This is a genomic window from Brevundimonas sp. (assembly GCF_035626535.1).
In the GTDB taxonomy this organism is placed as follows: domain Bacteria; phylum Pseudomonadota; class Alphaproteobacteria; order Caulobacterales; family Caulobacteraceae; genus Brevundimonas.
In genome coordinates this window covers 1-42,375 of the sequence record NZ_DASPNO010000075.1, presented here as the reverse complement: position 1 = coordinate 42,375, position 42,375 = coordinate 1, and the positions used below count along the sequence as shown (strand labels likewise).

The 42,375-nt window shown below is 69.4% G+C and carries 48 protein-coding genes, 2 tRNA genes and 1 other RNA gene; 31 read left to right on the top strand and 20 right to left on the bottom strand.

What is annotated here, in order from left to right:
• The 4 genes from VEC04_RS11825 to VEC04_RS11810 all read right to left on the bottom strand — a co-directional run.
• The coding region (locus VEC04_RS11825; protein ID WP_324777076.1) for an SDR family NAD(P)-dependent oxidoreductase at positions 1-542 on the bottom strand (542 nt) is incomplete at its 3' end.
• The gene (locus VEC04_RS11820) at positions 535-873 is read right to left on the bottom strand and encodes a hypothetical protein (protein WP_324777074.1); all 339 of its coding nucleotides are present in this window, start codon (positions 871-873) and stop codon (positions 535-537) included. The genes VEC04_RS11825 and VEC04_RS11820, both read right to left, overlap by 8 nt.
• A 4-nt stretch (positions 874-877) precedes the next feature.
• Positions 878-1,825 carry an ACP S-malonyltransferase gene (fabD, locus tag VEC04_RS11815; protein WP_324777072.1) on the bottom strand — a complete coding sequence of 316 codons (948 nt, stop codon included), beginning with the start codon at positions 1,823-1,825 and terminating at the stop codon, positions 878-880.
• Positions 1,826-1,904: 79 nt separating this feature from the next.
• Positions 1,905-3,311, bottom strand: coding sequence for an FAD-binding oxidoreductase (locus VEC04_RS11810; RefSeq protein WP_324777070.1), 1,407 nt, complete (start codon positions 3,309-3,311; stop codon positions 1,905-1,907).
• Positions 3,312-3,367: 56 nt separating this feature from the next.
• Between VEC04_RS11810 and VEC04_RS11805 the strand changes: the two genes are divergently transcribed.
• From VEC04_RS11805 to VEC04_RS11795, 3 genes are all read left to right on the top strand, one after another.
• Entirely contained in the window at positions 3,368-3,784 is a 417-nt protein-coding gene (locus tag VEC04_RS11805; protein WP_324777068.1) for an NUDIX hydrolase, read from the top strand.
• A 90-nt stretch (positions 3,785-3,874) separates the two neighbouring features.
• Positions 3,875-4,882, top strand: coding sequence for an SPFH domain-containing protein (locus VEC04_RS11800; RefSeq protein ID WP_324777066.1), 1,008 nt, complete (start codon positions 3,875-3,877; stop codon positions 4,880-4,882).
• Between the two features lie 3 nt (positions 4,883-4,885).
• Complete coding sequence (locus tag VEC04_RS11795) at positions 4,886-5,344, top strand: NfeD family protein (protein ID WP_324777064.1); 459 nt, start codon at positions 4,886-4,888, stop codon at positions 5,342-5,344.
• Here the strand turns inward: VEC04_RS11795 and rnhA are convergent.
• Entirely contained in the window at positions 5,341-5,781 is a 441-nt protein-coding gene (gene rnhA, locus VEC04_RS11790; protein WP_324777062.1) for a ribonuclease HI, read from the bottom strand. The two genes, VEC04_RS11795 and rnhA, sit on opposite strands and share 4 nt — an antisense overlap.
• A gap of 126 nt (positions 5,782-5,907) precedes the next feature.
• On the opposite strand from rnhA, the gene tatA reads away from it, so the two are divergent.
• From tatA to VEC04_RS11770, 4 genes are read left to right on the top strand one after another with little or no spacing between them, the layout of a single operon-like run.
• Positions 5,908-6,126 (top strand): twin-arginine translocase TatA/TatE family subunit, encoded by a 219-nt coding sequence (gene tatA, locus VEC04_RS11785; RefSeq protein WP_324777060.1) that lies wholly within the window; start codon positions 5,908-5,910, stop codon positions 6,124-6,126.
• 30 nt (positions 6,127-6,156) lie between these two features.
• Positions 6,157-6,699, top strand: a complete 543-nt coding sequence (gene tatB / locus VEC04_RS11780) for a Sec-independent protein translocase protein TatB (RefSeq protein WP_324777058.1) — start codon at positions 6,157-6,159, stop codon at positions 6,697-6,699.
• Entirely contained in the window at positions 6,696-7,583 is an 888-nt protein-coding gene (gene tatC, locus VEC04_RS11775; protein WP_324777056.1) for a twin-arginine translocase subunit TatC, read from the top strand. The genes tatB and tatC overlap by 4 nt, the downstream gene beginning before the upstream one ends.
• A gap of 56 nt (positions 7,584-7,639) precedes the next feature.
• Positions 7,640-7,921, top strand: coding sequence for a hypothetical protein (locus VEC04_RS11770; RefSeq protein WP_324777054.1), 282 nt, complete (start codon positions 7,640-7,642; stop codon positions 7,919-7,921).
• A gap of 45 nt (positions 7,922-7,966) precedes the next feature.
• Here the strand turns inward: VEC04_RS11770 and VEC04_RS11765 are convergent, their stop codons facing one another.
• The 3 genes from VEC04_RS11765 to VEC04_RS11755 all read right to left on the bottom strand — a co-directional run bounded on the left by VEC04_RS11765 (position 7,967) and on the right by VEC04_RS11755 (position 12,311).
• Complete coding sequence (locus VEC04_RS11765) at positions 7,967-10,372, bottom strand: hypothetical protein (protein WP_324777053.1); 2,406 nt, start codon at positions 10,370-10,372, stop codon at positions 7,967-7,969.
• A 122-nt stretch (positions 10,373-10,494) separates the two neighbouring features.
• Positions 10,495-11,901 carry a type I glutamate--ammonia ligase gene (gene glnA / locus VEC04_RS11760; RefSeq protein WP_324777051.1) on the bottom strand — a complete coding sequence of 469 codons (1,407 nt, stop codon included), beginning with the start codon at positions 11,899-11,901 and terminating at the stop codon, positions 10,495-10,497.
• A 71-nt stretch (positions 11,902-11,972) separates the two neighbouring features.
• A complete protein-coding gene (locus VEC04_RS11755; RefSeq protein WP_324777049.1) occupies positions 11,973-12,311 on the bottom strand; it encodes a P-II family nitrogen regulator in 339 nt (112 codons plus the stop codon).
• A 119-nt stretch (positions 12,312-12,430) separates the two neighbouring features.
• Here VEC04_RS11755 and VEC04_RS11750 point away from each other — a divergent pair, with 119 nt between their 5' ends.
• From VEC04_RS11750 to VEC04_RS11735, 4 genes are all read left to right on the top strand, one after another.
• Positions 12,431-13,258, top strand: a complete 828-nt coding sequence (locus VEC04_RS11750) for an NAD(P)H-hydrate dehydratase (protein WP_324777047.1) — start codon at positions 12,431-12,433, stop codon at positions 13,256-13,258.
• A 91-nt stretch (positions 13,259-13,349) separates the two neighbouring features.
• Positions 13,350-14,120, top strand: coding sequence for a peroxide stress protein YaaA (gene yaaA, locus VEC04_RS11745; RefSeq protein WP_324777045.1), 771 nt, complete (start codon positions 13,350-13,352; stop codon positions 14,118-14,120).
• 64 nt (positions 14,121-14,184) lie between these two features.
• Complete coding sequence (locus tag VEC04_RS11740; RefSeq protein WP_324777043.1) at positions 14,185-15,033, top strand: 3-hydroxybutyrate dehydrogenase; 849 nt, start codon at positions 14,185-14,187, stop codon at positions 15,031-15,033.
• Positions 15,034-15,196: 163 nt separating this feature from the next.
• Positions 15,197-16,003 (top strand): hypothetical protein, encoded by an 807-nt coding sequence (locus VEC04_RS11735; RefSeq protein WP_324777041.1) that lies wholly within the window; start codon positions 15,197-15,199, stop codon positions 16,001-16,003.
• 21 nt (positions 16,004-16,024) lie between these two features.
• Here the strand turns inward: VEC04_RS11735 and VEC04_RS11730 are convergent, their stop codons facing one another.
• From VEC04_RS11730 to VEC04_RS11720, 3 genes are read right to left on the bottom strand one after another with little or no spacing between them, the layout of a single operon-like run.
• Positions 16,025-17,017 (bottom strand): L-threonylcarbamoyladenylate synthase, encoded by a 993-nt coding sequence (locus tag VEC04_RS11730; RefSeq protein WP_324777039.1) that lies wholly within the window; start codon positions 17,015-17,017, stop codon positions 16,025-16,027.
• Positions 16,954-17,511 carry a YceI family protein gene (locus tag VEC04_RS11725; protein ID WP_324777037.1) on the bottom strand — a complete coding sequence of 186 codons (558 nt, stop codon included), beginning with the start codon at positions 17,509-17,511 and terminating at the stop codon, positions 16,954-16,956. Before VEC04_RS11725 ends, VEC04_RS11730 begins: the two co-directional genes overlap by 64 nt.
• Positions 17,508-18,059, bottom strand: a complete 552-nt coding sequence (locus tag VEC04_RS11720; protein WP_324777035.1) for a cytochrome b — start codon at positions 18,057-18,059, stop codon at positions 17,508-17,510. The genes VEC04_RS11725 and VEC04_RS11720 overlap by 4 nt, the downstream gene beginning before the upstream one ends.
• 125 nt (positions 18,060-18,184) lie before the next feature.
• On the opposite strand from VEC04_RS11720, the gene VEC04_RS11715 reads away from it, so the two are divergent.
• Entirely contained in the window at positions 18,185-19,969 is a 1,785-nt protein-coding gene (locus VEC04_RS11715; protein ID WP_324777081.1) for an acyl-CoA dehydrogenase, read from the top strand.
• Between the two features lie 374 nt (positions 19,970-20,343).
• Here the strand turns inward: VEC04_RS11715 and VEC04_RS11710 are convergent, their stop codons facing one another.
• Positions 20,344-21,162: a serine protease gene (locus VEC04_RS11710; protein WP_324777033.1), complete on the bottom strand. Its 819-nt coding sequence runs from the start codon at positions 21,160-21,162 to the stop codon at positions 20,344-20,346.
• A 93-nt stretch (positions 21,163-21,255) separates the two neighbouring features.
• Here VEC04_RS11710 and VEC04_RS11705 point away from each other — a divergent pair, with 93 nt between their 5' ends.
• Positions 21,256-23,433: a S9 family peptidase gene (locus VEC04_RS11705; protein WP_324777031.1), complete on the top strand. Its 2,178-nt coding sequence runs from the start codon at positions 21,256-21,258 to the stop codon at positions 23,431-23,433.
• 14 nt (positions 23,434-23,447) lie between these two features.
• Here VEC04_RS11705 and VEC04_RS11700 read toward each other — a convergent pair whose 3' ends face one another.
• Positions 23,448-23,900 carry a DUF1036 domain-containing protein gene (locus VEC04_RS11700; protein ID WP_324777029.1) on the bottom strand — a complete coding sequence of 151 codons (453 nt, stop codon included), beginning with the start codon at positions 23,898-23,900 and terminating at the stop codon, positions 23,448-23,450.
• 96 nt (positions 23,901-23,996) lie between these two features.
• Between VEC04_RS11700 and VEC04_RS11695 the strand changes: the two genes are divergently transcribed.
• The 3 genes from VEC04_RS11695 to VEC04_RS11685 are packed head-to-tail and all read left to right on the top strand — an operon-like array spanning position 23,997 to position 26,375.
• On the top strand, positions 23,997-24,554 hold the full coding sequence (locus VEC04_RS11695) for a GNAT family N-acetyltransferase (RefSeq protein WP_324777027.1): 558 nt from the start codon (positions 23,997-23,999) through the stop codon (positions 24,552-24,554).
• 31 nt (positions 24,555-24,585) lie between these two features.
• Entirely contained in the window at positions 24,586-24,924 is a 339-nt protein-coding gene (locus VEC04_RS11690; protein WP_324777024.1) for a hypothetical protein, read from the top strand.
• 53 nt (positions 24,925-24,977) lie between these two features.
• Complete coding sequence (locus VEC04_RS11685) at positions 24,978-26,375, top strand: hypothetical protein (RefSeq protein WP_324777022.1); 1,398 nt, start codon at positions 24,978-24,980, stop codon at positions 26,373-26,375.
• 27 nt (positions 26,376-26,402) lie between these two features.
• Here the strand turns inward: VEC04_RS11685 and VEC04_RS11680 are convergent, their stop codons facing one another.
• Positions 26,403-26,858: a response regulator gene (locus VEC04_RS11680; protein WP_324777020.1), complete on the bottom strand. Its 456-nt coding sequence runs from the start codon at positions 26,856-26,858 to the stop codon at positions 26,403-26,405.
• Between the two features lie 129 nt (positions 26,859-26,987).
• Here VEC04_RS11680 and VEC04_RS11675 point away from each other — a divergent pair, with 129 nt between their 5' ends.
• Positions 26,988-27,593 (top strand): sensor histidine kinase, encoded by a 606-nt coding sequence (locus VEC04_RS11675; protein WP_324777018.1) that lies wholly within the window; start codon positions 26,988-26,990, stop codon positions 27,591-27,593.
• Between the two features lie 91 nt (positions 27,594-27,684).
• Here VEC04_RS11675 and VEC04_RS11670 read toward each other — a convergent pair.
• Positions 27,685-27,758, bottom strand: a tRNA-Gln gene (locus VEC04_RS11670).
• Positions 27,759-27,914: 156 nt separating this feature from the next.
• On the opposite strand from VEC04_RS11670, the gene VEC04_RS11665 reads away from it, so the two are divergent.
• Positions 27,915-27,991 (top strand) — tRNA-Pro (locus VEC04_RS11665).
• An 83-nt stretch (positions 27,992-28,074) separates the two neighbouring features.
• Here VEC04_RS11665 and ilvC read toward each other — a convergent pair.
• A complete protein-coding gene (ilvC, locus tag VEC04_RS11660; protein ID WP_324777016.1) occupies positions 28,075-29,091 on the bottom strand; it encodes a ketol-acid reductoisomerase in 1,017 nt (338 codons plus the stop codon).
• Between ilvC and VEC04_RS11655 the strand changes: the two genes are divergently transcribed.
• A complete protein-coding gene (locus tag VEC04_RS11655; protein ID WP_324777014.1) occupies positions 29,090-29,638 on the top strand; it encodes a DUF924 family protein in 549 nt (182 codons plus the stop codon). The two genes, ilvC and VEC04_RS11655, sit on opposite strands and share 2 nt — an antisense overlap.
• Here VEC04_RS11655 and VEC04_RS11650 read toward each other — a convergent pair.
• Positions 29,535-30,113: a hypothetical protein gene (locus tag VEC04_RS11650; RefSeq protein ID WP_324777012.1), complete on the bottom strand. Its 579-nt coding sequence runs from the start codon at positions 30,111-30,113 to the stop codon at positions 29,535-29,537. The genes VEC04_RS11655 and VEC04_RS11650 overlap by 104 nt on opposite strands.
• 271 nt (positions 30,114-30,384) lie before the next feature.
• On the opposite strand from VEC04_RS11650, the gene VEC04_RS11645 reads away from it, so the two are divergent.
• The 5 genes from VEC04_RS11645 to VEC04_RS11625 all read left to right on the top strand — a co-directional run bounded on the left by VEC04_RS11645 (position 30,385) and on the right by VEC04_RS11625 (position 33,259).
• A complete protein-coding gene (locus VEC04_RS11645; protein ID WP_324777008.1) occupies positions 30,385-31,242 on the top strand; it encodes a thymidylate synthase in 858 nt (285 codons plus the stop codon).
• 4 nt (positions 31,243-31,246) lie between these two features.
• Positions 31,247-31,552, top strand: coding sequence for a phosphoribosyl-ATP pyrophosphohydrolase (locus VEC04_RS11640; RefSeq protein ID WP_324777006.1), 306 nt, complete (start codon positions 31,247-31,249; stop codon positions 31,550-31,552).
• A gap of 128 nt (positions 31,553-31,680) precedes the next feature.
• Positions 31,681-32,352, top strand: coding sequence for an aquaporin (locus VEC04_RS11635; RefSeq protein ID WP_324777004.1), 672 nt, complete (start codon positions 31,681-31,683; stop codon positions 32,350-32,352).
• A gap of 56 nt (positions 32,353-32,408) precedes the next feature.
• Positions 32,409-32,924, top strand: coding sequence for a dihydrofolate reductase (locus tag VEC04_RS11630; protein WP_324777002.1), 516 nt, complete (start codon positions 32,409-32,411; stop codon positions 32,922-32,924).
• A gap of 14 nt (positions 32,925-32,938) precedes the next feature.
• On the top strand, positions 32,939-33,259 hold the full coding sequence (locus VEC04_RS11625) for a YbjQ family protein (RefSeq protein ID WP_324777000.1): 321 nt from the start codon (positions 32,939-32,941) through the stop codon (positions 33,257-33,259).
• A gap of 285 nt (positions 33,260-33,544) precedes the next feature.
• Here the strand turns inward: VEC04_RS11625 and VEC04_RS11620 are convergent, their stop codons facing one another.
• Positions 33,545-34,615, bottom strand: coding sequence for an Mrp/NBP35 family ATP-binding protein (locus VEC04_RS11620; protein ID WP_324776998.1), 1,071 nt, complete (start codon positions 34,613-34,615; stop codon positions 33,545-33,547).
• Positions 34,616-34,745: 130 nt separating this feature from the next.
• On the opposite strand from VEC04_RS11620, the gene miaA reads away from it, so the two are divergent.
• From miaA to VEC04_RS11590, 6 genes are all read left to right on the top strand, one after another.
• Positions 34,746-35,636 (top strand): tRNA (adenosine(37)-N6)-dimethylallyltransferase MiaA, encoded by an 891-nt coding sequence (miaA, locus tag VEC04_RS11615; RefSeq protein ID WP_324776996.1) that lies wholly within the window; start codon positions 34,746-34,748, stop codon positions 35,634-35,636.
• Between the two features lie 75 nt (positions 35,637-35,711).
• A complete protein-coding gene (locus tag VEC04_RS11610) occupies positions 35,712-38,507 on the top strand; it encodes a PQQ-dependent sugar dehydrogenase (protein ID WP_324776994.1) in 2,796 nt (931 codons plus the stop codon).
• 14 nt (positions 38,508-38,521) lie between these two features.
• Positions 38,522-38,883: a transfer-messenger RNA gene (gene ssrA, locus VEC04_RS11605) on the top strand.
• Positions 38,884-38,963: 80 nt separating this feature from the next.
• The gene (locus VEC04_RS11600; RefSeq protein WP_324776992.1) at positions 38,964-39,452 is read left to right on the top strand and encodes an SspB family protein; all 489 of its coding nucleotides are present in this window, start codon (positions 38,964-38,966) and stop codon (positions 39,450-39,452) included.
• A 60-nt stretch (positions 39,453-39,512) separates the two neighbouring features.
• Positions 39,513-40,271 carry a C13 family peptidase gene (locus tag VEC04_RS11595; RefSeq protein ID WP_324776990.1) on the top strand — a complete coding sequence of 253 codons (759 nt, stop codon included), beginning with the start codon at positions 39,513-39,515 and terminating at the stop codon, positions 40,269-40,271.
• Entirely contained in the window at positions 40,268-40,702 is a 435-nt protein-coding gene (locus tag VEC04_RS11590) for a GFA family protein (protein WP_324776988.1), read from the top strand. The genes VEC04_RS11595 and VEC04_RS11590 overlap by 4 nt, the downstream gene beginning before the upstream one ends.
• Before the next feature lie 150 nt (positions 40,703-40,852).
• On the opposite strand, the gene VEC04_RS11585 is transcribed toward VEC04_RS11590, so the two are convergent.
• Both VEC04_RS11585 and VEC04_RS11580 read right to left on the bottom strand, forming a co-directional pair.
• Positions 40,853-41,206: a RusA family crossover junction endodeoxyribonuclease gene (locus VEC04_RS11585; protein ID WP_324777078.1), complete on the bottom strand. Its 354-nt coding sequence runs from the start codon at positions 41,204-41,206 to the stop codon at positions 40,853-40,855.
• Complete coding sequence (locus tag VEC04_RS11580) at positions 41,203-41,811, bottom strand: peptidylprolyl isomerase (protein ID WP_324776986.1); 609 nt, start codon at positions 41,809-41,811, stop codon at positions 41,203-41,205. The genes VEC04_RS11585 and VEC04_RS11580 overlap by 4 nt, the downstream gene beginning before the upstream one ends.
• Positions 41,812-41,896: 85 nt before the next feature.
• On the opposite strand from VEC04_RS11580, the gene VEC04_RS11575 reads away from it, so the two are divergent.
• On the top strand, positions 41,897-42,375 hold a 479-nt coding region (locus tag VEC04_RS11575; RefSeq protein ID WP_324776984.1), incomplete at its 3' end, for a lyase family protein.

Below are 42,375 nucleotides of genomic sequence, written 5' to 3'. Positions count from 1 at the left end.
ACGCAGTTGACGGTGACGCCACGCGTCGCAACTTCCTGCGCCAAGGCCTTGGAAAAGCCTATCATTCCGGCCTTGGAAGCGGCGTAGTTCGCCTGCCCGGGATTCCCCATCACGCCAACGACGGAGGTGATGCCGATGATGCGGCCCGAGCGGCGCTTCATCATCCCCTTCATGGCCGCGCGCGACAGGCGGAAATAGCTCTCGAGATTGATCCGGATAACGTCGGAGAAGTCCTCGTCCTTCATCCGCATCAGCAGACCGTCCTTCGTGATGCCTGCGTTCGCCACGAGGATGTCCAGCGGCGCGCCGGCGGCCTCCTCGGCGCGGCCGATCAGGCCGTCGACCGACTCGGCGTCCGACAGATTGGCGGCGGCGGCGAAGGCGCGCCCGCCGAGTTCCCTGGCCAGGTCCTGCAGCACGGCCTCGCGGGTGCCGGAAAGGACGACGGACGCGCCCTGCGCGTGCAGTGCGCGGGCGACGGCGCCGCCGATGCCGCCCGTGGCGCCGGTGACGAGGGCGGTCTTGCCGGTGAGATCAAACATGGGGTTCTCGCTTTGCTCTCGGGTCGAACAGCCCGAACTTTCGGAGGTTCAGGTCGCACTTGCCGCAGCGCGACCTTGGAATCGAGGAAAAGAGCGCGCCCCCGGCCCGAAGGTAAGGGCTGTGGCCGCAACGCGGGCAGGCCGGAAATCTGGAGAAGCTGAGGCCGAATCCCAACCAGATTGCGCCGGCGGCGACAAGGGCGGGTAACCGCAGGCTACCCTCCACCGAACTCGCCAGGCCCAAGATCGGGACACCGACGAAGAAGAAGATCAGCAGGAGGCCGACGGTCGAATAGAACCAGGCGAACAGATAGACGCTGGGCCAGCGCATCCGCCTACCCCAGCGACTTCGCGAACGCTTCCAGCTCTTCCGGCGTGTTCAGCGACAGGCTTTCCGCGTCGGGGGCGATGCGTTTGGCCATGCCGGTCAGCACCTTGCCGGAGCCGATCTCGGCGAAGCGGGTCACGCCGCCCTCGCCCGCCATCCACTCCATGCTCTCGCGCCAGCGGACGCGGCCGGTGACCTGTTCGATCAGCAGGCGGCGGATGATCTCGGGATCGATCTCCGGGCGGGCGGTGACGTTGGCGACCACGGGCACGGCGGGGGCGACGATGGTCGCCTCGGCCAGGGCGGTAGCCATTTCGTCGGCGGCGGGCTGCATCAGCGGACAGTGGAAGGGCGCCGAGACGTTCAGCGGGATGGCGCGGGCGCCGAGTTCCTTGGCCTTTTCGATGGCGCGGTCGACGGCGGCCTTGTCGCCGGAGATGACGATGTTGCCCGCGTTGTTGTCATTGGCCACGACGCAGACGCCGACTTCCGTGCCGGCCCTGGCGGCATCCTCGGCCAGGGCGAGGTCGGTCTTGGGGCCGATCAGCGAGGCCATGGCCCCGCGGCCCACCGGGACCGCGCGCTGCATGGCCTGGCCGCGCAGCTTGAGCAGGCGCGCCGTGTCGGAGAGCGAGATCGCTCCGGCGGCGCACAGGGCCGAGTATTCGCCGAGCGAGTGTCCCGCCACGAAACCGGCCCGGGTGACGTCGACCCCGAACTCGGCCCTTAGAGCGCGGGCGGCGGCGACCGAGACGGCCATCAGGGCCGGCTGGGCGTTTTCGGTCAGGGTAAGCTGGTCCTCGGGCCCCTCCCGCATCAACTGGCTGAGCTTCTGGCCCAGGGCCTCGTCGATCTCCGCATAGACTTCGCGGGCGCTGGCGAAGGCGTCGGCGAGCGCCGCCCCCATGCCGACCGACTGGCTGCCTTGTCCGGGAAACAGAAGGGCGAGGGTCATGAAGCGCTCCGGGGCCGGTGAATCGAGGCGGAGGGGTAGGACGATAGGGCGAAGGGGGCAAGCTCGCCCCTGACCGAACTCAGAACAGCACGCCCGGGTTCATGATCCGGTGGGGGTCCAGCGCGGCGCGGACGGCCTGCATCGCGCGGATCTCGACGGGCGACTTGTAGCGGCGGGCCTCGTCGGTCTTGAGGCGACCGAGGCCGTGTTCGGCCGAGATCGAGCCGTCATGGCGGGCGACGATGTCATGGACGATCTGCGAGCCCTCGGCCCAGCGGGCGAGGAAGGCGGGGTGGTCCCCGCCCGGGGGGCACAGCACGTCGTAGTGGATATTGCCGTCGCCGACGTGGCCGAAGGCGCTGACGCGCGCGCCGGGGTGGAAGCGTTCCACGGCGGCGGTTGCCTCCTCGAGAAAGTCCGCGATGCGGGAGACGGGGACCGAGACGTCATGCTTCCAGCCCCCGCCCTCGGGCTTCTGGGCGGCGGACTGCTCTTCGCGGACCTTCCAGAAGGCCGCGCGCTGGGCGTCGTTCCGGGCGAGGGCGGCGTCGGTGATCAGACCGCTCTCGAAGGCCTGCGACAGCAGCCGTTCCATGGCGGCGTCGGCGGCGGCGGGCTCGCCGGAAACCAGTTCGATCAGGACGTACCACGGCGTCGCGTCGTCGAGCGGTTCGCGCGTGTCCGGGATGTTGGCGAGGACAAACTCCAGGCCGATCCGTTTCATCAGCTCGAAGGCCTCGACGCCGCCGCCGGTCTCGGCCTTGGCGCGGGCCAGCAGTTCGATGGCGGCCCGGGGGCTGTCGAGCCCGACCATGGCGGTGGCCCGGCTGCGCATGACCGGGAACAGCTTCAGGGTCGCGGCGGTGACCACGCCGAGCGTGCCCTCGGCCCCGATCAGCAGCTGCTTCAGGTCGTAGCCGGTGTTGTCCTTGCGCAGCCGTTTCAGACCGCGGAAAACCTCGCCGTCGGGCAAGACCGCCTCGATCCCCAACACCAGGTCGCGCATGACGCCGTAGCGCAGCACGGCCGTGCCCCCGGCGTTGGTCGAGATGACCCCGCCGATGGTGGCGCTGCCTTCGGCGGCGAGGCTGAGCGGGAACATCCGGTCGGCGGCGGCGGCGGCCTGCCGCGCTTCCAGAAGGGTGACGCCGGCCTCCACGGTCATGGCGTCGTCGAACGGGGTCACGTCGCGGATGGCGCGCAGCCTGCGGGTCGAGAGCAGAACCTCGCCGAACGGAATCTGGCCGCCGACGAGGCCCGTGTCGCCGCCCTGCGGTACGATGGCGACCCGGTGTTCGGCGCAGATGCGCACGGCGGCGGCGACCTGCTCCGTCGAGCGGGGCGTCAGCATCAGCGGCGTGTGGCCCTGCCAGCGGTTTCGCCACTCGGTCAGCCAGGGCGCGATCTCGGCCGGATCGTCGGTCCAGCCGCCGTCGCCGAGGGCGGACTTGAGGGCGGCGAGGGCTTCGGCGGAAGGGGGGACCATCGGGCCGTTGTCTCAAAGTCGTGGGCGCGGCGAAAGGGCTTAGCTATCGTCGGCCGATGTCGCCTCCCCTTCCCGCCCCCGTTCCCGCCGTCGGCGTCGTCTGTCTGCGCGGCGACGAAGTGCTGCTGATCCGGCGCGGACGGCCTCCCAAACAGGGCGAATGGAGCCTCCCGGGCGGACGCATCGAGCCCGGCGAGCGCGCCATCGAGGCCGCACTGCGCGAGTTGCGCGAGGAAACCGGGGTGGAGGCGGAGATCACCGGGCTGGTTGACGTGGTGGACGGCCTCTTCCCGGAGGCCGGTCGGCACTATGTGCTGATCGACTACGCCGCGCGCTGGCTGTCCGGCGAGCCGGTGGCGGGCGACGATGCGCTGGAGGCGCGGTTCGTGGCCCTGCACCGGGTTGAGGCGCTGATCGACTGGGACGAGACGCGGCGGGTGATCTTCACGGCGGCGGCGGCGCGCTGCGCCTGAAACATTACAGCGAGTTCATGAACCCGCGGCCGGTTTCGCTGGCGAGCGGGCCGCCGGATGCTAACCTTGAGGGGAATAGGGAGGCCCATCATGAGTTATTTCGCCATCGCGCTTGTCGTTCTGGCCATCGTGCTGTTGTTCAGCGTCGTGAAGATCGTGCCGCAGGGCCGTGAATTCACTGTGGAACGGTTCGGAAAATACACCCGCACCCTGACGCCGGGCATCAGCCTGCTGACTCCGTTCGTCGAACGGATCGGCCGGCGCATGAACATGATGGAGCAGGTGCTCGACGTCCCGACGCAGGAGGTCATCACCAAGGACAACGCCGTGGTGAAGGTCGATGGCATCGTCTTCATCCAGGTGATGGACGCGGCGCGGGCCGCCTACCGGGTCGACGACCTGCCCTACGCCATCTCGCAGCTGTGCATGACCAACCTGCGGACCGTGGTCGGCTCCATGGAGCTGGACGAGGTGCTGAGCCAGCGCGACGCCATCAACACCCGGCTGCTGCACGTCATCGACGCGGCGACCGAGCCGTGGGGCGTGAAGGCCAACCGGATCGAGATCAAGGATCTGACCCCGCCGGCCGACATCACCAACGCCATGGCCCGCCAGATGAAGGCGGAGCGGGAACGCCGCGCCGTCGTCACCGAGGCTGACGGCGAGAAGCAGGCGGCGATCACCCGCGCCGAGGGCGCCAAGCAGGCGGCCATCCTCGAGGCCGAGGGCCGTCGCGAAGCCGCCTTCCGCGACGCCGAGGCCCGCGAGCGCGAGGCCGAGGCCGAGGCCAAGGCGACGGCCATGGTGTCGGAAGCCATCGCCCGCGGCGACGTCAATGCGATCAACTACTTCGTGGCCCAGAAATACGTCGAGGCCTTCGCCGAACTGGCCCGCAACCCGACGGCCAAGACGGTCATCGTGCCGTCGGAGATGTCGGGTCTGGTCGGCACCATCGCTGGGCTGGGCGAGCTGGTCGGCCTGGCGAAGGAACAGCAGCAGATTCGCAACGAAAGCCGCCCCGCGCCGGCCGCCGCCCCGCGCACCACGCCCCCGACTCCGCCGCGCCCGCCCCGCGGCGGCTCCGTTCCGAGGACCTGACCCATGGACGCCCTGATCGAACTGCATGCCGCCCAGCCGTACTGGATCTGGCTGGCGCTCGGCGTGATCCTGCTGGCGGTCGAAGCCGCCTTCTCGACCGAGTGGCTGCTGTGGCCGGCGGTGGCGGCGGGCGTGGTGGCGGTGGTCACGGCCCTGGGCCTGCCGTTGGGCGTGCTGGGCGAGATCCTGCTGTTCGCCGTGCTGACCGTGGCGGCGACGCTGCTGTCGCGCCGGCTGATCCAGCGGGTCAATCCGTCGGACGCGCCGGACATCAACGCCCGCGATGGTCGGCTGATCGGCCAGCGGGCGCAGGTGGCGCAGGCTTTCGTCGACGGCCGCGGCCGGGTGTTCGTTTCGGGCGCCGAATGGCCGGCCGAGATCGAGGGCGCCGCGCCGCTGGTCGGGGAGAGCGTCATCGTCGAGGGCATCGACGGGCCGAGGCTGAAGGTCCGCCCCGTCTAGCGTCCCAGCTCGTCGATCCCGCGATTCGCCAGGCCGTCGGCGCGTTCGTTGAGTTCGTGGCCGGCATGGCCCTTGACCCAGTGCCACTTGACCTCGTGCCGCGCCCGGGCGGCGTCGAGGCGCTTCCACAGGTCCTCGTTCTTGACCGGCTTCTTGTCGGCCGTCTTCCAGCCGCGCGCCTTCCAGCCCCGGATCCATTCGGTGATGCCGGTCATGACGTATTTGCTGTCGGTGTGCAGGTCGACGCGGCAGGGCCGGGTCAGGGCTTCCAGCGCCATGATGGCCGCCATCAGCTCCATGCGGTTGTTGGTGGTCAGCGGCTCGCCGCCCCACAGCTCCTTCTCGTGACCGCCGCCGGTCTGGAGCACGGCGCCCCAGCCGCCGGGACCGGGATTGCCGCGGCAGGCGCCGTCGGTGTGGATGATCACGTGACTCATGCGCGCGTCCCTATCAGGTTCGCTTGGCGTCGCGCCACTGAACGGCCTATATGCGGCGGAAGAGTTTGAGCGGGTCGGGCGAGACCTGACGATCGAGCGACCAAGGTCGCTTCTGGAGAATATGTGATGGGTATGAGCAGCTGGTGGCATTGGGCGCTCGTCATCGTTGTAGTGATGTTGTTGTTCGGCGGCCGTGGAAAGCTGTCCGGTTTGATGGGCGACGCCGCCAAGGGCGTGAGAGCGTTCCGCGACGGCCTGAAAGACACCGATGGCGACAAGCCGAAGGACGAGCGCGCCGGCGCCCTGCCCCGCACCGACGCGGAAAAAGAAGATCTGAAGTCGTAACCCCCCGCTTCGCGTCGGAGACCCTGACGGATGGGTGGACTTGGCCCCGGAATCGGCGGGCTCGAAATTCTCGTTATTGGTCTCGTGGCTCTTCTGGTCGTGGGGCCGAAGGACCTGCCCGTACTGCTGCGCAAGGTCGGCAAGGTCATGGCCAGGGCGCGCGCCATGGCCAACGAGTTCCGCTCCAGCTTCGACGAAATGGCCCGGCAGTCCGAGCTCGACGAATTGCGCAAGGAGGTCGAGGCCCTGCGCACCGGCCAGGGCATGGTGGCGCTGGGCGCGGAGGCCGATGCGGCCTTCCGCGACATCCGCAACGACCTGAACAAGCCGCTTCTCGCGCCCGCGGACCAGCCGACGCTGACCGGGCCCGGGGAATGGCCGGAGAGCGCGCCGGTGATGCAGCCGCTGGAGGCGCCTGCCGCCCCGGCGCCCACGGCCAGGCCCAGGGTCCCTCGCAAGAAGGCCGCATCCGCCGCGACCTCGCCGAAGAAGCCGGCGACCCGGAAGGCCTCGGGTCCCAAGGCCTCTGAGGCCAAGCCGAAAGTCTCGCGCAAGAAAAAGGTGGACCTGTGAGCCGGCTCGACCGCGACGAGGCGGAGATCGAGGCGTCGCGCGCGCCCCTGATGGATCACCTGATCGAGCTGCGCGGCCGGCTGATCATCTGCGTTGTCGCCTTCGTGCTCGGCTTCATCCTGTGCTTCGCCTTCTCGGAGCCGATCTACATCTTCCTGGTCAAGCCGTTCGCGGCCGCCGCGGCCTTCCATGGCGCGGTCGGGCCGGGCGGCCATGTCTCGCCGCTGGACCTGATCCTCGGCACGGCGGGCCTGAAGGCGCTGCCAGGCGTCGACGGCCAGATGGTCAACCTGATCTACACCGCGCCGCTGGAGTTTCTCTTCACCAAGATGAAGCTGGCCGGCTTCGGGGCCATCGTCGTGACCTTCCCGATCCTGGCCTGGCAGCTGTACCGATTCGTCGCTCCGGGCCTGTACCGCAATGAAAAGGGCGCCTTCCTGCCCTTCCTGATCGCCGCGCCCCTTCTGTTCCTTCTGGGAGCGGCGCTGGTCTATTTCGTCATGCTGCCGTTCGTGATGTGGTTCTCGCTGAGCCAGCAGATCACCGGCAGCGGCGTCTCGGCGGAACTGCTGCCCAAGGTGTCGGACTATCTGAACCTCGTCACCGCCCTGCTGCTGGCCTTCGGCCTGTGCTTCCAGCTGCCGGTGGTGATGACGCTGCTGGGACTGGCCGGCATCATCTCCTCCAAGGTCATGGCCGAGGGCCGGCGCTACGCCATCGTCGGCGTCGTCGTCGTAGCGGCGGTGGTGACCCCGCCCGATCCGATCAGCCAGTTGATGCTCGCCGTTCCGCTGGTGCTGCTCTACGAGATTTCGATCTGGTGCGTGCGGCTGATCGAACTGCGCCGCCGGACGGCCGATGCGGCGGAGGCGGCGGCGGGCTGACGGAACCCGCGCGGAGCGTGGCCGTTTGGCCCGGGTCCCCTTTTCAGGAGCCCGCCATGAGACTTCTTCGATACACCGCCATCGCCTCCGCCAGCGTCCTGGCGCTCGCCGCCGCCGCCTGCACGCCGGCCGGGGATGACGCCGACACGGCGGCCGAAACCGCGGCCACGGACACCAATACGACCGTCATCGAGCGCGAGGTCCCGGCCGATCCGGTCGTGGTCGAGCGCGAGGTGCCGGTCCCCACTCCGCCCGTCGTCGTCGAAAAGCGCGACGGCGACAGCACGACCGTCCGCGCCGGCGAGGGCGGCATCGAGGTCGAGACGACCAACCGCTAGGGCGGTATGCGGCGGAGCCTGCCCGATCGGGCAGGCTCCGCCGCCTCAGGTGATCCAGCTGCTCTTCTCCTCGACCTCGCACGGCGCTCCATCGGACGGGCAGCGGGCGATGAAGGCGCCGCCGACCCAGCTGGCCGACCAGACGACATAGTGCTCGCGGCCGTCCAGCGAGGAATAGACATCGACCTTGGGCGGGTAGAAGGGCGTCCCGCCCTCTGACAGCCGCCGGACCTGCTCGGTCGTAAACACCAGCAGCCGGAAGGGCAGGTCGAGGCCCGTGAACAGGCCGGGATCGTCCGACACGAGGATGATCGAACGAGGTATCGGCGGCGGTGGTGGCGGCGACCCCATGGCGGCCAGCATGTCGTCCAGCTCCATCGGCTCTTCCGTCGGAGGGCGGGGCGAGATGACAATGGCGCCTGCGTCATGACCGGTCATCTGCTGCAGAATGGCGAGACCGAGAGTGCGACGCGCCGGGGACGCGGGGCCGTCCGTTGCGGTCAGCGGCGCCGGGTCGGCGCCGTCCAGGAGTCCGTCCGAGTCGCTGTCGGGGAGACGCGGATCCATACGCAGGCGGAGCTCGGCGATGTCGGTGAGTCCGTCGGAATCGCTATCGGCGAACACCTCCGCCAAGGGCCGGGAGATCACCAGCCCATCTTCCTGGCGGGCCAGCGAGAGCCCGACGGGCGGGAAGCTGATCGATCCAGTGGCGATCTCGCGCACCTGCACCTCGATCTGCAGCCGGCCGTCCTCCACCAGAGGCAGGGCCGAGGACGCGGCGACGACATAGGGAAAGTGCTGCTGCAGGCCGAGATAGGCGGGTCCGGTCCAGACGCCGCCCTCGGTGCGGGCCAGCCAGACACCGTAGGCCGGGATTTCGCCGGGCAGGTCGAGCTCCGCGGACTGGAACAGGGCGTACCGCTCGCCGTCCACCGCCTGGTGGCGCAGCACCGCGCCGGCGGGCACGGGCAGGCCCGCCAGCTCCGTCGGCATCGCAGGAGGCTCCTCGTCCCAGGCCATGGACTCCGCCGGTGGCGTCCAGGCGGCGACGCCTTCAGGCAGCCTCGCCTCGCGCCAGCCCGCGGGGGGCGAGGGCGTGGCGTCGCGGGGGCGCACCGGCGCGTCGCCGGTCGCGGCCCATGCCGCCTCGATGGCTGCAGCCAGTTCGGCCCGGCGAACGGCGACCTCGTCCGGGAAGCCGATCCGGGAGAGCAGGTCTTCATAGCCCTCGGTATCCGCGCGGTAGTAGAGCGGCCGCTGCTCGAGAGTCCGGGCGATGCCGGCATAACCGGCCTCACGCACCCGGGCCGCGACAAGACGGCGAGCCGCCGGGCCGAAGTCGAGGAACATTCGCCCGGAGCCGGACATCCCGGGGTGGTGACCCTCGGGATTGAGTCCGTCGCCCTCGACCATCAGGCCAAACAGATCTGCGGCCGGAACCGAGGGCTCGAAGGCGTCGAGGACGGCGAGGTGCCGCTCGCGGGAATCCCACTGCGCGGGATCCCCGAGGTGGGCGGCGGCGCGTGCGGCGATCTCGGCGGCGGCGATACGGTCTCCCTCCAGGGCGAGGGCGGCGATCAGCTCGTCGGTCAGGGCTTCGCTTCCCGGGCGGGCCGCACAGGCATCGTCCCCGTCGGAAGCGCACGGCGGCGCCGCCAGCGGCAGCAGGCTGCGGACCTCGCCCGGCAAGGTGCGGAAGAGGCGCAGGCCGTCATCCGTCAGCCCAAGCTGGAAATAACGGGTCAGGACTGTCTGGGCATAGACGGCCTGTTCGGTGGGGCCGGCTCCCTGCGCCTGCGCGCGCGCGGCCGCGACCTCGAGGACCGCCAGCTGCCAGCCGTCCCAAGCGTCCGGACCGCCGCTGACCGTGGGGCTGGAGACGGTCAGAGCCTCGAGCAGGACCGGGTCCAGCGGACGCTCGAGCAGCAAACCCGCCAGCAGGGCGATGTCCTCGCTATAAGCATACAGTCGGCTCATGACCCGCACGCGGGCCGGATGATCCTGGACCAGGCGGACGAAGGCGTCGGTCCGCACGGGGCCGCGCCCGCCGGCGAGGTTCCGGCCAACCACCCACAGCAGCTCCCCGCTGGGCTCGGCAAGGGCCGGGGAGATCACCCGGCCCCATTCGGGGGTGTCAGGTGAGAAGGTGCAGGCCGTCTCCTGACAGCGTTCGCGCAGGGCGACGCTGGCGACGATGACCTCGGCGTAGGCCTCGGCCCGTTCCGCATCGAGACGGGCAGCGCGGCCGAAGCGGGCGACGGCGCGAGAGGTGTCCGTCTCCTCCCCCGCAGCCTCGAAGAGATGATCCTCCCAGTCCTGCTCCTCGTCGAGACCGAACTGGCTTGAGCTCCACTCGACAAAGATCGCCCAGTCCTCGTCGGGAATCGCCGCTGCGGGCGTGGCGAACGCGGGGGCCAGAAGGGCCAGCACCGCAATCCAGACGCGATTCATGACCTTCTCCTCCATGCGGACTTGCGAAGCTTGGCCGGAGGTTGAGGCCGGATTGCGACCAAAAAAACGGGCGCCGGCGGTTTCCCGTCCGGCGCCCTTCGATCGTCAGTCCCGGCTGCCGATCAGCAGCTGTAGTACATGTCGAACTCGACGGGGTGCGGGTGCAGTTGCAGCCGCATCACCTCTTCCATCTTCAGCTCGATGTAGCTGTCGATGAAGTCGTCATCCATGACCCCGCCCTTCTTGAGGAAGGCGCGGTCCTTGTCGAGATTCTCCAGCGCCTCGCGCAGGCTGCCGCAAACCTCGGGGATGTTGCCGCGCTCTTCCGGCGGCAGGTCGTAGAGGTTCTTGTCGGCGGCGGCGCCCGGATCGATGCGATTCTCGATGCCGTCGAGGCCGGCCATCAGGAGGGCCACGAAGGTCAGGTAGGGGTTGCCCATCGGGTCCGGGAAGCGGGCCTCAATGCGCTTGGCCTTGGGCGAATTGACCCACGGAATCCGGATCGAGGCCGAACGGTTGCGGGCTGAATAGGCCAGCTTCACCGGCGCTTCGTAGCCCGGGACCAGACGCTTGTAGGAGTTGGTGGTGGAGTTGGCGAAGGCGTTGATGGCCTTGGCATGCTTTATGATGCCGCCGATGTACCACAGGCACATGTCGGACAGACCGGCGTATTTATCGCCCGCGAACAGCGGCTTGCCGTCCCGCCAGATCGACTGGTGCACGTGCATGCCCGAGCCGTTGTCGCCGAAGGTCGGCTTGGCCATGAAGGTGGCCGACTTGCCGTAGGCCGCCGCGACGTTGTGGATGACGTATTTGTAGAGCTGCAGGCGGTCGGCCATGGTCAGCAGGTCGCTGAATTTCAGGCCCAGTTCGTGCTGCGCCGGGGCGACCTCGTGGTGGTGCTTCTCGGGCTGCATGCCCAGGTCGCGCATCACGCCCAGCATCTCGCCGCGCAGGTCCTGGGCGCTGTCGGTCGGGTTGACCGGGAAGTAGCCGCCCTTGGGTCCCGGACGGTGACCCATGTTGCCCTCGGAGTATTCCGCGCCCGTGTTCGCCGGCAGCTCGATCGAGTCGTAGGTGTAGCCGGTGTCGTGGGGAGCCGTGCTCCAGCGGACGTCGTCGAAGATGAAGAACTCGGCTTCCGGCCCGAAGAAGACCGTGTCGCCGACGCCCGACGACTGGACATAGGCCAGCGCCTTCTTGGCCATCGAGCGGCTGTCGCGGTTGTAGGGCTCGCCGGTGTCCGGATTCAGCACGTCGCAGAACAGGAACAGTGTGGTCTGCTGATAGAAGGGGTCGATCCAGAAATTGTTCAGGTCCGGCTTCAGCAGCATGTCGGACTCGTTGATCGCCTTCCAGCCGGCGATCGAGGAGCCGTCGAACATGGTGCCGTCTTCGAGGAACTCCTCGTCGACGAGGTCGATGTCGAAGGTGACGTGCTGCATACGCCCCTTGGTGTCGGTGAAGCGGAGATCGACGTACTGGACGTCCTTCTCCTTGATCTCCGAAAGGATTTTCTTGGCGCTCATTCTCGGGGTCCGTTTCTTGGGGGGAGGATAACGAAACGGCCGCCTGGAGGGGCGGCCGGCACTGCTGGCGGTCAGACGGCCTGGGCCCCCGTTTCGCCGGTACGGATGCGAATGACGTCGAGGACGTCGGACACGAAAATCTTGCCGTCGCCGATCTTGCCGGTGCGCGCGGCGGTCTGGATGGCGTCGATGACCGAGGAGACCATGTCGTCGGGAACGACCACCTCGATCTTGATCTTGGGCAGGAAGTCGATGACGTATTCGGCCCCGCGGTAGAGTTCCGAATGGCCCTTCTGGCGGCCGTATCCCTTGGCCTCCAGCACGGTCATGCCTTGCACCCCGGCGTCCTGGAGCGCTTCTTTCACTTCATCCAGCTTGAAGGGCTTGATGACGGCTTCGATCTTTTTCATCAGCGATCCCAGGCGGGCTCAGGACGCCTCGCGCTCGGGCGGTAAAGGGACATTGCATTGCACAATAAGGCAAGCCTTTTTCGGCGTTCGGCGCCATCCGTGAACAGAGCGACGGCGGCGTGACCCGGCCCACCCTGCCCGACTGGCGCGACAGCCTGCCCTGGCCGGAAACGGGGACGCACAAGCACGCGCGCGGGCGGCTGGGCGTGGTCTCGGGCAAGGCGACCCAGACGGGCGCGGCGCGGCTGGCGGCGCGGGCGGGGCTGCGAATCGGAGCGGGGCTGGTCCGCATCCTGTGCCCGCCGGACGCCGCGCCGGTCATCGCCCCCGCCGTCGAGGCCGTGATGCTGAGCCCGTTCGGTTCGCCCGAGGGTCTGGCCGAGGCCGCCGAGGGCATGGACGCGATGGTCATCGGCCCGGCCGCAGGCGTCACCGAGGCGACCCAGGCCAATGTCCGCGCCCTCGCCGTGACCGGCGCCGCCCTGGTGGTCGACGCCGACGGGCTGACGGTGTTCGAGGGCTGGCCCGACGACCTGTTCGAGGTGCTCGACCGCGACGATGTGCTGACGCCGCACGAAGGCGAATTCGAGCGGGTGTTTCCGGGCCTGCTGGCCGCCGGGCGCGAGGCGGCGGCCGCGGAAGCGGCGAGGCGCGCCGGGGCGGTGGTCGTCCTCAAGGGTCCGGCGACGGTGATCGCGGCGCCGGACGGCCGGCTGGCGGTCAACGGCAACGGCTCCCCGTGGCTGGCGACGGCGGGATCGGGCGACGTGCTGGCGGGAATGATCGGCGGCCTGATGGCCCAGCGGATGGACAGTTTCGACGCCGCCCGCGCGGCCGCCTGGATGCACGCCGAGGCGGCGCGGGGGTTCGGACCTGGCCTGATCGCCGAGGACCTGCCGGAGCGCCTGCCCGCCGTGCTGGCGGCGCTGTACGGGCGGGCGGGCTGACCGGCCAGGCGGACGGGCCCGCGACGGCGCGCCCGGTTCAATTCGTCACCGAAGCGGCCTATTCCGACGGCATCGCCGCCGGAGTGCTGAATTGCTGATCGTCCTGTCCCCGGCCAAGCGGCTGGATTTCACCGAAGCCGATCCGGCCCTGCCCGCCTCCGAGAGACGGTTCCGCGAGGACACCGCCTCGCTGGCCCGGACCGCGCGCGGCCGCACCGTCGCCGAACTGCGCCGGCTGATGAGCCTGTCCGACGATCTGGCGCGGCTGAACCGGGCCCGCTTCCAGGCCTTCGACGCCGATTCGACCGGCGGCGTGCAGGCCGCCTTCGCCTTCGCCGGCGACGTCTACGAAGGCCTGAAGGCGCGCGAGCTGGACGCCGCCTCGCTTGGCTGGGCCCAGGATCACATCCGCATCCTGTCGGGTCTCTACGGCCTGCTGCGGCCGCTGGACCGCATCCAGCCCTATCGGCTCGAGATGGGCACGCGGCTCAAGACGCGGCGCGGCTCCAGCCTCTACGACTTCTGGGGCGACAGGATCTCCAAATGCCTCAACGCCGACGCGGAGGGACAGGCCGATCCGACGCTGGTGAACCTGGCCAGCCAGGAGTATTTCGGCGCCGTCGATGCGCGGGCGCTGAAGCTGCCGGTGGTCACGCCGCACTTCCGCGAATCGCGCGACGGCGAGAGCCGCATCGTTTCCTTCTTCGCCAAGAAGGCGCGGGGCGGAATGGCGCGTTTCGCCATCGACGGGCGGATCGACCGGGCGGAGGACCTGAAGGCCTACGACCGCGACGGCTACCGCTTCGACAAGGCGGCGTCGACGGAGACGGACTGGATATTCATCAGAACAGGAAATTCGTGACAGCCTGTCGCCTTCGCAGGCGCGAACGGCTAGGCTGATCGGAGAGACAGACGGACGAGACCCCATGTTCCAATGGCCCAAACGCGGTGACGGCTCGGAAACCGAAAGCGCGCCCTTCCGCGACATCGGCGACCTGAAGGGTCAGGTGGCGGTGATCTCGGGCTCGACGTCCGGGATCGGCCTCGCCTTCGCCCGCGCCATTGCGTCGCGCGGCGGCGAGGTGGTGCTGAACGGCCTCGGCGACCCGTCCGAGATCGAGCGCACCCGGGCCGGGATGGAGGCCAGCTGCGGCGTGCGGGTGCGCTACCACGGGGCCGACATGCGCCGCGGCGACGAGGTGGCGGACATGGTCGCCTACGGCAAGCACCAGCTCGGCCGGGTCGACATCCTGATCAATAACGCCGGCGTCCAGCACGTCGAGGCGGTCGAGAAATTCCCCGCCGACCGGTGGGAGCAGATCATCGCCGTCAACCTGTCCTCGACCTTCTACGCGACGCGGGCGGCGATCCCGATCATGAAGGCCCAGGGCCGCGGCCGGATCATCAATGTGGCCTCGGCCCACGGCCTCGTCGCCAGCCCCTACAAGTCGGCCTATGTCGCGGCCAAGCACGGCGTCATCGGCTTCACCAAGACGGTGGCCCTGGAGCTGGCGCAGGACAACATCACCTGCAACGCCCTGTGCCCCGGCTACGTCGAGACGCCGATCGTCGAGAAACAGATCGCCGACCAGGCGCGCACGCGCGGCCTGTCGAAGGACCAGGTGCTGAAGGACGTCATCCTCGGCTCCCAGCCGACCAAGCGGTTCGTCACCACCGACGAGCTGACCGGGATGATGCTGTATCTGGTCAGCGACCTCGGAGCCTCGGCCAACGGCGCCAGCTTCTCGATCGACGGCGGCTGGACGGCGCAGTAGGGGGCGGAGGAGTTCGGGCTTGAATGTGCTTCCGGTCCGCCCCCGTCACATTTGGCTCCGGTCATTCTATGGTTTCGGGCCGGAGGAAGACGGCTACATCGGCTGGACTGAGCCGGGGCCGCGCGATCGGATGCTGGGAAAGGTGGAGGACGGAGACCTCTTCATGATCTACGGCGCGACAAGCGCCGAAACCAGCAAAGCCCAGCGCAACCGCGTTCTCGGCTTCCTTCAGATAGAGCCCAAGCCCATCCGAGACGTGGACAAGGCTTCACCTGTGGGCATGAAGCGCAAACAGGACCATGGCTGGCAGGACAAATGGACCCACGCCATACCGGTCGTGCGAGCTTGGCGCGTCAACGAACCGATCCTTTTGGAGCGTGTCGCACCGACGACCTATCGGCCTGAAGCCGGGCAGGCGATTGCAGTCTGGAATCCGGAATTGCTGCCCGAGGAGGTCGACCTGGCCCTGAAAGTGAGGGTCACCGAGACCAGCGTGTTCGGCGAGCCTCCGATCTTCGGAACCGTCCCGGAGAGGGTTCCTCTGGCGCAGGCCTACCGGCCGTCTCGCGCTTTCCCAGGAGGCTTCGGGGAGCGGACTGCCTTGTATGAGGACGGTCCGACCCAACTCTATCTAGCCCCCTTCATTGGCGACAGCTTCGCCCTGTTGGGCGAGAACAAGCCCTTCGGCGATAAGTCCGTTCTCCTCAAGATCGGGATATCGAATGACCACGTCCGACGTCTGGGTGAACTGAACTCGGGCTTTCCGCCGGCCTGCATCGGCAGATGGGGAAAGCCTACGCTTTCGGAACCTTACCCCGGACGAAAGGCGGCGGAAGACGCGGAACGAGTCTTCAAGGACGCTGCGAAAGCGAGGTTGCGGAGCCTCGGGGGAGAGTTCTTCCTCGGGGACTGGGACACCGCCCATATCATCTTCGCAAACATTCCGGGCGTTTCGCGCTTCGGCGGCTAGCGAGCTAAAGAAGCCTGCCCCCTACCCCACAAACCCCGCCGCGCGCTTCAGCCGGTCGTTGATCGCTTCGCCCAGCCCGGTCGCCGGGATGGGCGACACAGCGATCCCCGCCGGCGTCTCACGATCCGCTTCCCGCAGCCTTCGGAACAGATTGGCCGCCGCCTCCCGCAGGTCGCCCGTCGGGCTCAGGCTCCAGCGCCGGTCGCCGACGCCGGGCCCGAAGCCGAGGAGGATTTCGCCCGCCTTCGCCTTCGTCGCCTCAATCCGCACCGGCGCGTCCGGCGCATAGTGCAGGGCCGTCCGGCCCGGCGAGCGATGCCCCTCCCCGTCCCGCACCAGAGGGCCGACGACGGCCTCGATCTCCTCGCGCGTCACCGAGCCGGGGCGGAGCAGGGCGACGCGGCCGTCCAGCACCGACACCACCGTGCTCTCGACTCCGACGGCGCAGGGCCCGCCGTCGACCGCATCGGCGGCGGCGAAGCCTGTCTCCTCCAGGGCGTCGGCGAAGGTGGTCGGGCTGGGGCGGCCCGAGCGGTTGGCGGACGGCGCCACGACCGGCTTGCCGAAGGCGGAGATGACGGCGCGGGCGCGGACATGGCCCGGCACGCGCACGGCGACGCTGTCCAGCCCGGCCCGGGCCAGGTCGCAGACCCTCTCGCGGTCGCGCACCGGCGCGACGATCGTCAGCGGGCCCGGCCAGAAGGCCTCGGCCAGGGCGCGGGCGCGGGCGTCGAAGACGGCGACGGCCTCGGCCTCGACGGCGTCGGCGACATGGGCGATCAGCGGATTGAAGCGGGGCCGGCCCTTGGCCTCGAAGATGGCGGCGACCGCCGCGGCGTTCCCCGCGTCGGCGGCGAGGCCGTAGACGGTCTCGGTCGGCAGGATGACGAGGCCGCCGGCCGCCAGGGCCTCGGCCGCCTGGGCGTCCGTTGCTCCAGGAGGGGGAGCGCCTAAAGGCGGCGCGCCTGGAGCGCCACCCGCACCGTCACGTCGCGGCCGACCAACCTGTTCCACGCGCCTGTGGTCCCTATTCCGAAGTCCGTGCGGTCGAGAGTGAACGCGCCGGTCAGATGCGCCCGGTCGCCGGTCACGCGCAAGTCCAGCGGAAAGGTCACCGGCCGGGTCCGCCCCTTCATGGTGATGTCGGCGTGCGCGGAATAACGATCGCCGCCCAACGGGTCGAGGGAGCGAAGCTCGAATCGGATGACCGGATGCCTTGCGGCGTCGAGCATGGCCGGCCCGGTGGCGCGCCCGGTCAGCGCCGCGGTCCTCATCCTCAGCGACGCGGTCTGGACCACGACCGTCGCCCGCGTGCGGCCCGGCGCCTCGGGGTCGAAGGCGATGTCGCCCCGCCAGTCCTCGAAACGGCCGTGGTGGGACCCGCCGAGCGCCCGCACCGTCATCTCGATCGTCGAGGCGTCGCGGATCACCACCCACGGCGGAGGCTCCGCCGCGGCGAGACCGAGCGCGGCCGGCAGTCCGGCGAGAACGACCGCGCGCCGCCTCACGGCCGGCGGGGAATCAGCGGGATCATCCGGTGCAGGACATTGTCCCGATCGATGAAGTGGTGCTTCAGCGCGCCCATGACGTGCAGGAAGATCAGCACATACAGCCCCTTGGCCGCTGTCTGGTGCAGGTCCATCAGATCACGCGCGGTATCGCGTCCACCGCCGACGGGCAGCAGCGGCCATTCGAACAGGCCGAACCAGAGGATCTCCCGTCCCGCCGCCGAGGACGCGGCCCAGCCGACCAGCGGCATGGCGATGAGGAAGACGTAGAACAGGACGTGCGTCGCGCGTGCCATGAGCTTCTGCCAGGCGGGGGTTTCCGTCGGCAGGGGAATGGCCGGATTGGCGACGCGCCAGACGATCCGGATCAGCGTCAGCACGAGGATGCTGAGCCCGACGGACTTGTGCATGTTGACGAACTCGCGGGAGATCGGGCCGTCCGTCGCTTCATGGGCCGAGATCAGCAGGACCTGCGTGACCACCATGGCGGCGATCAGCCAGTGCAGGATCAGCGATACGGTCGAATAGCGGTTGCGCGGCTCGGCCACGGTCTTCCTCCCTCTCCGGTGCTTCGCCTCAACCTGCCCCAGACCACAGGGTTCGCCAAGCCGCGCCTTGCCTGACCCGGCGGCAAGGCGGCATGAACGTCCGCACGATTTCCGAGAGCCAGCCGATGACCTACCGCGCCCCCGTCCGCGATCTGATCTTCACCCTGACGGAGGTGGCGGGTCTCGACGCCGTGGCCGCGACCGGCGCCTTCCCGGACTACGACGCCGATCTGCAAGCCGCCGTGCTGGAGGCGGCGGGCCAGTTCTCGGAAGGCGTGCTGGCGCCCCTGAACCGCATCGGCGACCAGAAGGGCGCGATCTACGCCAACGGCTCGGTCACCGCCACGCCGGGGTTCGCCGACGCCTATCGCCAGTTCGCCGCGGGCGGCTGGACCGGCCTGTCCGCTCCCGCCCACGCTGGCGGGCAGCAGCTGCCCAAGGCGCTGGAGCTGGCGGCCTATGAGACAGTGCACGCGGCGAACATGGCCTTCGGCCTCTGCCCCATGCTGTCGCTGGCGGCGATCGAAGCGCTGGAGGCGGTCGGGACCGAGGCGCAAAAGGCGACCTATCTGACGAAGCTGGTGTCCGGCGAATGGACCGGGGCCATGGTGCTGACCGAACCGCAGGCGGGCTCGGACCTCGGCGCCCTGACCGCGACGGCGGTTCCGAACGGAGACGGGACCTATGCGCTGACCGGCCAGAAGATCTTCATCACCTGGGGCGACCACGACGCCACCGACAACATCGTCCACATGGTGCTGGCCCGCCTGCCCGACGCGCCGCCGGGCCCGAAGGGAATCAGCCTGTTTCTCGCCTCGAAATATCTGGTGAAACCCGACGGCGCGCTGGGGGAGCGCAACGCCTTCCGGCCGGTCGGGCTCGAGCACAAGCTGGGCATCCATGGATCGCCGACCTGCGTCATGGCCTATGAGGGCGCGACGGCCGAGCTGGTCGGCCAGCCGAACCAGGGACTGGCCCACATGTTCGTGATGATGAACGCGGCCCGGCTGGCGGTCGGGGTCGAGGGCGTCGGCATCGCCGAGCGGGCCTACCAGCAGGCGCTGGAATATGCGCGGGAACGGCGGCAAGGCCGCTCGGCGTGGACCGGCGAGGCCAACGCCCCGATCATCGATCACCCTGACGTGCGGCGGACCCTGTCGGTGATGAAGGCCAGGATCGCCGCCGCGCGCGCCATCTGCCTGTCCACCGGCGTCGCCGCCGATCTGGCGCGGCACGCGGCCACCGGGGAAGAGCGCCGCCGCTGGAAGGGGCGCGAGGACCTGTTCACCCCCATCGCCAAGGCCTGGTCGACGGACGTCGGCGTCGAGGTCGCCTCGTTAGGGGTGCAGGTGCACGGCGGCATGGGCTTCATCGAGGAGACCGGAGCCGCGCAACACTACCGCGACGCCCGGATCGCGCCGATTTACGAGGGGACCAACGGCATCCAGGCCATGGATCTGGTCGGGCGCAAGCTGGGGCAGGACGGCGGCGAGTCGGCGCGGGAACTGATCGCCGACATGAGAGCGACCCTGACCGTGCTGCCCCGCCTGTATTCGGGCAAGCCGGTGGAGCGGTTCGCCAACGCCGTCGAGGCGGTCGAGGACGCCACCCTGTGGCTGCTGGACGCCAAGGCCGACCCTGCGCGAGCGACCGACGTCCTGGCCGGGGCCGACGCCTATATGAAACTGCTCGGCGACGTGGTCGGCGGCTGGATGCTGGCCAAGGGCGCCCTTGCCGCACGGGAGATCCTCGACGCCGGCGAGGGCGACCCGGCGTGGCTGGAGGGGCGGATCACCCTCTACGAGGTCTACGCCGCCAACGTGCTGGGCCACGCCTCGAGCCGGCTGGCCGCCGTGGGTCAGGGCGGCGCCCTGCTGGAGCGGATGAGCGCGGAGGTGCTGGCCGGATAGGTTCGGGCCGCCCGGAATGCTGGCCGTTCTCGAGATACCGGCCGGTTTGCCCGAACGAAATCACGTGGGATCAACAGCTTGCTGATTTCTCCAGTCAATTGACGCGCCTGAGGAAACAGCGGGCGTAGACTGTTCACCGCGTCCGTCACCGGGCCCGGGGTCTTTGACAATCGAATCCGCCGCCGCCCTGTGCCCCGCGGCCTCAAGCTCGAGACCCTGTAGACTCTGCCGACTCTGCCACTGTGTTTTTTGGAAACGAGACTCTGCCGGCTCTGCCACTGCGTTTTTTGCGCACGAGACTCTGCCGACTCTGCCACTGCGTTTTTTCTGCCCGGGCGAAATCCCGATCCGGGCGCCGTCGTCCCGCGAAGGCCCTACGGCCCCGGAGGCGCCTCCAGCAGAGCGATGGCCTCGCGCACGAACTGGGCGTGGGCGACGATGCCGATGCGGAGCGCGCCGGCGTCGGGCTGCGCCTCGGACACCAGAACCCCGGCGATAAAGGGGTGTTCCGGCTGGGTCGAGCCGGGCGCTTTGCGGGCGGTGGGCGTCCAGAACACCGGCCCGCCCGAGTTGCCGGGAAAGACGGGGAAGTCGAGCATGAAGGCCGGAAAGGCCTCAATCGGCGTCAGCGGCCACGACGCCACCCGGCCGACGCGCAGGATCGGGAACCCCGCCGTGTTCGACGAATAGCCGTGCGGGTAGCCGAGGGTCAGCAGCTCGTCGCCCGGCCCGACCTGCCAGACCTCGAAGGCGTTGGCGTCGGCCAGCCAGCCCAGCGGAATGGCGGCGCGGGCGAACGCCGGGGGCGCCGAGACCTCCATCACCGCGATGTCGCGCTCGGGATGCCGCACCCAGACCGGATCGCCGTTCTCCTCGCGGATGCGCAGCGGCTCGGGCGCGAACCGCCAGCGGCCTTCCGGCATCTGCACGCGCCAGCCGATCCGGGCGTCCGGCCCCGGCATGCCCTCCAGCACGTGATGGGCGGTGACCAGCACCGTGCGCGGCTGTCCGTCGGAACGCGGCGCGTCGATGAGAAAGCCCGTGCCGACCCGGCGGGTGGCCCTCTCGTCGTTGCGCTGGTCCAGTTGAACGGTGGCGGCGATCAGGCCGACGGTCAGGTCCCACGCAGGGGCCGGCAATACCGCGGAGGGCGGCTCCGGGACGGGATCGGGAGGAAGTTGCAGATCGAACATGAGCGCGGATCACGCCGTGGCCGTTTGTTCATTTGACGGCGGCCCGCCTGCTCGCACAAGGTCCGCGTCCAAATCGCCTTCGGGGGCCTTACGATGAACCGCCGCGACCTGCTCGCCACCACCGCCGCCGCCCTGGCCGCGACCGCCCTGCCCGCTCAAGCCCGCACCTCCGGAGCCTCGATGCCTCAGACCACGCCCGTCCCGCCCGTCGCCAAGAAGATCCCGGTGCGGATCGAACAGCTGGGCCGCGTCCGGGTCGACGACTACCAGTGGATGAAGGACGACAACTGGCAGGCCGTGCTGCGTGATCCGACGCTGATCAAGGCGGATGTGAAGGAGCACCTGACCGCCGAGAACGCCTACCGCGAGGCGATGATGGCCTCGACCCTCCCCCTGCAGACGCAGATGTTCGAGGAGATGAAGGGACGCATCAAGGAGGACGACAGCTCGGTGCCCTCCCCGGACGGGCCGTGGGAGTACTACACCGAGTACAAGACCGGAGATCAGCACCCGCGCTTCATGCGGAAGCCGCGCGGCGGCGGCGAGCCGCAGATGCTCCTCGACGCCAACGCTCTCGCCGCCGGCAAGGCCTATTCCGAGGTGTCGGCGGCGGACCACAGCCCCGACCACGCCCTGTTCGCCTACGCCGAGGACGCGCAGGGGTCGGAGGTGCATCAGATCTACGTCAAGGACCTGGCCACCGGCGCGGTCCTGCCAGACCCGATTCAGTCCGCGACGGGCAACTTCACCTTCTCGCCCGACAGCCGGTGGATCTTCTGGACCAACCGCGACGACAATGGCCGGCCGGACAAGATCTTCCGCCGCCCGGCCCGCGGCGGCGAAACGGCGCTGGTCTATGAGGAGGCCGACGAGGGAATGTTCATCAGCGTCGGCCGCACCGCCGACGACGCCTTCGTGGTCATCTCCATCGCCAACCAGGAGACGTCGGAAGCCCGGGTTATCCCCGCCGCCGATCCGACCGCCGCGCCCGTGGTGCTGGAGCCCCGGCAGGTGGCGCGCCTGTACGACGCCGACCACTGGGGCGACCGCTGGGTGATCCGCACCAACGCCGACGACTCCATTGATTTCAAGATCATCGAGGCCCCGACCGCCAACCCCGCCAAGGCGAATTGGAAGGACCTCGTGCCGCATACGCCCGGCCGCTACATCGAGGGGGTGGCGCTGGTGAAGGACTACATCGGCCGTCAGGAGCGGGCCGACGCCAACACCCGCATCATCATCCGCGACCGCGCCGGCGCCGAGCACGAGATCGCCGTCGACGAGCCGGCCTATTCCCTGTCGCTGGGCGGGGCGTCGGAGTTCGACACCACCGTCATGCGTTACGGCTACAACTCCCCGTCGACACCCACCTCGACCTACGACTACGACCTGAGGACTCGCGAGCGGACCCTGCGCAAGGTGCAGGAGGTGCCGTCGGGCCACGACCCGGCCGACTATGTGGTCGAGCGTCTGAACGCCCCCGCCCCGGACGGCGAGCTGGTGCCGGTGACTGTGCTGCGCCGCAAGTCGACGCCGGTGAACGGTTCCGCGCCCCTGCTGCTGTACGGCTACGGCTCCTACGGCATCCCCATGCCGGCGAGTTTCTCGACCAACCGGCTGTCGCTGGTCGACCGGGGCTGGATCTACGCCATCGCCCACATCCGCGGCGGCTCGGACAAGGGCTGGAACTGGTTCCTCAACGCTCGGCGCTTCACCAAGAAGAACACCTTCACCGACTTCATCGCCGCGGCGGAGCACCTGATCTCGAGCGGCCACGGCAGGGCGGGCCACATCGTCGCCCAAGGCGGCTCGGCCGGCGGCTTGCTGATGGGCGCGGTCAACAACATGCGGCCCGACCTGTGGGCCGGGGTCATCGGCCAGGTGCCGTTCGTCGACGTGATCAACACCATGAGCGACACCAGCCTGCCGCTGACGCCGCCCGAATGGCCCGAGTGGGGCAACCCCATCGAGGACGCCGAGGCCTACGACTACATGATGAGCTACAGCCCCTACGACCAGGTCGAGGCCAAGGCCTACCCGGCGGTGCTGGCCACCGGCGGTCTGTCAGACCCGCGCGTGACCTATTGGGAGCCCGAGAAGTGGGTGGCGAAGCTTCGGCCGGCCACGACCTCGGGCAAGCCGGTGCTGCTGAAGATCAACATGGAGGCCGGACATGGCGGCGCCTCGGGCCGGTTCGACTACCTGAAGGAGGTCGCCCACGATTACGCCTTCGCGGTGTGGGCCATCGAAAGGGGCTGGGAGCGGACCTGACCGCTCCCGTCGCCCTAGGGATCAAGCGTCCAGGTGTAGTCGCCCGTCGCATCGGCGTGCATGGGCACGAAATTGCGGATCTCGTAGCCGGCCGGGCAGGTGTCGCTGCCGTCGGACCAGAAGGTGTAGGGACCCGGATACTGGACGCACAGGGCGTGGTTCCCCGACCAGGTCCGTCCAGAACCGTCGAGCGTGTCGCCGTACATGTAGAAGTTGGCGTTGTCGGTGCTGACGATGAAGCTGCACGACCCGTTCGCGACTTCGAACCAGCCCCGGTTGATGAACTGGTTGGTGCCCACCTCGACATAGGAGATGGCGACGGTGCCGTCGCGGCCGCTCTGATTGCAGACGCGGATGTCGACTGTCGCTGAGGTCGACTTGTTCTTCTTGATCTGGGCGATGGCCATGTCCGGCGCGAGCGTGGACAAGGACGCGGCGACGAGCGCCGCAATGAAGGTGGATTTCATCGGCCTGGTCTCCCCCGATAGCCGCCGCCAGGGTATCACGGACCGGGGGCGAATCCAGCGACAGTTGGGGACGCCATCCAGGCAGGGGCTGACCAGATGATCCGCACGATCCGGGACGCGGCCGAGGCGGACCTCGCGCACATCGCAGCGCTTTACGGGCGCGAGGTTCTGAACGGCACGGCGACCTTCGAACTTGAGCCCCCGACGCGGGAGGAGATGGCGCGCCGCTACGCCGCGGTGAAGCGGCACGACCTGCCGTGGCTGGTTGCGGAGCTCGACGGAACCTTCGCCGGCTATGCCTACGCCTCGCCGTTCCGGCCACGGCCGGCCTACCGCTACGGCGTCGAGGGATCGATCTATATCGAGGAGGCGGCGCGGGGTCAGGGCGTCGGCCGCGCCCTGCTGGAGGCGCTGATCGGACGCGTGCGCGCCATGGGCCTGCGGCACGTCATCGGGGCGATCAGCGACAGCCGTTCGAGCGCCGCGTCGATTGCCCTGCATCGGGCGCTCGGCTTCCGCGACGCGGGCGTCTACCGGCAGGTGGGCTGGAAGTTCGACCGCTGGCTGGACGTGACGCTGATGCAGCTCGATCTCGCGCCCGAAGGCGAGCCGCCGACGGCGTCGGGTCTTGACCTGACCGGCGGCCTGGCTTGAAGCGCTGAACCACAGCGCCTAGGTGAGCGAAATGCGCGCACTCCACGCCATGTTGATGCTGCTCGGCGCCCTCGCGGTGCTGATGACGGGCGCCGCGCCGGCCAAGGCCTTGGCGGAGACGTCATCCGCGCCGCCGTGTCATGAGGCGACGGCGCACCACGTCGGGGCGGAGACGCCCTCGCCCGCGCCCGGCAAGGCGATGAAGGCGATGGACTGCTGTGTCGCCTGCGTGGGAGCGCCCGCGCTCCAGCCGCCCGCAAGACCCCGGCTGTCGGCGCCGCCTCCGTCCGTCGCCGTCCCTCCCATGGCCGTGCCGGCCGGCGAACGGCCGGCGCCCGAACCGCACCCGCCCCGCCCGCTCCTCGATTGAACACGTCCGCGGCGGTGAGACCGCCGCGCCCCTTGCTCATTCAGGAGGCCATGATGGCTGCCCGCTTACTCGCGCCTTTCGCAGGCGCATCCCTGCTCGCCCTCGCCCTGCCGGCGGCGGGACAGGATCATTCGCATCACCCCGCGCCGCCGACGCAACACCCCGCGACGCCGCCGCCGGCGCCCATCCCGGTCGATCCCCACGCCGGTCACGGCATGACGCCTACGCCGCAGCCGCCCACCGCCTCACATCAGGGCCATGACGCGTCCGGCATGGACCGCGCGGCCAAAAGCCCGCTTGGTCCTTGGCCGATGGCCCGGGACGCTTCCGGCACCAGCTGGCAACCGGATCTGTCGGAGCACGGCGGCGTCCACGCCACGCGCGGCGACTGGTCCTTCATGGGCCACGCCCAGCTCAGCCTGGTCCATGACTGGCAGAACGGCCCGCGCGGCGACGACAAGACCTTCGTCGGCGGCATGCTGATGGGATCGGCGCGGCGCGATTTCGCCGACGGCTCGACCCTGAACCTGCGGGCCATGCTCAGCCCCGAACCGTTCATGGGCAGGGACGGCTTCCCCCTGTTGCTGGCCGCCGGGGAGACGGCGGACGGGGTCACGCCGTTGGTCGACCGGCAGCACCCGCACGAGCTGGTGATGGAGCTGTCGGCCAGCTACGCCCGACGGCTGACCGGCCGCGACAGCGTCTTCGCCTACATCGGACTGCCGGGAGAGCCAGCCTTCGGTCCACCCGCCTTCATGCACCGCATGAGCGCCATGGACAGCCCCGAGGCGCCGATCACCCACCACTGGCTGGACTCGACCCACATCGTGTTCGGCGTGGCGACGCTGGGCTGGGTCCACGACGGCTTCAAGCTGGAGGCGTCGTCGTTCCGCGGTCGCGAGCCGGACGAGGATCGCTACGACATCGAACGCCCCGAACTGGACAGCTGGTCAGCCCGGGCGTCGTGGAATCCCTCGCCGGAGTGGTCGCTGCAGGCGTCCTATGCGGACGTGACGTCGCCGGAACAGCTGGAGCCGGGCGAGGATGAGACCCGATGGTCGGCCAGCGCGATCCATGCGCGCCGGTTCGGCGCGGACGGCTGGTGGTCCTCGACCCTGGCCTGGGGCCGCAAGACCAATGATCACGACGAGTCGAAGGACGCCTGGCTGCTGGAGACGGCCGTCAGCTCCGACGACCGGTGGACTCTGTTCGCGCGAGCCGAACGGATCGAGACGGACGAGTTGCTGCCCGGACCCGGCGGGGGCCATGGCGACCTGTACACGGTGTCAAAGGCGTCGGTCGGCGCAGTGCACGACTGGCGGCTGGCGAAACACCTGCGCTTCGGAATCGGAGCGCTGTATAGCCTGAATCGTGTCCCCGCCGCGCTGGAGCCGGCCTATGGCGGCGACCCGGACGGCGGCATGGTCTTCGTCCGGTTGAAGATCGACTGAGATAGCGTCGCGCCGCACCGGCTTTCGTCAGTGCGGCGCGATGTCGTCGGGGGGGGTGCCCAACCAGGGGGCCAGCCGGAAGCGGCGTGGCGGCTCGCCCACGGTCCGGTGGTGGATGAACTGGCGCGCGAAATCGACCACGGCGCGGATGGTGTGTTCGTCGAAGGGTTTGGACACGGCCCCTAGCGCGCCGGCGAAACCGTCGGGGATCTGCTCCGGGTTGGCGGTGAGGAAGACCACCGCGGTCCCGTAGTCGCCGACCAGCCGCTGGGCGATCCGCGGCCCGGTCATGCCGTCGAGGAGGTTAATGTCGATCAGGGCCAGATCCGGCCGTTCGCGATCCGCAATGGCGAAGGCGCTGGTCTGATCCATGGCGCAGCCGACGACGTCGCATCCGGATTCGCCAAGCACCAGTTCCAGCTCCATCGCCAGCAAAGCCTGGTCTTCGACGATGATGACCCGCAGGTCTGGCGACTCGGACACCACTGTTCCCCCGAACGCTAACCAGACCCGTTTACCACCACTGTGTCCGATAGCGGACGGACAAACGCCTCGGTGGCTATTTGGTTCTGTGTGGAGTAGAAAAATCAGGGCTTTTCAGTGGGTGGGGGAATGATGGCAACGGCCGCGGGGGACGGCATCGTCGAACTGCAGCGTCGGCTGCTCGGCGGCTATCAGCTGCTGCAGACGCTCGTCGGAATCCGGCTGCGCAGCGTCACCGACCCCGAAAGCGTCCGCCATCTGACGTGGCTGAGCGACGTCACCGCGGCTATGGAATTGATCAGCCGCAGGATGACCGCGGCCGGGCCGCTGGACTTCGCCGGCTACCTCGAGGACGTGGCCGCCTTCTGGACCCGCGCCTGCGAGGGCCGTCCGGTCCGGCTGGACGTGCGCGGGCAGTCGGCCCTGCTGCCCGACAGCCACCTGCTGCCTCTGGCCATCATCACCCACGAACTGCTCTCAAACGCCTGCCGTCACGCCTTCCCGGACGAGCGGCGCGGCTCGATCGCGGTGGCCTTCTCGCGCGCGGTGGGCGGCGTCAGCCTGGTGGTGCGCGATTCGGGCGTCGGGGCGGAGACGCTGGAGCCGGGCGAAGGCCTGGCGCTGGTGAAGGGGCTGGTCGAGCATCTGGGCGGATCGATGAGCATCGAGACCGCGCCCGAAGCCGGGGTCGGCGTGCGCATCCGCCTGCCGCTGGAACCCGTTCAGGCTCACTGAAATCATCCGCCCGGCCGTTCAGGGACTCGAACGGCCGGCGGTCAGAGCCGGACGCGAGCGGCTTCAGCGGGGGCTTTCGGAAAAGGGCGGATGGCTGGGGAACTAGGACTCGAACCTAGAATGACGGTACCAAAAACCGGAGTGTTACCATTACACCATTCCCCAGCAGGTCCGGCGTTTCCCGGGGCGGAGCGCCGGGAGGCGTGCGAGATACGACAAGGCCGCGGGCGATGCAAGAACCGGTTTGGAGACTATTTCGCGGCGGGGCGTTTCCTCGCTTGCGGGGGGCAAACCCCGTCGCTATAAGCCCGCTCCTCAAGTCGGAGTGTGGCTCAGTCTGGTAGAGCACTGCGTTCGGGACGCAGGGGTCGCAGGTTCGAATCCTGCCACTCCGACCATTCTTTTTGCGATAGTGTTCGCCCCGCGGGGGCTCACTGCTTGATCGCTGTTCCGGCGCTGTCCAGGGCGCCGTCTTCCTCCCCTATTTCCCGGCCCTCGCGGCCACCGCGGCCAGATGGGCGCCGATCGCCTCGATGGGGCGGCGGGCGAGGGCTTCCCGGCGGGCCAGCAGGTCGGGCGAGCCGGCGTCGTAGTCGGCCATGAGCCGCTTGACGAAGGCGCCGGAGCGGACCTCGGCCAGCACCTCGTCCATGGCCACCCTCGAGGCCTCGCCGATGACGCGCGGACCGGTCAGGTAGGCCCCGTATTCGGCGGTGTTGGAGATGCGGCCGAAGGCGCCGGCGATGCCCATCGAGAACATCAGGTCGGTGACCAGCTTGACCTCGTAGAAGCATTCGAACCACGCCACCTCGGGCGGATAGCCGGCCTCGACCAGCTTGCTGAAGGCGGCGTCGATCAGCTCGCCGACGCCGCCGCACAGGACGACCTGCTCGCCGAACAGGTCGCTCTCGCATTCGGCGGCGAAGGTGGTCTCGAGGATACCCTTGCGGCCGCAGCCGAGGGCGGCGGCGTAGGACAGGCCCAGCGCATGGGCGCCGCCGGTGGCGTCCTGATGCACTCCGAACAGGGCGAAGACCCCCTCGCCGGCCACGTAGAGGTCGCGGATGCGTGGACCGATGCCCTTGGGCGAGGCGAGGATGACGTCGAGGTCGCCGCGCGGCTCGACCAGGCCGAAGCGAACCGATAGGCCGTGGGCGAAGATCAGGGCGGCGCCGGGCTGGATGTTCGGGGCCAGTTCGTCGCGCCACAGGTCGCGGTGGGCCTCGTCGGAGACCATGACGGCGACGACGTCGGCCGCGGCGGCGGCCTCACCGGCGGTCAGCACGGGGAAGCCGTCGGCCTCGGCCTTCGTCCGGGTGGCGGACCCGGCCTTCAGCCCGACGACGATGTCGACGACCCCGGAGTCGCGCAGGTTCAGCGCATGGGTGCGGCCCTGGCTGCCGTAGCCGATGACGGCCACGCGCTTGCCGCGGATGATCGACAGATCGCAGTCGCGGTCATGGAAGACGGGGAGCGGCGTCGCTAGATTATCGGTCATGAGCACAGACATAACGCCTTCCGACGTCGTCTCCTTCTGGAAAGAGGCCGGTCCCGAAAAGTGGTTCGCCAAGGAGGACGCCTTCGACGCCCTGTTCAACGATCGTTTCCGGGACGCGCATTTCGCCACGGCGCGGCGCGAGCTGGATCATTGGGCGGAGACGCCGGTGGGGACGCTGGCCCTGCTGATCCTGCTGGACCAGTTCCCCCGCAACTGCTTCCGCGGCACGGCCCACGCCTTCGCGACCGACCCGCTGGCGCGGATGTTCGCGATCCGGGCGCTGGACGCCGGTTTCGACCGGGCGGTGGAGAACGACCTGAGGCGGTTCTTTTACCTGCCGCTGCAGCACGCCGAGGATCGGGCGCTTCAGGACCGGCAGGTGGCGCTGTTCCAGGCCATGGAGCGGCCCGCCGACGATCGCTGGGCCGAGCATCACCACGCCATCATAGAACGCTTCGGGCGGTTTCCGCACCGGAACCGCGCCCTGGGACGGGAGACGACGGCGGAGGAACAGGCGTTTCTGGAGCAGGACGGGTTCCGGGGGTGAGAGTAGACTCCGGGACGGGGGTACCCCCGTCTATTCCGTCTATTCCGTCTACTTCGTCTATCGGCTCGTCGTCGTCGGCGCCGAGGGCCCTGAGCTGGGCGAACTCCTCGCAGGAGGCCTGATGGAGCCGCAGGTGCAGCCGGAACCAGGCCTCGGCCTGGCTGACGCAGCCGTTGACGATGGCCTCGCGCAGATGGATGACGGTCATCTCGGCGAGGTCGAAATAATCCGCCTCGTCGAGGTCGCCGTCGATCTCCAGCGGCCCCGTGGGCAGGGGCGCCGGCTGGTCGATGCGGCGCCAGCCGCCGCTGGCGGCGCGCTTGCGGAAGGCGGCCAGGCCGAGCCCGTAGCGGGCGCAGACGGCGGGGCCGCCGAGGCCGGCGAGATAGTCGCGGCGGGCCAGGTCCCAGATTTCGGGCGGATGAATGCGGTGGCCGGGGCGCGTGGCCTCGTCGGCGGCGGGGTCGTCGGTCATGGGCGTCTCTCCGGTTGAAGAGGCGTAGTTTACGGCGGCCGCTTCCTGCGGCGGGCTCAGGACGCTGGCCCGGAGGTGTTGTCGCGGGAAAACAGTGCGTTGGCTCCAGAAAATAGGATGGCTGGGCGCGGATTTGCAGCGCAGCAATCGGCCGTCTCCTCCCTGTCGCGACGTGATGGGGAGGAGGCAGGAGCGCGCTCCGGGCCACGTATCTGTGAGCAACCGAATCAACGGTCTGCCCAGCGTCGCGAATCAGCGGCATCCTCGCCCGATGAACGCCGCCGTCGCCCTCGCCGATCCGCAGGCCCGCTCCGGAGCGGTCGCGGCCGATCATCCGGAGTGGCAGTACCTCAACCTGCTGCGCGACATTCTCGACAACGGGGCGACGCGAGACGACCGGACGGGGACAGGAACTCGGGGCGTGTTCGGGCGGCAGATGCGGTTCGATCTGGCCAAGGGCTTTCCGGTCCTGACCACCAAGAAGCTGCACCTGCGGTCGATCATCGTCGAGCTGCTGTGGTTCCTGCGCGGCGAGACTAATATCGGCTGGCTGAAGGAAAACGGCGTCAGCATCTGGGACGAATGGGCCAACGCCGAGGGCGAGCTGGGGCCGGTCTACGGCAAGCAGTGGCGCTCGTGGGCGGCGCCGGACGGGCGGGTCATCGACCAGATCGAGAAGCTGATCCACGGGCTGAAGACCAATCCGAACGGGCGCCGGCACATCGTCTCGGCCTGGAACCCGGCCGACGTCGACGACATGGCCCTGCCGCCCTGCCACTGCCTGTTCCAGTTCTTCGTCGCCGACGGCAAGCTGAGCTGCCAGCTGTATCAGCGCAGCGCCGACGTCTTCCTGGGCGTGCCGTTCAATATCGCCTCCTATGCGCTGCTGACCATGATGGTGGCGCAGGTGGTCGGTCTGGAGCCAGGCGAGTTCGTCCACACCTTCGGCGACGCTCACCTGTACCTGAACCACATCGAACAGGCGGAAACGCAGCTGACCCGCGAGCCGCTGCCGCTGCCGGTCATGACGATCACGCCCAGGGACGACCTGTTCGCCTACCGGCTGGAGGACTTCGTCCTGACCGGCTACGAGCCCTGGCCGCACATCAAGGCGCCGGTGGCGATCTGAGGCCATGCACCTGAAGACCCTGCAGGCCGACGTCCTGCGCATCTCCGACATCTACGCCGCCGAGCACGGCATCGAACGGTCGGGCGACTGGGCGCTGCTGAAGGTGCAGGAGGAGCTGGGCGAGTTGGTCGCCGAGCATCTGCGGATGAGCGGGCGCGCGCGGGGCGCGGCGGACGCGGACAAGCTGGGCGACGAGGCGGCGGACGTGCTGGGGATGCTGCTGATCTATTGCGACCGGGCCGGGATCGATCTCGAGGCGGCGATGCAGCGCAAGTGGCTGCACTGGCTGGAGGCGCGGCCGGGCGACTGACCCGATTTCGGGGCGAGGCCGCCGAACTGTAAAGAAACGTAACTTCGTTCTTCGAAGCGTGGCCGTAGCCGCGACTCGTGTGCATCCTCGCTCGTCCGCGCTGAGCGGAACCTTGTGGGGAGGCTATGATGATCAATAAATTTTCGGCCGAGTTCGTCGGCACGATGGTGCTGGTGCTGTTTGGATGCGGGGCCGCCGTGCTGGGCGGGTTCGACCATGTCGGCCAGCTGGGCATCGCACTGGCGTTCGGCTTCGCAATCATCGCCATGGCCTATGGCATCGGGCCGGTCTCGGGATGCCACGTCAATCCGGCGGTCAGCCTGGCGGCCTTCGTGGCCGGACGGATGTCGCTGAAGGATATGGGCCTGTATTGGGTCGCGCAGTTCCTGGGCGCGGTCGCAGGGGCGGCCATCATCGGGCTGATCGCCAAGACCGGCTTCGCCAATCTCGGCGCCAACGGTTTCGACGCCGGTTCGCCGGGCGGCTACGGCCTGCAGGCGGCGCTGATCTTCGAGGTGGTGATGACCGCCATCTTCGTGGTGGTGATCCTCGGCGTCAGCGGGGACCAGAAGCACGGCGCCTTCGCCGGCATGGCGATCGGCATCACCCTGGCGGTGATCCACATCGTCGGCATCCAGGTGACCGGCGTGTCGGTCAATCCGGCGCGCAGCTTCGGTCCGGCCCTGCTGCAGGGCGGGGAGGCGCTGAGCCAGCTCTGGGTGTTCTTCGCGGCCCCGGCCGCGGGGGCCGTGATCGGGGCGCTGCTGTTCCGCTTCAAGGTGCTGGAACCCGTCGCCTGATGGCGTAAGAACGGGCGGCGGCCAGCAGGTCGCCGCCCGCCTGTCGTGAGGTTCGCTTGCCCCTGCCCCATCTCGCCCTCGTCGTCGCCCGGGCCCGCAACGGGGTGATCGGCCGGGCCGGCGGCCTGCCGTGGCGGCTGCGCAGCGATCTGCAGCGGTTCAAGGCGGTGACCCTGGGCAAGCCGTGCATCATGGGGCGGCGGACATGGGAGAGCCTGCCGCTGAAGCCCCTGCCCGGCCGGCTGAATCTCGTGCTGTCGAAGGACGAGTCGTTCACGGCCAGGGGGGCGCTGGTCTGCACCACGCTGGACGAGGCGGTGGAGATCGCGCGCGAGACCGCCGAGGAGGACGGGGTCGACGAGATCTGCGTCATCGGCGGAACGGCGCTGTTCGAGATGGCGCTGCCGAGGGCGAAGCGGCTCTATTTGACCGAGGTCGAGGCGGAACCGGAGGGCGACGCGGAGTTTCCGGCGTTCGACGAAGGGGCGTGGAAAGAGGTAACGTCCGAGGCGTATCCGGCGGGCGAGAAGGACGACCATGATTTCGTCTTCCGCGTGCTGGAGCGGCGCTGAACGGGAGGGTCGCCATGCTGATCGTGACCACCAACGACATTCCCGGCCATCGCATCGTCAGCACCCTCGGCGTGGTGCGCGGCATCACCGTGCGGTCGAGGAACGTCGTCAGCGACATGGTCGGCGGAGTGCAGTCGATGATCGGCGGGCGCGTCGGGGCCTATGTGAAGCTGGCCGAGGCGGCGCGGGCGGAGGCCTACCAGGAACTGGTCGAGCACGCCGGGGCCATGGGCGCGAACGCGGTGCTGGCCATGCGCTACGACGCCAACGAGATCATGCCGGGGATCACCGAGGTGCTGGCCTACGGGACGGCGGTGGTGGTCGAGCCGGAATGAGGCGGCCCGGCCGATCCTGCGCAGCCCGTCCAGCCCCTGGCGGGCGTTCTGGACCGCGTTCGGCGCCATCGCGGCGCCGGCCGGGACCATACTGACGATCAAGACGCTGTTCCTCGGAAGCCTGGCGCACTGGCTCGGCTTTCTTCCCTACCTCCTTGCCTTCGTCCTCGGAGGCGCCGCCCTGTGCGGCGCGATCTGCGCTGTCCCTGTCATCATTCGGGGGTGGGCGTGGCGTCGGATCGCCGAGAGCACGCCCGTCGCCGAACACGACGTGGGTTTGGGCGGCTAGATCCCCAGCACGTCCGCCACCCGCGCCGCCGCCACGGCGAAGCGGCGGGCGATCGCGCCGTCGGGATCGGTGCTGACCAGCGGGCGGCCGGCGTCGCCGGACGCGCGCAGGGCCGCGTCGAGCGGCAGGTCGCCGAGGAAGGGGACGCCGAGACGGCCGGCCTCCGCCTCCGCCCCGCCGCGGCCGAACACGTGGCCGGACATGTTCTCGATGAGGCCGAGGGTGGGCACGCCGACCTTCTGGAACAGGACATGGGCGCGGCGGGCGTCGGCGAGGGCGACCTCCTGCGGGGTCGAGACGATGACGGCGCCGTCGAGCGGCGTCTTCTGGATCAGGGTCAACTGGACGTCGCCGGTGCCCGGCGGCAGGTCGACGATGAGGACGTCGAGGGACCGCTCCTCCGTCCCCCAACGGGTCTGGGTCAGCATCTGGGTCAGGGCCTGCGAGGCCATCGGGCCGCGCCAGACCATGGCGTCGTTCGCCCCGGTCAGCAGGCCGACCGACATGACCCTGAGGCCATGGGCGACATGGGGCTCGATCTGGCCGTCGCGGTATTCGGGCTTGCCGGAGACGCCCAGCATCGTCGGCATCGACGGGCCGTAGACGTCGGCGTCGAGGAGGCCGACGGAGAGCCCGCGCGCCGCGAGGGCGGCGGCGAGGTTGACCGCGACGGTCGACTTGCCGACCCCACCCTTGCCCGAGGCGACGGCGAGGACGCGGCGGACGTGGGCCGGGCGATCGGTGGGTACGGGAGCCTTCGCCCGGGTCTGCTGGACGGCCTGCGGCGACAGGGAGGCGGTGCGGGCCGGCCGGGTCGCGGGGGCGGTCTCGGCGGTGAGGACGACAGAGACGCGGGCCATGCCGGGGATGGCCTTCAGCGCGGCCTCGGCGGCGTCGCGGACCGGCGCGTAGAGGGCGGTCTCACCCGCGGGGACCTCGAGAACGAAGCCGGCGCGGTCGTCTGCGACGGTGAGGCCCTGCGCCAGACCGGCGGCGACCAGCCCCTGCCCGCTCTTCGGGTCGCGGATGGCGTCGAGGGCGGCGATGACGGTAGCGCGGTCGGGCAAGGGACGGTCCTGACGGGTTGCCGGGTCGGAGCCCGCGTTCTATCGCCGAACGCCCCTTCCTGTCTGGACGAAAATCCGATCCCGGCCGAACCTCGGACCCGATTTTCGCCACGCCCCGCGAGCGCCTTTTTTGTCCCAGCCCCTGATCACCCTCATCGCCGGGCCGACCGCCTCGGGCAAGTCGGCGCTGGCGCTGGACATGGCGGCGCGGACCGGGGCGGTGATCGTCAACGCCGACAGCCAGCAGCTGTACGCCGACCTGCGGGTGCTGAGCGCCCGGCCGACAGCGGAGGAGGAGGCGCGGGCGGAGCACCGGCTTTACGGAGTGGCTGACGCGGCGGACGTCTGGTCGGTCGGGCGCTGGAGCCGGGCGGTGGCGCCGATGCTCGCGCAGCTGGAAGCGGCGGGGCGGCCGGCGCTGATCGTCGGAGGAACGGGGCTGTATTTCACATCCCTGACCAAGGGGTTGGCGGATATTCCGGATGTGCCGCTGGAAGTTCGGGCGGCGGCGGAGGCGCTCTACGACCGGCTCGGTGAGGCGGCGTTCCGGGCGCGGCTGGCCACCGTGGACGGGGCGGCGGCGGCGCGCATCGAGGCGGGCGACCGGCAACGGCTGACGCGGGCTTGGGCGGTGGCCGGGCACACCGGACGGGCGCTGAGCGACTGGACCGCGAAGACGACGCCGCTGCTGGCGCCGGGATCGTGGACCGGGCTGGTGGTGGAGCCGGACCGGGCGGCGCTTTACGCCAACTGCGACGCGCGGGTGGCGCGGATGGTTGAGGCCGGGGCGCTGGACGAGGTGCGGGCGCTGGTCGCGCGTGGGCTGGACCCGGCCCTGCCCGCGATGAAGGCGGTCGGCGTACGCGAGTTCGCGGCCGGGCTGGCGGGAGAAATCTCGCTCGAGGCCGCGGTCGAGGCGACCCGGCAGGCGACGCGGAACTACGCCAAGCGCCAGCTGACCTGGTTCCGGAACCAGACGCCGGACTGGCGCAGGGTCGCGCCGCCGATCAACGGAAAGTGACCGCCGTTCGCCGGTTCGGCGCATCCCGCCGTGCCGCCCGGGCGTAGTCAGGCAGGACCAACGGGAGGTCAGGCCATGGCGCGGGTGGTGGACGAGGAGCCTCTGGCGGCCGTCATCGGCGGCACCGGCGGGAACGACACCCTGACCGGGACGCCCGACGCGGACACGGTCGACGGCGGCGCGGGGGCCGACGTGCTGTCGGGCGGCGGCGGGGCCGACATTATCCAGGGCGGTGACGGGAACGACCTCATCTACGGCTTCAGCGAGGCCGACACGGAGCCGGGCGCGGGGCTGATCACGGCGACGCGGATCGTCTCGGGCCTTTCCAATCCGCTGTTCGCCGCCTCGCCGCCGGGCGACCCGGACCGGCTGTTCATCGTCGAGCAGAACACCGGCCGCATCCGCATTCTCGACCTGACCGACAACACCCTGGCGGCCACGCCCTTCCTCGACATTCCACAGGAGCAGTTGTCGACCGGCGGCGAGCGGGGCTTGCTGGGCCTGGCCTTCCATCCCGATTTCGCGACCAACGGCCGGTTCTACGTCAATCTGACCAACGCCGCCGGCGACACCGAGATCTGGGAATACACCCGCACGGGGACCGACTTCACCGATCCGGCGTCGCGTACCCTGGTGCTGAGCTACGACCAGCCCTTCTCCAACCACAACGGCGGCTGGATGGCGTTCGGGCCGGACGGCCTGCTCTACATCGCCTCGGGAGATGGCGGATCGGCGGGCGATCCGAACAACAACGCCCAGAACATCGACAGCCTGCTGGGGAAGGTGCTGCGCATCGATGTCGACCGGGACGACTTCCCGGGCGATCCGGCCCGCAACTACGGCATTCCGCCGGGCAATCCCTTCGTCGGCCAGGCGGGCGCAGACGAGGTCTTCATCCTCGGCCTCCGCAATCCGTGGCGGATGAGCTTCGACGTCAACGGCGACCTGTATATCGCCGACGTCGGCCAGAACGCGCGCGAGGAGCTGAACGTCATCCCCGCCGGAACCGGCGCCGGACGCAACCTGGGCTGGCGCATCTTCGAGGGCGACCTGCCCTTCAACGGGACGGACCCCGGTGGCCTGACCGATCCGGTGCTGAGCTATTCGCACGGCTCGGGGCCGATGCAAGGCCGATCGATCACCGGCGGCTACGTCTATCACGGCCCGGAGGGAGGCGACGGCCTGTATTTCTTCGCCGACTTCGTCAGCGGCAATCTCTGGACGACCCGGATCGTCGACGGCGTGGCGGTCGATTTCGCGCGCCGCAACGGCCAGCTGGCCATCGACGCCGGAACCGTCAACCAGATGGCCTCCTTCGCCCAGGACGGACGCGGGCGGCTGTACGTCATCGGCCTGGACGGGGAAATCCACCGGCTCACCCCGTCAGAGACCGCGGGCGACGTGGCCGATGTGCTGAACGGCGGCGCGGGCGACGACACGATTCACGGCGGGGTCGGCGAGGACCTGATCGGAGGCGACGACGGCGACGACGGCCTGTTCGGCGGGCTCGGCGACGACGTTCTGGTCGGAGCGGCGGGCAATGACGCCCTGAACGGCGCCGGGGGAAACGACGCCGCCGACTATTCCGCCGCGCCCGCAGCGGTGCGGGTGCGGCTGGACCTGGCGCAGGCCAACGACGGCCAGGGCGGGACGGATACGCTGGCCGCCATCGAAACGGTGATCGGGTCGTCCTTCGACGACACGCTGTTCGGCGACGCCGGAGCCAATACCCTGATCGGCGGCGCGGGACGGGATGTTCTGCTGGGCCTCGACGGCGCCGACATCCTGACCGGCGGCGCGGGGGTCGCCAACCAGCTGCAGGGCGGCGCCGGAAACGACCGCTATCGGGTCGAGGCCAACGACACCATCGTCGAGCTGGCGGGCGGCGGCATCGACACGGTCGAGACCGCGACCCGAAGCAGCTTCACCCTGCCGGCGCATGTGGAAGTTCTGATCTACACGGGAACCGGCGGATTCGTGGGCCAAGGCAACAACGTCGCCAACACAATCCGGGGCGGGACAGGACGCGACACGCTGATCGGTCTCGGCGGCAACGATGCGCTGGAGGGCGGGGCGGGCGCCGCCAACACGCTGTACGGCGGACCTGGCGACGACCGCTATGTGCTGCAGGCCCGCGACACCATCATCGAATACGCCGGCGAAGGGACGGACACGGTGCAGACGGCGCTGACCCGGATCACCCTGCCCGCCCACGTCGAGAACCTGACCTTCACCGGCTCGAGCGAGTTCATCGGCGCCGGCAACGGGTTGAACAACATCCTCACCGGCGGGACGGCGCGCGACTCCATGGCGGGGATGGGCGGCGACGACGTGCTGATCGGCGGGTCCGGGGCCGCGAACCAGCTGCAGGGCGGGACCGGCGACGACCGCTATGTCGTCTCGGCCGCCGACACGATCGTGGAACTGGCCGGGGAAGGAACCGACACCGTCGAGACATCGCTCGCAGTCCACACCCTGGCCGCCAATGTCGAGCATCTGACCTTCACCGGCGCGGGAGGCTTCCGCGGCGTCGGCAACGCCTCCGCCAACACCCTCACGGGCGGCGCCGGCGCCGACGTGCTGGCAGGACGCGGCGGCGACGATATCCTGAACGGCGGCGGCGGCTCCGACATCGTCGAACTGCTGGGCCTGATGGCCGACTACCAGATCACCGACCTCGGCGGCGGCAGCTGGCGCGTGATCGACATGACCGCAGGGCGCGACGGTTCAGATGTCCTGAACGGGGTCGAGCAGATCCGCTTCGGCAATGGTCAGGTGCTCGCGCTGGGCGGCCCGGCGCCGGCTCCCGCGCTGATCATCGAGGAGGTGGACTGGACCGCAGGTCCGTGGGAGCGCGACGCGCCATTCTGAGCGGAGTCGCCGAGGACCTTGGAATTTGAGGCCTCTGTCCCTATATTGGTCTTGTCCGGGTTCGCCCGGACTATGGCGATAAACGCGCCTGTAATAAGCGGACCGGACCCGGGTGCGATTCCCGGCGGCTCCACCATTCCCTCCCGTGTATCGGCGGGCGGTGCGGGGCCGACTAGCATCGACGGACGTGTAAAGAGGACTGCTTTCGCCCGTCCTGGCCCACCGTATCGGGCCTTTAACTAACTGCGAACGATAACTTCGCTGGAGAAGTCGCTCTCGCCGCGTAAGCGGTTCGGGTGATTTCGAACACTTAAGTCCCGGGGGTTCAGATCCTCGGGCGGGGCCGCCGGGAGCCTGGCAACAGAATCCCGGCACTTTCCTCCCGCTTTACCTTCTCGCCATCTTCCGCCCGCGTCGCTGCGCGGCTAAACCCTCGACTGCAAAGCCGAGGACCTGATGGCCGACGAGATCCCGCCAGTCGACGAGATGCACTACGAGCAGCTGGCGCAGGACGCCCTGCGCGGCGTCGTCCGCTCGGCGCTGGAGCGCGCGGCCGAGCCCGAGGGCATCCCCGGGGCGCACCATTTCTACATCACCTTCAAGACCCGCGCGGCCGGCGTCAGCGTGCCGCCGGACGTGCTAGCCAAATATCCGGACGAGATGACGGTGGTGCTGCAGCACCAGTACTGGGACCTGAAGGTCGACGCCGACCGGTTCTCGGTGATGCTCAAATTCGGCGGCATGCCGAAGGTGCTGTCGATGCCCTACACGGCCGTGACGCGGTTCTACGACCCGTCGGTGCAGTTCCTGCTGCAGTTCGAGTCCCCGGCCATGGCAGAGGAGGCGCCGACCGAGGAGGCCGAGGCCGAGGTGGACACGCCGCCGCCCCCGGGCGGCGACGACGGTCCCAAGGTCGTCTCGCTGGACCAGTTCCGGAAGAAGTAGGCCCTTTTCCCCGGCGCCGCTTGCGCTAACCTCGGGGCCGACTTGAGCTCGGGAAGGCGCATGTGTCGGGGATTTTCGCTCATCGTGACGGCGGCGCTGCTGGCGGCGGCCGGTCCAGGGTTCGCCCAGACGTGGGGCGGACGCTTCGACGGATGGACCACAGCGGTGATCGCGGGGGACTGGCGCGACAGCGGCGGCCAGCCGATCGAGGCCTTCGACAACGCCCGGCGCGACGTGACGCGGGGTCTGCTGGCGGCGGGCCTGCCGCGCGACAGCCTGGTCGATTTCTCGTTGAGGCCCGACGCGGCCGAGCCGGTCACTGTGGCGGAGGTGCTGGGCGAGGTCGCCGAAACCGCCAGCCGGGCGACGCGCGGCTGCCTGCTGTACTTCACCTCTCACGGTTCCCCCGAAGGCATGGTCTTCGGCCCTGACGCGACGCTGGCGCCGGCCGACATGGCCAATCTGGTGCGCCAGTGGTGCGGGACGCGGCCGACGGTGGTGATCGTCTCCGCCTGCTATTCCGGCGTCTTCGTCAATGCGCTGGCGGCGCCGAACCGGATGGTCCTGACCGCCGCGAGCCGCGAGCGCACGTCATTCGGGTGCGGGGCTGAGGAGACCTATCCGTGGTTCGACGGCTGCGTGATCGAGACCCTGCCGACGGCGACGGATTTCCTCGCCCTCGCGGCGGGGACGCGGGCGTGCGTGGCGCGCAAGGAGCAGGAGGCGGGGGTCGCAGTCCCATCCGAGCCGCAGATGTTCCTCGGGGCGGAGATGCAGTTGCGGGCGCCGACGCTGCGCTTCCAGCGGCCACCGGCATGAGCCTGACCGTGGACAGCGAGGGCTGGTCGCCGGCGGCCTGTCACTGCGGGACGGTGCGCTTCCGGGTGCGGCTGAGCGACGGTTTGGCGAGCGCGCGGCGCTGCGACTGTTCGCTGTGCCGGATGCGCGGCGCCGTGGCGGTGACCGCGGGGCGGGACGGGGTCGAGGTGCTGGAGGGCGCGGAGGCGCTAACGGAGTACCGGTTCAACACCGGCGTGGCGCGGCATTTCTTCTGCTCGAAATGCGGCATCTACACCCACCATCGGCGGCGTTCGAACCCGAACGAGTACGGGGTCAACGCGGCGTGCCTCGAGGGGGTGAGCCCGTTCGACTTCGCCGAGGTGCTGATCAACGACGGGGTGCGCCACCCGAGCGACGGCGGCGGCGGGGTGGTCGGGGTGTTGCGGTACATCCCGCGATCATCCGACTGACACCGTCATCCTCGGGCTTGACCCGAGGATCAGACCGTCCGGTGCTCAGTGCGACAGGAAGCGGTCTCGGCCTCAGGCCCGTCTCGGGCGCACAGCTCGCCCTATCGTCTGATCCTCGGGTCAAGCCCGAGGATGACGGCCGAGATCGGGTTATGGACGGGGAAACACCCGGATCGTGATCCGCTCGCGCTCGCCCTCGTGGCGTTCGACGAGCAGGCGGGCGACCTGGGCGTCGTCGTGGAAGAGGTAGCCCTTGATGGCGTCGAGAAGGGCCTTGGCGAGGTTGTCGAGGTCGATGTGCGGCGGATCGCCGACGTGCTCCATGCGGATCTCGACCACGAAGTCGCCCCAGGACGGCCGCGACGGCCACTGCTTGCGCATGAACTCATAGACAAGCGGCTTGTAGTATTTGGCCTGGGTGGTCAGGCCGTCGATGGTGATCTCGACGGCGTCGCCGGCCTCGCGGAGGCGGACCTTGCCCGTGCCGATCCAGCCCACCGTCAAGGGCGGCACTCGGGCGGGACCTCGCCGATCAGGGTGGCGGTGCGGATCATCACCGGCGGGGTCAGCTGCTCCCCGGCGTCGGCGGGCGACATCTGGATGCGGCGCGCCACGTCGAGTCCCTCGACCACCCGCCCGAAGACGCCGAAGCCCTGGCCGTCGGGGTTGCGGCCGCCGCCGAAGTCGAGCGCCGGCGTGTCGTGGGTGACGATGAAGAAGCTGGAGGTCGCGGTGTCGGGGCCGTCCCGGGCCATGGAGACGGCGCCGGCGACGTGGCTGAGGCCGGTGTCGCGGGTGCGCTCCAGAGGGACCGGCGGGCGCAGGGTGTCATCGGCCCCGCGCGGCGTGGCTGCCTGGATGACGTCGATGGGGTTCGGGTTGTCGTTGGTGGCGCGGACCACCGTCCGGAAGAAGCTGCCGCCCGCGTAGTCGCCGTCGGTGACGTAGCTGAGGAAGTTGCAGACCGTCAGGGGCGCGCGCTCCAGATCCAGTTCCAGAACCATGCGGCCGGCGTCGGTTTCCAGCATCACGCGGGGCTTGTCGGCGCCGTTCGCCGTAGTCGCGCAGGCGGAAAGCACGAGCGCCGCCGCCATCATCATCGTCCGCATCGCCGGCTCCTCCGCCTTGTCCCCTCGCCTGCCCGTGCTACACCGCCGCGCATCCTCCCGCCACGCCTGAAGAGCCTGCCGCGCCATGACGAACCGCATCGAAACCGACACCTTCGGCCCCATCGAGGTCGCCTCGGATCGCTACTGGGGTGCGCAGGCGCAGCGGTCGCTGGGCAATTTCCGGATCGGCGAGGAAAAACAGCCGCTGCCGATCGTTCGTGCGCTGGGCATCGTCAAGCGGGCGGCGGCGGAGACCAATATGGCGCTGGGCAAGCTGGACCCGAAGCTCGGCGAGACCATCGTCGCGGCAGCGAACGAGGTGATCGAGGGCAAGCTCAACGACCATTTCCCGCTGGTGGTCTGGCAGACCGGCTCGGGCACCCAGTCGAACATGAACGCCAACGAAGTGATCTCGAACCGCGCCATCGAGATGCTGGGCGGGGAGATGGGCTCCAAGAAGCCCGTGCACCCCAACGACCACGTCAACATGAGCCAGTCGTCGAACGACACCTATCCGACGGCCATGCATGTCGCCTGCGCCGAGCAGGTGGTGAAGACGCTGCT

Coding starts and splice junctions, on each gene's coding strand:
- VEC04_RS11705 (WP_324777031.1), top strand. CDS start 21,256: ATGAACCGCCGCGACCTGCTCGCCACCACCGCCGCCGCCCTGGCCGCG.
- VEC04_RS11640 (WP_324777006.1), top strand. CDS start 31,247: ATGCACCTGAAGACCCTGCAGGCCGACGTCCTGCGCATCTCCGACATC.
- VEC04_RS11580 (WP_324776986.1), bottom strand. CDS start 41,811: ATGCGGACGATGATGATGGCGGCGGCGCTCGTGCTTTCCGCCTGCGCG.
- VEC04_RS11800 (WP_324777066.1), top strand. CDS start 3,875: ATGAGTTATTTCGCCATCGCGCTTGTCGTTCTGGCCATCGTGCTGTTG.
- tatA (WP_324777060.1), top strand. CDS start 5,908: ATGGGTATGAGCAGCTGGTGGCATTGGGCGCTCGTCATCGTTGTAGTG.
- glnA (WP_324777051.1), bottom strand. CDS start 11,901: ATGAGCGCCAAGAAAATCCTTTCGGAGATCAAGGAGAAGGACGTCCAG.
- VEC04_RS11770 (WP_324777054.1), top strand. CDS start 7,640: ATGAGACTTCTTCGATACACCGCCATCGCCTCCGCCAGCGTCCTGGCG.
- VEC04_RS11820 (WP_324777074.1), bottom strand. CDS start 873: ATGCGCTGGCCCAGCGTCTATCTGTTCGCCTGGTTCTATTCGACCGTC.
- VEC04_RS11810 (WP_324777070.1), bottom strand. CDS start 3,311: ATGGTCCCCCCTTCCGCCGAAGCCCTCGCCGCCCTCAAGTCCGCCCTC.
- fabD (WP_324777072.1), bottom strand. CDS start 1,825: ATGACCCTCGCCCTTCTGTTTCCCGGACAAGGCAGCCAGTCGGTCGGC.
- VEC04_RS11600 (WP_324776992.1), top strand. CDS start 38,964: ATGGCCGACGAGATCCCGCCAGTCGACGAGATGCACTACGAGCAGCTG.
- VEC04_RS11795 (WP_324777064.1), top strand. CDS start 4,886: ATGGACGCCCTGATCGAACTGCATGCCGCCCAGCCGTACTGGATCTGG.
- VEC04_RS11595 (WP_324776990.1), top strand. CDS start 39,513: ATGTGTCGGGGATTTTCGCTCATCGTGACGGCGGCGCTGCTGGCGGCG.
- VEC04_RS11645 (WP_324777008.1), top strand. CDS start 30,385: ATGAACGCCGCCGTCGCCCTCGCCGATCCGCAGGCCCGCTCCGGAGCG.
- tatB (WP_324777058.1), top strand. CDS start 6,157: ATGGGTGGACTTGGCCCCGGAATCGGCGGGCTCGAAATTCTCGTTATT.
- ilvC (WP_324777016.1), bottom strand. CDS start 29,091: ATGACCGATAATCTAGCGACGCCGCTCCCCGTCTTCCATGACCGCGAC.
- VEC04_RS11715 (WP_324777081.1), top strand. CDS start 18,185: ATGACCTACCGCGCCCCCGTCCGCGATCTGATCTTCACCCTGACGGAG.
- VEC04_RS11590 (WP_324776988.1), top strand. CDS start 40,268: ATGAGCCTGACCGTGGACAGCGAGGGCTGGTCGCCGGCGGCCTGTCAC.
- VEC04_RS11625 (WP_324777000.1), top strand. CDS start 32,939: ATGCTGATCGTGACCACCAACGACATTCCCGGCCATCGCATCGTCAGC.
- rnhA (WP_324777062.1), bottom strand. CDS start 5,781: ATGAGTCACGTGATCATCCACACCGACGGCGCCTGCCGCGGCAATCCC.
- VEC04_RS11685 (WP_324777022.1), top strand. CDS start 24,978: ATGGCTGCCCGCTTACTCGCGCCTTTCGCAGGCGCATCCCTGCTCGCC.
- VEC04_RS11735 (WP_324777041.1), top strand. CDS start 15,197: ATGATCTACGGCGCGACAAGCGCCGAAACCAGCAAAGCCCAGCGCAAC.
- VEC04_RS11695 (WP_324777027.1), top strand. CDS start 23,997: ATGATCCGCACGATCCGGGACGCGGCCGAGGCGGACCTCGCGCACATC.
- VEC04_RS11805 (WP_324777068.1), top strand. CDS start 3,368: ATGTCGCCTCCCCTTCCCGCCCCCGTTCCCGCCGTCGGCGTCGTCTGT.
- VEC04_RS11675 (WP_324777018.1), top strand. CDS start 26,988: ATGATGGCAACGGCCGCGGGGGACGGCATCGTCGAACTGCAGCGTCGG.
- VEC04_RS11765 (WP_324777053.1), bottom strand. CDS start 10,372: ATGAATCGCGTCTGGATTGCGGTGCTGGCCCTTCTGGCCCCCGCGTTC.
- VEC04_RS11740 (WP_324777043.1), top strand. CDS start 14,185: ATGTTCCAATGGCCCAAACGCGGTGACGGCTCGGAAACCGAAAGCGCG.
- VEC04_RS11700 (WP_324777029.1), bottom strand. CDS start 23,900: ATGAAATCCACCTTCATTGCGGCGCTCGTCGCCGCGTCCTTGTCCACG.
- VEC04_RS11655 (WP_324777014.1), top strand. CDS start 29,090: ATGAGCACAGACATAACGCCTTCCGACGTCGTCTCCTTCTGGAAAGAG.
- VEC04_RS11635 (WP_324777004.1), top strand. CDS start 31,681: ATGATCAATAAATTTTCGGCCGAGTTCGTCGGCACGATGGTGCTGGTG.
- VEC04_RS11610 (WP_324776994.1), top strand. CDS start 35,712: ATGGCGCGGGTGGTGGACGAGGAGCCTCTGGCGGCCGTCATCGGCGGC.
- VEC04_RS11690 (WP_324777024.1), top strand. CDS start 24,586: ATGCGCGCACTCCACGCCATGTTGATGCTGCTCGGCGCCCTCGCGGTG.
- VEC04_RS11710 (WP_324777033.1), bottom strand. CDS start 21,162: ATGTTCGATCTGCAACTTCCTCCCGATCCCGTCCCGGAGCCGCCCTCC.
- VEC04_RS11755 (WP_324777049.1), bottom strand. CDS start 12,311: ATGAAAAAGATCGAAGCCGTCATCAAGCCCTTCAAGCTGGATGAAGTG.
- VEC04_RS11650 (WP_324777012.1), bottom strand. CDS start 30,113: ATGACCGACGACCCCGCCGCCGACGAGGCCACGCGCCCCGGCCACCGC.